The organism is Sporosarcina sp. AD_1 (assembly GCF_057373025.1).
On sequence record NZ_JBPVIR010000002.1, the window covers coordinates 461,372 to 519,042 of the forward strand.

The window sequence follows — 57,671 nt, forward strand, 5'->3', positions numbered from 1 at the left end:
TTGAAATTCCTTCCGTATAACCGTCACATAAATTCGATCGGCGAATTCTATTGCCAATTCGAATAGTTGGGCTCCCCCAATAATTACGATCTCCTCTGAGAACTCTTTGCCTTTTTCAATGGCTTCTTCGAGAGTATGGACAACTACTGCCCCATCTGCTGTATACGCCTCATTTCGCGTGACGACAATATTCAATCTCCCAGGCAATGGCCTTCCAATGGACTCAAATGTTTTACGGCCCATAATGATCGCCTTACCCATTGACATTTTCTTGAAATAAGCGAGTTCCTCAGGGATATGCCATGGCATTCTATTTTCGAAACCAATCACTCGGTTCAGGTCATGCGCGACTAACATAGAAATCATTGTTCAACACTCCTTTATACTGCGATCGGTGCTTTGATTTTCGGATAAGGGTTATAGTTCTCAATTTGAATATCTTCATACGTCAAATCGAAAATGGACTTCCCTTCCGCATTCAGCCGCAGCGTCGGCAATTCTCTCGGTGTGCGTGACAGCTGTTCTTTCACTTGCTCCACATGATTAGAATAGATGTGTCCATCGCCAATCGTATGGATAAATTCCCCTACCCCATAGCCGCACTCATGTGCAATCAGATGGATTAATAAAGCGTAAGACGCTATATTGTAGGGCACACCTAGAAACACATCCGCACTTCTTTGATACAACTGGCAGGAGAGCTTGCCATCCGCAACATAGAATTGGAACATCGTATGGCACGGCGGCAGAGCCATGTCGTCCACTTCCGCGGGATTCCAAGCGCTGACTAAATGCCTTCTTGAATCCGGGTTATTTTTCAATCCATCAATCAGGTTCTTAATCTGGTCTATTGTACGATCCCCGACCGTCCAAGAACGCCACTGTTTTCCGTATATCGGACCGAGATCACCATATTTTGCCGCAAACTGGTCATCCGTCAGAACACGTTCCTTATATAAGGCCATCTCCGTTTCAAACGTTTCGGCAAAGGATTCATCTTGCTGGATGCGCCTGCCAAAATCCGTCATATCGGGTCCAGCATACTCATCACTCTTTACCCACTTTTCAAAACCCCATTCATCCCAAATTGGATTCCGGTCTTGAATCAGGGTGCGTAAATTAGTATCTCCTTTTAAAAACCACAATAGCTCGGAGGCAATCAGGCGAAAAGCAGTCTTTTTAGTAGTCATTAAAGGAAATCCTTCATTTAAATCATAACGCATCTGATAACCGAAAATACTGATCGTTCCGGTCCCTGTGCGGTCTTCTTTCACTGTTCCTTCTGATAAAATATGCTTGCATAAATCCAAATATTGTTTCATCTCTAAAAGCCTCCTTGTTCTTATAGCCAGTATAACGAAAAAACCGCCGAAATGGTATTAAGACAACCACTTCGGCGGTGTATTCTTCGACCAGAAGATGTCTCCGATCGAGTGATGCGCTATAAAATCATCTTCTGCTGTGTGATAATGAAAATTATAAAAGAAGCCGTCTTGCGGACGTTTTTCAGTCCGGACATGAAAACGGATCAAATCCATTTCTTCATCTTTGTCGAAAACATGAAAGATCTTTTCTGCATAGTTTCCAGATGGCGTTTCTGTGATGGCTAGCCTTCTCTTATGGAGATCGCCTTTGCTTTCTAAAGTTCTTTGAATAACTTCCTCAATTTTCGGGAAAATAACAGCATCAAATTCATCTTGAATAACCGGACCGATTTTGGATCCAAATTTCATATAAGACAGATCCTTCGCCGAGGTATATAACGCGGCAATGTCCGTAGAATCTTCCAGTGAAGGTTCTGACTGAAAATAACTGTCTTCAAGACCAAAATCAAACTCCTGGCTAATGGAAGGATGATCGCTTTCCCGAGCATCGTCTTTCGGATATAAGTTTGTCCAGATTTCATGGCTTGGCGATATGACGCCTAATGTCAATATCGCAACGGCTGCCATCATGAGTTTTTGTAAGTATTGTCTCATTTCATTCACCCGCTTGATCGTACGTCCGATGAACTACGATATTTTTGTCTTTTTTGTGTATATTTTCTAACACTCTTACTAAGTAAGACGAAAACAACTTGAAAAGGTTTCATATTTCTACTTTTCATTGTACAATAAAACCATGAAGATTTGGAGTGTAATGTAAGGAGGTTTTTATACAATGGATGTTCAACTATGGATTGGAATCGGAATGCTCGTACTCATTCTTTATTTAAGCTCCTTGAATTTTACTCATTGATCAAAAGAGTACAGGTTAGCCTGACAAATTGGCTCTAAAACCTGGACGACCTCTGTGCTCCCTTTGTTCGTGTCATGCGGCTGACCAAGGGAGCCAGGTTGCGGAAATTACTCTGCCTGCAAATTTTTTTATGTACTTATAATAACTAATGAACCAAAAGCCGTCCTTTCAATTGAAGGACGGCTTTTTCACCTTTCGGCATACGCAAAATGAAATTTTGTATTGGGCCGCACGATTCGGTTCAAGTGAAATTGTTCAAATACACTGGAGTCATAATGATCTTTTACGACTACTCTCTGACGCGAAACACGAAGTGCTTGCTCCATCCATTCATCCGTTAAAGGGGAATGGACACCTGCCGAGCGCAAAGGAGTGAAATTCGTGGATTCCTCGATCGGAGCGCTGAACATCGTATCAATATATACAATATCCCAAGACCGGTCTGCTTGCTGCTTTAATATTTCTATAGCGTCTCCCTGAACGACATGAATGCGTTTCATTGCTGCAGCTAATTCAGGAACTGTAGCCTCGTACGATTGAAGACCTCTCTTTGTAATGAAGGCAACAGCAGGATCCGCTTCCACTCCTTCTACCCGACCCTCATCGCCAGCAACATAGGAAGCGATAATGCTGTCAGAGGCGAGCCCCAGCGTGCAATCAAAAAAGGAATTGCCCGGTTTAAAACGACTTACTTCTATTAAAGGATCTGTTTCACCCTTCAGCATCCGCTTTAAACGAAACGCCGCTGAATTGGGATGGAAGAAAAACGGCTCCTCCGAACCAAACACGAAATATTCAAATCGATTTTTCCCGGCAACCAGGACATGTGCCGAATAGGTCTCTTGCATGTTGCGGACTGATCGTTTTCTTCGCTCTATCACCGGATGGCCAAGCATTTGACTTGCAGCTTCTGCCAGCCGATATGTTTCCTCATCTGGCCTTCCGGCAGTTGTAATGATGGTTTTCACTTTCCGCAAATCTGATCGAGGACCCCGGAAATATGCTCCTTGATTTGTTCCATTTCAAAGTTTTCTATTTGCTCCCGCGGGATGAAATACGCAAGTTTTTGATCCTTCCAAAAAGCGATGGAAGGTGAACTTGGCGGCACTTCCGGGAAGTAGCTCCGCATGGTCTCGGTTGCTTCCTTATCTTGGCCGGCAAACACGGTCAATAGACGGTCTGGCCGATGCTCCGCTTGCTCCAACGCTTCCCTGACTGCCGGCCGGGCCAATCCGGCTGCACACCCGCATACGGAATTGATGACGACTATCGCCGTTCCTTCCATATGATCCATCGTTTCTTTTACCTCGTCGGCTGTCGTCAGCTCGGTAAAACCAGCAAGGACAAGCTCTTCTCGCATCGGTTTTACGATGCCTTTCATGTATTCATCATATGCGTTCATTTGAAATCCCCTTCCCTACCAATATGTCTGTTCGTATCCCGTTTTATTTTACATGTATTTAGATATTATTTCATGGAAACAGAACTGGAGGGTTGTTTTACGTATATCACAGGTTCGGTTGATGGGGAGATAACGCTAAAACGCATTTCAATTAACATCCTAATCATCATCCAATTAAAAGATGTTTGTACCATACAATTAGCACAATATTTAGCAACGGTACATTATTTTAAGCTATGTAGTTATGAACGACTCACTTTAATTTTTGGTCATATTATTGATATAACAACAGAAAAAGGGACACCCATTCATATGCGAATGGCGTCCTCAATTGGTATGCTATTGTGTTCTACCTGTTTTCTAAATCCTTTAGAACCTGATCATTTCTTGTCTCAGTCCCGTCCCGCATCCGTCCAGACGACCTTGTACAGAAAGGCGATGTCATAAGCTTCAAGTTCTTCAGGCAACCCACCGTTATCCGAAGGACCGACACTGCGGAGCATGCTGCCTTTCGTTCCGACCCAAGCGGCAAGATACGTCGGCTTATCTTTTAGGAGAGTGGAATCTGTTCCTACGAGATTCCCGAATGAACGGGCTAAGGTTGCAACTTCGATGGGGTATGTGGTCGATGTGCTTCCTGAAGGGTAACTGAGCACGATTTTTACTTGTTTTTCATCGAGTTCCGCGACATTAAATGCAATCAACTCCCCTTTGAACTGCTTGTCAAGCGTCGAAGATGTCAACAGCAATTCCTCTTTGAATTTCCCGTTATGGTAGACCTCGACGGAATACTTGAGATCTTCATCTTCAGCGATTTTTCCGTTCACTGTAAAGAATTGCGGAATGTCCGCTCCTGCCATCGAAAGCAAGTACCCCTCATGCTCACTCAGCGTATAAGGCTTGATGCTCAAAGTTGCATCGGATGGATCTTTCTGTGGCAGGAAAGAGCAGCCCGCCAAAAGAAAAATCGACAAGAATGCGATTGAATACTTTTTGATATGTTTCATACATCTCTCCCTTTAATCATTTGATCATATTTGTTATACGTATTTTATAACAATAAGGTTCATTAAATATTCATATGTGAATTATTATTCGGGCAGAATTCTCAAAGTCCTTTAACTCAATTTATATTAACCTTTTCTCCCCTTGCCAATAGTTATACCGACTCATTGTAATCTTAAGTCATATCGTTAAACTAAAAACAAAAACAGGGACACTAATTCATATGCGAATTGCGTCCCCGATTGGTATGCTATTTAAAGTTTTCTCCCGTGTCGCAAACTCGTCATTATGTTTACATAATATTATTATCTGCTACTTGTAAAGCGACTTAAGAAATCTTGCAGCCGTTCACTCTTCGGATTTACCAAAATTTCTTCCGGATGTCCCTCTTCTTCAATAACACCTTCATTTAGGAAAAGCACACGATCGGCAATGTCCAATGCAAAATCCATTTCATGCGTGACAAGGATCATCGCCATTTCACCGGATTTCGCCAGTCCACGAATCACTTCCAATACTTCACCGACCAATTCCGGATCCAATGCAGAGGTTACCTCGTCAAACAGCATGACTTTAGGTTTCATCATCAGTGCCCTCGCCATTGCGACCCGCTGCTTTTGGCCTCCTGATAATTGACTTGGATACAAATCAACCTTATCGGAAAGCCCGACTTTATCCAACATCTCGAGGGCGTTTTCGCGGACAGCTGCCTTTTCCTTCTTTTTCACAATTGTTGGGGCAAGCATGCAATTTTCCAATATCGTCATATGAGGGAACAGGTTAAAATGCTGGAATACCATGCCAATGTCTCCGCGGATAGCCCGCAAGTGTTTCTCGTCAGCAGGTAGTATTTTGCTCCCTTTTTCCATTTGCCAAAGGTTTTCACCATTCACTTCAATCACACCAGAAGTCGGTTCTTCCAATGTCATAAGCAATCGGATAATGGTCGTCTTCCCTGATCCACTAGGACCGATCAATGCTACTTTTTCTCCCGGTGCGATATCTAGATCGATTCCCTTCAGAACCTCTATATCTCCGAACGCTTTTCTGATATTTTTGTACTGCACAATTGGTGCATTCATTATCTAAAACTCCCCATCTTTATAAAGTTGCTGTTCTCTTATCGAATCTGCGATTGTATTTCCTTTCGAGCTTCCGTATTAGCAGTGCGGATGGATAGCTTAATAAAAGGAAGAACAAAGCGACGACTGTTAAAGGTTCGACAAATTTATAATACTGCGCGCCATAGTCGTTGGCGATATGCAGCATCGCGACCACTCCAATTGTGGAAGCGAGAGGAACTTCCTTAAACATGATGATGAGATAATTCCCCAACATCGGTATCGTAGGAGGAATTGCTTGCGGCAAAATGATATGCAACCATTTCTGCTTTACAGATAAGTTTAAAGCGGTTGCAGCTTCCCATTGTCCTTTTTCCACACTTTCGATTCCGGAACGATACACCTCTGAAGTATATGTGCTGAAGTGGAGACCGAGGCCAAGTATGGCAGCGGCGAACGGATTTAACGCAACACCGATACCCGGAATGGCGGGCCAGGCATAATAAATGAAGAAAAGTTGCACGAGAGGCGGGGTTGACCGGATGAATTCAGCTATCCATCTAAACAACCAGTTAACCGGCTTCCACGGAATCCGGTTCATGAACACCCAGAAAAAGCCGAATATCATAGCGAATGCATAACAGGCAATGGTCAAGCTGAGTGTAATCCACAATCCGTTAAAGATTAATGGAATGACATGAAAAAACACATCCCAACTCCAAGTCATCCGTGTACCACTCCCTTCTTCGCAAATTTTTCCATACGTCTAGTGAGAAAGATAAGTGGCAGCGCCAGAAGGAAATAGACAACTAAGATTAACAAATACACTGTTGGCGCTTCAGACAAATGAGTGCTCCGATAAATATTTCCGTAATACAACAGATCCGTTAAACCAATCAGCGAAACTAAAGATGTCGCTTTTAATATTTGAATGATATAGTTTCCATACTCAGGCAACATCATTCGGATGGCCTGTGGCAAAATGACATAACGCATCCGTTGAAATCCAGTGAAATTCAGTGCGATCGAAGCTTCTGTCTGACCGGCTGGTATGGAAAGGATGGCACCCCTAACAATTTCCGACATATATGCGCCGTAATTCAGTGAGATTGCCAATACTGCGACCCATATATCACTTCCGAGGTGAATATTGAACAAACCGGGCAATGCGTAGGAGAACCAGAATAACTGGACGATTAACGAGGTACCGCGGAAAATTTCAACATAAAACCCCGTAAATTTTGTTACAAGCAAATGATTCGAGACTCTCGATAGCCCGGCTATGAGAGCAATCATCGTGGAAAAAACAATTGATAAAAGTAATACTATCAATGTGATCTTTAACCCGCTCATGAGAACGAGCGAAATTTCTGTTATGGAACCCATCGAAACAACTCCGTTTTTAGACTAATCGCTGTATTCAGCATCAGTCCCCCGCTTGATAATAGCGGGGGATTTGTTCAGCAAACCATTCGACAATTTCTGTTATCGCGCAAGACACAATTTCCAACTCACTGATTAAAGGCAACCGAATATATTGGATCAGTAGTTTTCACCGCTGCAAATGCTTTCTGTAGTCAATTCCAGGTCAACAATGTTCAGCTCTTCTGTGAAACCGTACGGCTCAATCAGCTCCGCAATTTTCCCGCTTTCCTTCAGCTTTTTCAACTCCGCATTGTATGCTTCGCGCAATTCATCATCATCAATTCGGAATGCTGCTGCACCATAGCTGGGAACTCCTTCGATTTCAGGTTGTTCGAAGTCACCTACAAACTCCAATTTGTCTTTGTTGGCCGATTCTAAAGCCATCTTGATCGTCATTTCGGTGCCTGTTGTTGCGTCTGCCCTTCCGGATTCAACCGCTGCAAAAGATGCAGGAATATCTGGCACCATCATAATTTGCTTCTCACTAACCCCTTCCCGGAGCATGAAATCCTTTTCTGTAGCTCCACTCATGACTGCAACTTTGATGTCCGGATTCGAAGCAATGTCCTTATAACTGCGTAAGTCTTTCGGATTCCCCGTCTTCACGATAAGACCTTCTCCGTATTGCATTTCCGGTTCGCCGAATGCTGCATTTTCACAACGATCCGGAGTAATGGCCATCCCTGCTGTAATCACATCAAATTTCCTAGCACCTAATCCAGGGATTAGCTGCGAAAAATCAGACAGATGCCCATCGACTTCCTCTATGCCAAGGTTTTCAAAAACGGCCGTTGCAATTGCGACTGCACCGCCTTTTAATTCACCATTTTCTTCATAAGCGTACGGTTTCTCATTGGCGAAACCGACTTTTACAACTCCTTTGTCCTGCAGGGACTTCAAAAGATCCCCGTCTGCCGCAGACGAATTGGATTTTCCATTCCCGCATGCGGCCAGCAATAAAATAATTCCCATGGCTACAACAATACCTTTGATTTTTTTCACAATTGACCTCCTTAGTATTTTCATCAAACCCGAAAGTTTGATAGTTTCCAGAGTAACATAGGGAATTTTTCAGTTCAACTGCATATCTGCTATTTCACCTTCCAACCAACTAAATAACATTTAAATAAACCATTCAAATCAAGGATTACACGAATTTGTATATTTTATTTTAAATTTTCATCCAGCATCAATTTTTACAGTGAAAGCGTTTTATTTCTCACTTTTTATGCAATGTTTTTTCCAATTATATATTTATCATTTAATAAAAAAATAAAATAAAAAACCGACATAAAAAATGTCGATCGGAGTTCTACTTTGTCAGTTTACGAACTGCTCTGACATGTAATTGCTTCTCTATTAGACTCACTCAGCTTCATATCTCATACGATTTTATTTAAAATTAAAAAGGCGACATCCATTTAACATGAATGCCACCTGCTTTTGTAATTAACCATTTCGAATGTCAGTCATCTGTTTCCAGATCGAACCTTTGGCATCTTCCCCTTCTTCAATACGGGCAATTGCCATACCAACTTGGAGTTTGACTTCAAACTCAGGATCGTTCTCCGCTTCATGTAAAGCCGAAAGCGCATTTTCTGTACCTGTTTCATATAAAAACATAGCTGCTCGCCAGCGTACAAGCTTATTTTTGTCTTTCAACGCCTCAATTGCTGCTGGCTCAAACCCTTCAAATCCAAGGTCGCTCATACAATCTCCCGCAGTCCGGCGCACTGCCCAGCTTTTATCTTGTAACGCTTTTTCCACTAACGGTATGACTGCTTCATCTTCCACCATTCCCAAATAGACGGTCGCCAGCCGGCGGATGGACATTTTTTCATCATCCAAGGCAGCATCTAGAAGAGGAAGATCGGATACATCAGGATCAGGCATTTGGTCGAGCAATTGGAAACGCTTTTCCCATTCACCCACACAAAACTCTTCTACGGACACTTTGTTCTTATTTTTGCCTGCAGGATTGTCTTTTTGTTCTGTGGATCGTTTAATAATATCCGCTAGCCTTTCATCCGGGTATGCAGCTTCAATCTCCGAGACCACAGTTTCTCCAATCTCTTTTTTATCACCGTAGCGGATACCATAATCCGCCCATTTCCGCAGCAAGATATAGTTTTCAACTTCAGCACCATGTACTTTATCCATTGCCTGACGAAAACGTTCGCTCAGACCGAATCTTTGTTCAGACTCGCTGTCGAACACTTTTACTTGCAGTGGAATATCTTTATACGTTTGTACATGGACATACACTTCTCCAAAATGTTCATCTGCCGCCGGGGCTGCATCTTGCACACTCTCACTTTCCTCGTTGAAAACGGCTTGAACAGAAGCAAGTATCGTTTCCCATGCGACATTTCCCACGCGCTCAATGGCCATAAAATTCAAGACATGATAAATCCCTTTCACACCTTGAATGGACAGCAATTCACGGATAGGTGAGGATACATCAAGTGCATCCTCTTTTTTGTAGTTATGGCTGACGCCTGCCGGTAACTCAATATCCAATACGATTTTCATTGAGTTGGGGCTAGGTGTAGGCTCAATCGTCACAATTTTCATGACGGAAACCTCCTCTTCTTTAGGATTCAGCAATTTCTTGCAAATACGTCCAACGTTCAATTAACATTTCGTACGTAGCATTTAACTCATCGAGCTTCTCAGTCAATACTTGCAATGTATCATAATCCGAACCGGACGTAACCATTTCTGCTTCAGTCAATTCGATTTCTGATTCCACTTTTTCAATATCCGCCTCAATTGTTTCCCATTCACGCTTTTCGGCATATGTCATTCGTTTTTTTACTGGCTTCGGATCCGTTTTCACTGGGGACGGCTCAGTTTTAGCCTCCACAATGCGTCCTTTTGTTTCTGCAGCTATCTCATTTAAATAATCTGTATATACGCTGAAGATGACATCAACCTTGCCTGAACCGTCCAAAGCCCACAATTTCGTGGAGGTCCTGTCCAGGAAGAATCGATCATGCGAAACTGTCAGGACAACTCCCGGGAAAGTGTCAATATAGGTTTCCAATACAGAAAGCGTATCAATGTCTAGATCATTGGTCGGCTCATCCAATAAAAGAACATTTGGCTGTTCCATCAATAGCTTTAGCAGGTAAAGACGCTTCCGCTCTCCCCCTGACAATTTACCGATTGGCGTTCCGTGACTGGATGATGGAAACAAAAAACGTTCCAGCATTTGAGTGGCCGAAACACGGACGCCATCCGAATCTTCTATGTCATTTGACGTTTCCCTAATATATTCAATAATTCTTTTGCTTTCATCCATTACAGGATTTTGTTGATGGAAATGAGCAAGCTTAACAGTAGACCCTCTTTCAATCGTCCCTTGATCTGGCAAGAGTTCACCTGATATCAATTTCAATAATGTCGTTTTCCCTGCCCCATTTGGCCCGACGATCGCGATGCGGTCACCCGTCTGAAGAATGGCTGAAAAAGATCGAATCACTTCTTTGTCTGCATACATTTTTGCGATTCCTTCGATCTCCACTACTTTTTTACCAAGACGGGAGGTCTTTAAAGAAACATCCAAGTCCATAGCAGTATCATTTTTCTTCACTTGTTCTTCCAGTTCTTCAAACCGGCCGATTCTCGCTTTCTGCTTTGTTGAACGTGCCTTCGCACCACGTCTGATCCACTTCAATTCATTGCGATAACGATTCCGCATTTTGGATTCTGTTGCCTGCGCCATTTCAAGCCGCAATGATTTCGCTTCCAGAAAATCGGCATAATTTCCTTTATGTGAATATAGGGTTTTATCGGCAAGCTCATAGATACTCGTTGACACCGCATCCAAAAAATAGCGGTCGTGTGTAATGAACAGCACAGCACCTGGTTCATTGTTCAAATAATCTTGAAGCCACTCAATCGACTTAACATCCAAATGGTTGGTCGGCTCGTCCAACAACAAAAGATCGGATGGTTCAATGAGCACCTTGGCAAGGGATACTCTTTTCTTCTGCCCGCCGGATAACTCACCCATTTTCTTATCAAATGTATCGATCCCTAATTTTGTGAGGATCGTTCTGGCCTTTGTGTTGAGATCCCAGGCAGACGTGGCGTCCATTTCATTCTGGAGCCGGGCGTAACGTTCCTGATGGACAGCCGACTCCGGATCCTCCGAAAGAGAAGCGAGGGCATGCTCATAATCCAAATTAAGCTTGATGATCGGTGCCTCACTCGTAAAGACCGTTTCAATGACTGTTTTATCCGGATCGACAAATGGCTCTTGCGGCAAATAAGCGATCGAATATTTATTGGGATGATCTTTTGTCAGTTCATCTGCCGGCTCCTGCCCGGCCAAAATCGAGAGCAATGTCGATTTGCCAGTCCCGTTGATGCCGATTAATCCGATTTTTTCTCCACTCTCTATCGTAAAAGAAATCTTATTAAATAACGTTTTCTCCCCCACGGTTTTAGTTAGGTTCTCTATAATTAATTGACTCATTGTACCACATCCATTTCTACTGACTGCATACTACTATCATAGCTCATAAGCAGTGCAGTGTGCATATAAGTTGTTTTGATCGGAATCTTTCTAAGACGGCCATATATTGCTTTTGAAATTGTTATTTCGATAAAAAGATCAGTTAGAGGTTTAGCGGTAGGTGAACTGGGTATCCAGTGTACGGAAAGATTTTAAAATTGTTTTATTAACTACTGTTTAATATTATTTGAAAATAAAACTTTATAGACAATTTTGAAAGAAAATGCGCTATTTATTAAGTCTGAATCAAATTAATAAATGGAAATAAATTATTTTTGACAAATAAAAATGTTTGTTTATATAATAGAGCAATATAAAGGAGGAAATGAAATGTCGGAGTATACTAAAGAACAAATTGTCGAAAGTGTTCCACAAAAAGGATTCTTTGGGCACCCGAAAGGTTTGTTCACATTATTTTTCACTGAGTTTTGGGAGCGCTTTTCTTACTATGGAATGAGGGCCATCCTCGTTTTCTATATGTACTATGAAGTCTCTAAAGGCGGTCTTGGATTAAGCCAAGAACTCGCATTATCCGTCATGTCCATTTACGGATCTCTCGTTTACATGTCCGGTATCATCGGAGGTTGGCTCGCTGACCGTGTATTCGGAACATCACGGGCTGTGTTCTTCGGTGGAGTCTTTATTATGCTCGGTCATATTGCACTTGCAATACCCGGAAATGTCGCATTATTCTTGATCTCCATGGTGCTGATCGTAATTGGGACAGGCCTCTTGAAACCGAATGTATCGAGTATAGTCGGCGATATTTATTCAATAGACGACAATCGTCGTGATGCTGGCTTTAGTATTTTCTATATGGGAATTAACATGGGTGCCTTCATCTCCCCGTTAATTGTTGGCGAATTGATGAAGACAAGCTTTCACTTAGGCTTTGGTGTTGCAGCGATCGGAATGTTTATAGGTCTCGTCATATTCGTTGCTACGAAAAAGAAAAACCTAGGTCTTGCAGGATTGCAAGTAAAAAATCCACTTTCTGCATCCGAAAAGAAAAGAATTTTCACAATCTTTGCGGTTGTCGCTATTGTAATCGGTATCTTTGTTGCGATCGCCATTCCAAAAGGCTGGTTAACTTTTGATTCGTTCATCGCAATCGTTGGTATTCTAGGATTCTTAATTCCTGCAGCCTATTTTATCGTCATGTACCGCAGCTCGAAAACGAATGACGTGGAACGTTCGCGCATATTGGCTTATATTCCTTTGTTCCTTGCATCTGTCATGTTCTGGGCAATTCAAGAACAAGGATCGACAATTTTAGCGCTATATGCGGATAAACGCACCAACTTGGATTTCATGGGCTTCCATATATCTCCAGCTTGGTTCCAGTCGTTGAATCCATTATTCATTATTACCTTTGCACCGGTATTTGCGTGGCTATGGGTGAAATTGGGCAACCGCCAGCCATCCATTCCACAAAAGTTCTCGCTTGGTATCTTGTTTGCCGGTATTTCATTCATCGTCATCCTCTTACCTGCTTACTTCGGAGGAACGGATGCATTGGTGAATCCACTTTGGCTTGTCCTAAGTATTTTCACTGTAGTCATTGGTGAATTGTGCTTGTCTCCAGTCGGTTTGTCCGCAACGACAAAATTGGCTCCGGCAGCATTCTCGGCCCAAACGATGAGTCTCTGGTTCCTTTCAAACGCAGCAGCACAAGCGTTGAATGCACAATTAGTTAAACTCTATTCCCCAGAAACAGAAATGATGTACTTCGGAGTAATCGGCGGTGTTGCCATCGGTCTAAGTATTTTGCTTTTCGCCATTTCACCGATTATCCAACGATTCATGCGTGGCGTACACTAATCTCAATTTTAAGACTGCAGTCTCCAACTTTACTGTTGGGCTGCAGTCTTTTTTTCTAAAAAACCCACAATGCATACCGATCTGAATAATACTTTACCCTTCTTTTCGATATGATGAAGTATTGTCAATTCGAACTGGAGAAGAGGGATTCCATGTATTTTTTGTTATTGATCATTTTACTTTCCGTACTGCTGCTGCCATTTCTTGTCCCAGCCATTGAAAGAAACTTGGAGTTGTTTCTTTTTGTAATGGGGTTGTCAGCTGCGATTTGCAGCGGTGTTTGGGACAAGGGATTATTGCTGAAAGCCATTGAAGATCCTGCAATGATTACAATCGCAGTTGTGGCTGCTGGATTTTTATTCAAATGGATCCGCAATCCCTTCGAAACAGGAATTACAAAATTAATGCAGTTTTTTCCCCAACGGCTTTTCTTCCCGTTCATTATTATCGTTTTAGGTCTGCTTTCCAGCATCATAACCGCCATTATTGCAGCCATCATTCTCGCTTCTATTACAACGGTGGTCAACCTCCATAGGAAGTCTGAAATTCGTTTTGTCATCCTGGCATGTTTTTCTATCGGGTTAGGTGCAGTCCTCACACCGATTGGCGAGCCTCTAAGCACAATTGCGACGAGTAAACTGAACGCTGATTTTTTCTATTTATTCAACCTCATTGGATCTGATATTTTACTTGGTGTATCGATTTTCGGCATTCTAGGGGCTGTGTGCATTGAACCTGTAAAGAACATATCTCCAACCAGGAAACGTCAAAGCGAGGAATCGGCCGTAGGCATCGTATGGCGAGGAGTGAAGGTGTATGTATTTGTCATGGCATTGACAATGCTGGGCGCAGGATTTGAGCCGGTCATCGAACGTTTTTTAATCGGGGTAAATCCTTTGATTCTCTATTGGATCAATATGATATCAGCCATACTGGATAACGCGACACTCGCCGCTGCAGAAATCAGCATCCAAATGGACGCCCATACGATCCGTTCTGTTTTGCTTGGCTTGTTAGTGAGCGGAGGCATGCTGATCCCTGGTAATATCCCGAACATTATCGTGGCAGGGAAATTAAATATTACGAGCGCAGAGTGGGCTCGCTTTGGCTTGCCGCTTGGCTTGCTCGCTATGTTGTTTTACTTCATTGTCATCGTGACAACTCTCTGACCTAGACGAAACAATATAAAACCCGGCAGGCAGTTCTTGTTAGAACTACTTACCGGGTATTGTGTTATGTTATTATTTCTTGCGCTTCGTCAATCTTCCAAGCAGGAACGCACCTGCTGCAAGGCCGATTGCTGTATTCGTTTTCTTGTTAAATACTTGTTTTACGACAAGATTAAGGTTTTGCGGACGCTCCGCCAATCTGCGCATGAAATATCCATACCAATCTTGGCCAAATGGAACATACGTACAGAAATTGTACCCTTCTCGCGCAAGTTCCAATTGCATATCACGACGGAAGCCGTATAGCATTTGGAATTCAAATTTGTCGTTCGATATATTATGTTCTTTCACGAATTGCTTCACATGGTTAATAACATTATGGTCATGAGTCGCAATGGAAGTAAATTTCCCGTTTAATAAATGCCATTCGATCAATTTGACGAAGTTTTTATCAATATCGGATTTATCCTGATATGCGTACTCAGCAGGCTCCTTGTAAGCTCCTTTAACAATACGGAGGCGGAAGTCCTTATGCTTGTGTAAATCCTCTTCTGCACGGAAGAAATACGCTTGGATAACCGTTCCAATGTTGTCATAGTCCTTTGACAGCTCATCCAGCAAATCGTAGGACGGTTGGAGACGGGCATAGTCTTCCATATCGAAGTTAACAAAAATGCCATAAGAATGAGCTTTCGAAACGATTTCACGCAAGTTTTCCTTACAGAAATCATAATCGATATCCAAGCCCAATTGAGAAGGCTTTAAAGAAACATGTGCATCGACTCCGTTATCATGGATCGCTTCAATGACTTCCAGGATCTGATTTTTTGCAGCAGTCGCTTCCTCTTTTTCAAAGACAAATTCTCCAAGATTGTCGACTGTGCAAGAAATGCCATGCTTGTTCAATTCTTTGATGCTTGCAATCGTCTCGGCAATATTTGTTCCTGCCACTACATTTTGCGCGCCCATACGCAAACCATACTTCTTCGCTGCGCTATTAAGGAATTGGTTTTGAGATAGGCCGATAAAAAAGTCTTTAAGTAACATATGCATAGCTCCTCGATCAAAAGTTTTCGTTCCATAATGATTATACCACAAGCCTGATTGTTCATTACAATAAAAGTCCGGTTCCAGGCATGTAATAATTGTTTATTTATCTGGAATATCTAATCGGGTCGTAAATTGATCGACAATCTTCGTCAATTCTTCCGCGATTCCTTTTGTTTCATCCGAACGGCTCGCCACTTCCATAATGGAGGCGGTCGTCTCTTCGGTAGCGGATGATATATTGTTCGTCTTCTCTTCGATCTCGTAAATCATCGTTTTCAGATGATCAATTAAGCGAACGACTTGATTTGATTTATCCGCCTCGGTAGTCATGAGATCCGAAATTAGATTGACGTCTTTTACTGTCCCCAAGACAGCAGTTGAAATTTCATGCAATGAATCAGCTGTCATTTGAACAGTTCCCGTTCCTGTTTCGATCCGGCTCATGCTTGCATCTGTAGAGGAAACGACTTGATGGATCGTTGTGGTAATATCGGTTACCAATTTTTCCACTTCCGCCACTTCCGCATTCGATTGCTCCGCCAACTTACGAACTTCCTCGGCCACGACTGCAAATCCTTTCCCGTGTTCACCTGCCCTGGCAGCCTCAATGGATGCATTCAAGGCCAGCAGATTTGTCTGGGAAGCAATTGAGGCGATGGACGTGGTGATTGCCTGAATCCTTTGCGCCGACTCGATCAATGCTTGAATCGTCTGATTCGTTTCCACAGAAGATGCTTTGATTTCCGTCATGTCCTTGCTTATTTCTTTCGCGCGGCCTTCCCCTTCCTGCGCCATGGACATGGTCACATTGGAATTCTCAACAGTTACGTCGGCTTTGTCCTTCGTATTCTGCAAGCTTTCCGCTAACGAATTTAAAATAGACGAAGCATGTTCTGCGTGTCGGGTGCCATCGGTAACTCCTTCAGCGACGTCTCCCATATTATGTGCAACCATTTGAATCGCTTCTTCCATTTCTCTTAATGTACGCGATGTGTTCACAGCATTCTCCATTAAACGGTCAGAAGTTGATTTCATGGTGTCAATCATCGTACGCAAATTGGTCGTCATCTGATTCAAGGTCCGGCTCAAATCCCCTACCTCATCTCGGCTGTCGAAGGGCAGATCTGCAATAGCCAAATTACCGGAAGCCACTTCCTTCGCATGTTCAATCATCGAGGAAATCGGACGTGTTTTGCGTCGTAAAAGATAAATAGTCACGACCGCAGCGATCAACATCGGTATCAGGCTGATAAAAATTCCATTTCTCACAACCTCCCATGTCCTATCTCCGACAATGCTTGCGTCAAAGTCGATAACGCTGACGGCGATAACCTCTTTGGACGGGTCATGATCTTTAAAAATCGGTGCATATCCTGATAGTCGTTTCATTCCGCCAAACGTGTACGGTTCTGAGTACGTCGGATGTTTCATATCGACAAGCATGGCGACTGCTTCTTCATCCATCTTGAATTGATCGCCGGCTTGAAAACCATCCGCTTTCAAATTGTCATCCAACGCGACTATTTTCCCATTCAGATCCAGTATGTATTGAGCATGAAAAATATTCTTATGTTCCGTTGTCCAATTCAGCGTTTTGCCGACCCTTTCAATTGTTGATGCGTCTCCAGCGAGTGCCTGATCAATATCCTTGGAGAAGACTAAACCAGTCGTAATGTTGGCGCAGCCGTATGCTTCGATGCCTGCTGCATCATAGAGCTTTTCATAGGCGGTCTTATAGGTGGCTATCGAAGTGATCGCCAGCATAGCGATCAGGATGCCAACGATAATGGCCCCTAGTTGAAATGTCAATGTCTGCTTGATCTTCATGGGATAGTTCGCTCCTCTATTCAATTGTCAATTATTTCTTCGTACATAGTCTATATTACTTTAAATCTAGTTATGAAAAAAGTACTTTAGCTTACTAAATCTTAAATTATAGTGAACATATTTCTCCCTACAATTTGTCTTTTCTTTTAAGTTCTGCTATAACGGATAGATACTGTGTGCTTTGCGAAAGCAGGAGGAATGAATCATGCCGAAACAAACCATTTTTGATTTAATACATACCATTGAAAAAGTAACATACAAGATGCTTGTTCATTGGAGGGAATCCTCCGATATCGATTTGGGGATTACCCATATCCTTGTATTGCACGAATTGCAGTCACGGGGAGAATGCAGGCCATCCGATTTAGCGAAAATCCTGCATCTGACCCCTGCCTCATTAACTCATCTGTCAACAAAACTGGTTAAAATGGACTTGATTACCCGCACGAAGGATGAGACCGATAGACGCACTACTTATTGGGCAATTACAAAACAAGGAAAAGAGCTGCTTCAAAAAGCCCAGCAGGACGGTCAAGAACTGCACACCGAGTTTTTCTCCCATCTGTCACCCGAAGAACAGAAGTCACTACTGCAAATCTATCAAAAGTTAGACAGAGCATTAGGAGAATGAATAAGAATTATTAATATCACACTCGCTCGAGCCTCCGTTCATATGCTTGCAAACCGCTTGCACTGGCTCTTTCCCGGAAAACCATTTACGTGTCCAGGCAGATATTCTGAAAGTTAACGGACAAAAAGAGCGCAACATCTGCTTCCATGGATGTTAGCCACTTCTAACTCCAAGAAAACAAAGTTGCGCTCGTTGTCCTGCCTACACGTGTAACATTGCTCGTTCGTATCCTTGAAAACGGCTTTCAAGCTTTTCTCCGAGAGAGAACAGCGCATCCTCGTTTCCATTCTTACTAATCAACTGCAGTCCTATCGGCATTCCATCCGCATCTTTTCCAAGAGGAATCGTAAGGGACGGCAGTCCCCAAGTATTCGCAAAAGCGATATAAGGCAAATATTTCTTGAACGTTTTTCGGATGGAGAAGAGTTCTTTGTAAACAATTCCGTGTTTCGGTGCGGCACAGTGATACACCGGCAAGACGAGAATCCGATTCTCCAAATACTCTTCCAATGCAGCATCACCGCTTGCCAAGAATTCATGAATTTGTTGTATTCTTTTTGGAGACGGTCTGAATAAGGAAGCGCCAAACAAGGCCCACGATAGATAGTGGTGTATCTCCCCTGTCCCACGTGTCTTTTCAGCAAAATAGGAACGGATGGGTGTCACAGGTGCGTCCCCATACGCCTCTCTGGCATTGCTAAGACCCCCATCGATCGACATGATTTCCTGCCAAATTTGAGCGGCTTCATCGAAAAACGGAATGGGTTCACGTTCGGCTGTCATTTCTTCCCGTAAGGAAAGGTAAACCTCGTTCAATAGCCGCGTTGTTTCCGCAGAAAGCGGATAATCCGTCGTCCTGAAAACAGTAACGGTAAAACGTTTCAATTCTTTTGGCGACGTCACTTCATAAGCAATAATATTATAAAGGAGTTTGGCATCCCTGACCGATTTTGCAATCGGCCCAATTCCGAGCATCCTTTGCTGCAATGAATCTTCCACAAATGGATAGCTGCCCTTTTGGGATACTTTACCCTTTCCAGATTTGAACCCGACTACTCCATTGAAATGGCTTGGAAATCGTATGGAGCCCCCGATATCTGATCCTACTCCGATTGCTGCTCCACCAGCTGCAATCATCGCTCCCTCCCCGCCGCTAGATCCGCCGACCGTTCGGGTTACATCATGAGGATTGTTCGTCCTTCCATACAATTTATTATCGGTTTCCTGGCAAAAACAAAGTTCCGGCGTGTTCGTTTTTCCAAGGATGATGGCTCCTTCTGCCTTTAACCTTTCCACGACTTCGGCATCTTCATATTGAATAAATCCCTTGCGTCGAAGTAATCCACCGGTCGTTGCCATCCCTTCTACATCAAAGGATTCCTTTACACTAATCGGCACGCCAAACAATCGCCCTTTCCCTTTTCCTTCTTCTCTGGCAATGTCAGCTTGAATCGCTTCTTCACGGGCAGCTGCAAAACGTTCTTCAACTACACAATTTACGATTGGATTTACTTTTTCTATACGTTGAATATACTGTTCCACTGCATCGGACGAACTCACTTGTCCACTCTCCAGTAATTTCAGCAGGTCATGAACGTCCAGATCAAGCAGTGACATTGCAGCAAGGTCTTCTTTGGCTTTTATCATCATTCGCACCTTCTCTCTCAGCTATCTAGTTCTTTTCATTATACATGAAATCCACTACTATAGTTATGAAGATTCTAATACTTATGTAATATCACTCTATGGTATTACTATGCTGGACATGGAGTCGGTATTCAGTAAGTCCAGGCTATTGTGGCATAAAAAAAGTCCCTGTACACCGACAGGAACTTCATTTCAACAATTATTTCAATAAAAAAGCCCCCATAAAATGACAATCAGAATAATGAGAAGCGAGGCCCCAAATGCCAACCATTGTCCGCGACCATCCGGTCTGTACCAACCCATGTGTGCCACTCCTTTTCACAAATAGATTCTTATGTAAATGGTTCCCTTCCCCTTTTAAAAGTAAACGTGGGGACTTGGGTTCAAGATAATGTGTTCGGGAAAGAAGGATAATAATGTATGTATTAATCTGCAATCGAAACGCCGGCAATTCCTCTGCCCTGCAAAAACTCGAAGTAGTTAAGTGGCAGCTGGACCGGCGGAAAATCGCATATCAAGCTTTAATCAGTGATTCCGCAAACGCAACAGCTTTGTTTTTACAGCAGTTTATCGCGTCTTGCAAAGCAGTTGTCATTATCGGCGGGGATGGTACGTTACATTCTGTACTGCAAATATGTGTGCCATCTCAAGTGCCCATCGCCTTCCTACCTTCAGGATCCGGGAATGATTCTGCCCGCAATCTGGGAATAACGGAAGATCCGCTTCTATTTGTGGAGCGGCTGCTTTTGCATAACGAAGTACAACTCGACGCCCTTTCGGTGAATGGAATATACGGTCTTACCGTCGCAGGCTTCGGACTGGATGCTTCCATCGGCGACCGAGCCGAAACTGCCAGCTATAAACCTTTTTTTAATAAAATCGGTTTGGGTAGCTTAACGTATTCCGTAGCCGCCGTTCTCGATCTTATGACTTTCCAGCCATATTCGAGCAAGTTGATTGTAGACGGGAAGGCATACGAATTTCCCGTGACCTGGCTCATTTCCTGCGGCAATATGAAATATTACGGAGGGGGACTTGAAATATGCCCAAAGGCTGATCCATTGGATGGCCAGATGAATCTCACCGTTTTGCATAGTGCTTCCCGCTGGAGAATCCTTTTTTCCCTCTTCCCAGCTTTGCTGAGGGGTGGAATAATCGAAGCGAAAGAAGTAATGTATGCATCTGGCCAGGAAGTTCGGATCGTTGCAAATCGGAAACTGCCACTCGTTGTGGATGGAGAAATCTACTGGGACTCAGAAGTAGTCATCCAAATTGTACCTTCCATAATATATTTCCTGACTACATAATTTCTTATTTTAATAAAGAAAACGCTTACAAAGTAATCGGAAAGTTTTGTATGTGTCGATTCATTGAAATTCATGGACAATTAGGATATTTCGTATGTCATTTCTGTTGAAATCATGTTACTATTAGAAAATATTTATGAAGATGCGGAGGAATACAGAAATGACTATGGTAGAACAAAACGAAAAGAAGCTAGTCTTCGTGGAAGATATTTTGATTGCCAATCAACTTCTAAAAGATGTTGTCGTTCATACCCCTCTCCAAAAGAACGAGCGGCTCTCAGAAAAATACGATTGCCATGTCTACATCAAGAGAGAAGATTTGCAACATGTCCGCTCCTTCAAATTGCGGGGCGCCTATTATAAGATCAAGCGGATTGAAGAAGAAGCCCGCGAAAAAGGGATCGTCTGTGCAAGTGCAGGCAATCATGCACAAGGGGTCGCGTATGCCTGTGCCCATCTGCAAATTCATGGCAAGATTTACATGCCGCAAACAACCCCAAAACAAAAAATCAACCAAGTACGGATGTTCGGCCGAAATTTTGTAGACATTATTTTAATCGGAGATACTTTCGACGACTCCTCTGAAAAAGCAAATGAATGCGCGCTCGCAGAAGATCGTATTTTCATCCACCCATTTGATGACGAGGATATTATCGCCGGCCAGGGAACGGTAGCAGTTGAACTGATGAATGACATTGAGGAACCGCTGGACTTCGTTTTTGCCAGCATTGGCGGAGGCGGACTTATGTCAGGCTTAAGCACATATATTAAAAATCTTTCACCAAATACGAAAATGATCGGCGCAGAACCGGACGGCGCCGCCAGCATGAAAACTGCAATGGAGAAAAATGAAGTGACTACTCTAGATACAATAGACAAATTCGTCGATGGTGCAGCTGTAAAATGTGTCGGCCAGAAGACATTTGAGATTTGCAACCGATATGTCGACGATATCATCCGGGTGCCTGAAGGCAAAGTGTGCACGTCCATCCTTGAATTGTACAATGAGCATGCTATTATTGCTGAGCCTGCTGGCGCATTACCAATTGCCGCGTTGGATTTTTACAAAGATCAAATCAAAGGCAAATCGGTTGTCTGTGTAATCAGCGGCGGCAATAATGATATCGGACGGATGCAGGAAATTAAGGAGAAGTCATTAATTCATGAAGGGCTGCTCTATTATTTTATTATCAACTTCCCCCAGCGTGCTGGTGCGTTAAGGCAGTTTCTTGATAAAGTGCTTGGTCCCGATGATGATATTACAACATTTGAATACACGAAGAAAAACAATAAAGAGAACGGTCCCGGGCTTGTTGGAATCGAAGTGAAGCGGAAAGAAGATTATCCAGGATTGCTGGATCGGATGCAGGAAAATGGCTTTCCGTTTAAAGAAGTGAATAAGGACAGCACATTATTTGAACTTTTAATATGAGAAAACGCCTTGTGAAAAAATTCGCAAGGCGTTTTTAAGTTAGTTCGCAGATGTTGCAATCACAGTCGCAATCTTATCAATCAATGGAATCGTGCTCGATTTTTGATCTTGTGTCAAAATGCTGAAGATCAAGGTTTCTCCGTCTTTCGTTTCTGCATACCCTGCCAAACTGTTCACTCGATTCAAGCTACCCGTTTTGGCAATTACTTTTCCTCTAACCAATGGAGATGTCAAACGATTGCGCAAAGTTCCGCCGATAAATCGGTCATTCGCCCCTGCGACCGGAAGCCCCTGGACGTATGTCGAATACCATGGTTCGGAACGTACAAGAAATAAAAGCTCAGTCATTTGCGCCGAAGTCACTTTATTGGAATGAGACATACCGGACGCATCCTCGAATCGCCATTCCGTGCTGTTAAGCCCAATAGAATCAGCAAATTCGCGCATGACGCGCAATCCCGCATTCCAGCTGCCTTCTCCATATTTTTGACGGCCCATCGTCTTTGCCAAAATTTCAGCATGAGTATTGTTGCTCAGTTTCATGAATGGTTTCATCAAGTCTTTGAGCGGCATGGATTTTTTCACCGCAAGTACTTGTCCATCTGACGGCGCTGCACCTCGCCGCACTACAGATTTCGGAGAGAATTTGATGCCTTTGCTTGCCAAAGACTTTTTAAACACATCCAATGTATAAGCAGTAGGATTGGAAACGGTAACCCATTCCCTTTTGCCTGAACTGCCGACGGGAACATTTCCAGAGATGATAATGTTATTTGTCCCGCTTTGCCTTTTAATGGACAATGTATTTTTCGAACCTTTTGGAACCGTGTTGGTACGGTTGACCACTTTCACAATCCCGGTTTCCGGTGTCATTTTTACTTTTGCTTTATATCCTTTTTTGGTCGGGACAGCTTCCACAATGACAGTTCCCGCATCGTAATCCTTATTCGGAGAAAGTGTCAAGCCGGTAATTTGAGCCGCGTAGTAACGAGATTCGTCACTTTTGTCAATGCTCGGGGAGAGTCTGACATCATCAAACCAATAGTCATCTCCTACAAGATTCCCGGTGATTTTAGTGACCCCTTGCTTTTTCAGCTGCGAGGCAAACTGATCCAGATCTTGTTTCAACAACGTTGGGTCTCCCTGCCCTCGTACGTACAGATTTCCTTGCAGAACGCCTTTTGAAATCGTACCATCCGTCAGCACTTCTGTCGTGAACCGGTACTCTTCACCGAGTGTATCCAGAGCTGCGGCAGAAGTTAATAATTTTAGCGTAGAAGCTGGTGTGATCTTTTTATCTGCATCAGATTGATAGATAATTTCACCTGTTGATGCTTTTCTAATGGTCACACTGCTATTGATCGCCTTCATGCGGCTATCCGACATTATCAAGTTAATGGACCGCTCTAAATTTGGGTACGCGCTGGCGGCTTGTACTTCGGATGCCTCTGTTATCGGCGTGAACACAACGCCAATTGTTAGAAACATAGATAAGATGACAACTAGTACTCTACGTTGCAATCTCAATTCCCCCTTCTCAATTGTCATTCCTTTACAGTTTACCATGTAATCATTTATTGATAAATAGATTACTAGAACTTTTTTCATATTAAAACTAATTCTAACGCTCTAGGAAAATGAATAAAAAAAGGAAGCAATCGACAAGAAATTGTATCCTTTGGAAACAATCCAACAGAAAAAGATGGCGTTTCTCTAAGCGAAACGCCATCTTCTTTCTATCAATTCTCAGTAAAGGTACGATGCAACAAGTCACAAACCAACTGAAATATATTTTATTTCCAAGTACTCTTCGATGCCGAAATGGCTGCCCTCTCGGCCGATGCCACTCTGCTTAAATCCTCCGAACGGAGCTTGTGGAGTGGATGGGAGGCCGTCATTCAGACCAACGACTCCGTATTCCAATTGTTCGCAAATGCGAATTCCTTTTGTCAGGTTTTCAGTAAAGACATAAGCAGCTAGCCCATAGTCAGAATCATTTGCTCTGCGGATTGCTTCCTCTTCCGATTGGAACGTAACTATTGGCATCACAGGGCCGAATGTCTCCTCATGCATGCACAACATGTCATCGGTTACTCCGGATAAAAGGGTCGGTTCATAAAATAATCCGTCCTTTACAGAACCTCCTGCTTCTACCTTAGCTCCTTTTGCTCTGGCATCGTCCACATGAGCTTGCACTTTCGCAATAGCCTTCTGATCGATGAGCGGGCCGATCGTAACCCCTTCTTCTAACCCGTTGCCTACTTTCAGCTCTTGTACCTTTTTGACAAGTCGGCTGGTGAACTCCTCAACGATTGACTCTTGGACGTATACCCGGTTGGCGCAAACGCAAGTTTGGCCGGCGTTTCTAAATTTGGTCGCCATGACACCGTCTACAGCTTTTTCAATCTGGCAATCGTCCATGACGATAACTGGTGCATGGCCACCAAGTTCCAGTGAAATTTTCTTAACGGTATCCGCTGCTCCTCGCATGAGCAATTTTCCAACCTCTGTGGAACCAGTAAATGTTAATTTCGTGACGCGTTTGTCTTGCTGCAACGCCTCGCCAATTGCGCTTGCGTCTCCAGTCACTACATTGATTACGCCTTTTGGAATCCCAGCGTCCAGTGCCAGCTGGGCCAGTTTGATTGCTGTAAGCGGTGTTTGTTCTGCAGGTTTTATCACAACGGTACAACCCGCCGCCAGGGCTGGCGCCACTTTTCTTGTAATCATGGCAGCCGGGAAATTCCAAGGCGTAATGACAGCTGCGACTCCAACCGGTTGTTTATGCACAAAAATACGCTTGTTTTGGCTGGAGGAAGGAATTGATTCCCCATAAATACGCTTCGCCTCTTCTGCATACCACGAGATGAATCCATTGGCATAGGCAATTTCCCCCCGTGCTTCCGCAAGCGGCTTCCCCTGTTCCTCTGTCATTGTCTTGGCCAGATCGTCAGTAAACTGTTGGATTAAGAAATACCATCGCTGCAGCAGTTCACTCCGTTCATAGGCTGTTAAGACTGACCATTCTTTAAATGCCGCGTGTGCTGCATCCACAGCCAGCTCCGCTTCTTTCGCACCGCCTCGTGGTACTGTTGCAATTATCTCACCAGTCGCCGGGTTTTCCACTTCGATTGCCGGCAAAGTTAACCCCGTCTTTTCTCCATTTATAATCATAGGATATGTTTCCATTCAGACTCCTCCTTTTACATGATTCCTGTCTTCTACTTTATCATTGTTACATTCCCCATTCCTACTATCGTATACCCTTTTTAACCGCAATTAATGAAAGTCATGTGTATGGACCTATTGTTTCTCATTATCAATGCTTTCTTCGGCGAAACACGCAAACCATATGCTACACTTAGTTTATCCCGCTAGTGTATGACAGTGCATTAGCCCGATGGACGCACCTTATGGACGTCATCATCTTAACTATGAATGAGAAAGAAGGCAGTAAAATGGAAAGAAACGATGTCAAACTAACAACACTTACAACAAAAGGGGGATGCGGCTGCAAAATAGGTCCAGCAGATTTATCCCAGGTGCTTCGCACACTTCCTCCTGCCCCATATGACGAGAATCTCCTCGTCGGTTTGGATACAAGCGATGATGCAGGTGTTTATAAGCTGACAGACGATCTGGCAATTGTCCAGACGCTGGATTTTTTCACGCCGATTGTTGATGATCCATATGATTTCGGACAAATTGCGGCTACTAACGCTATCAGCGATGTATACGCGATGGGAGGAAAACCGCTAACCGCTTTAAATATTGTGGCCTTCCCTATTTCCAAACTGGACAAAGAAATACTGACGGACATCTTAAGAGGCGCGGCCGATAAATTGAAAGAGGCCGGAGTTACACTCGTAGGCGGGCATTCTATCGATGACCAAGAACCGAAATTTGGATTAGCTGTAACAGGAACTGTCCATCCTAAGCATGTAAAAAGCAATGCCGGGGCACAGCCCGGTGACCAATTAATCCTAACAAAACCGATTGGTGTCGGAATATACACAACATCTTTGAAGCACGGAGCCCTGAGCGAAGAGGAAGTAAAACAAGTGACATCCGTCATGACTACGTTGAATAAAACTGCTGCTGAAGTTATGGCACCATATGAAGTTCATGCTGCTACGGATGTGACAGGGTTCGGATTATTAGGACATGCAACAGAGATGGCTAAAGCGAGCGATGTCGGGATTCGAATCTTATTAGCACAAGTGCCTGTTCTCCCTCGAACACGTGAACTTGCTGAGGCAGGAAGGATTCCTGGAGGCACGAAAAACAATTTGGCTCACGTGGAAGCGGATATCGCATTTGCAGAAACACTTGATTCAATTGACCGGTATATTTTGTGTGATGCGGTGACATCCGGCGGACTGCTTATTTCGGTGCAGAACGAGAAAGCGGAGAATCTGCTGCAAGACTTACGAAAACAAGGTGTGGACGCTCATATTATCGGAGAGATTACTGCAGAGAATCGGAAGAAGATAGAAGTCATCTAAGGGTACACGAATTGAAAGGTGAACAAAAATGATACGAGATATTTCGTTAGAAGATTTAATGGAAATGCAACAACAAGAGCGGATAACGACCGTCGATGTCCGCTCTCCGAAAGAGTACGAAGAAGCGACGATCCCGGGAAGCCGAAATATTCCCGTTTTTAATGACGAGGAACGTGCTGAAATTGGCACTCTTTATAAACAAGTAAGCCCTGAAGCGGCTAAAGAACGCGGGTTGGAAATTTTTTCACAGAAACTTCCTTCTTTCATTAAAGCATTTAAAGAGATTGATGGACCCACCACTGTATTCTGCTGGCGAGGCGGCATGCGGAGTAAAACGGCTGCCACTGTTTTGGAATTGATGGGCATCCATGTGAACCGGCTGAGCGGAGGGATTCGTTCTTATCGCCAATGGGTTGTTAAAGAACTAGAGAAAGAGGAATTTCCTCCTGAATTAATTGTGCTGGACGGCTATACGGGCACCGGTAAAACAACCATTCTTCGGAGGCTGGACGAACAAGGACTGCCGATTCTCGACATCGAAAAAATGGCGGGCCACCGGGGCTCTATTTTTGGCCAAATCGGTCTGCAGCCGAACAATCAAAAGAAATTCGACTCTCTCCTTGTACATGAAATGAAAAAGCTGAAGGACAAACGCTTTGTATTAATTGAAGGAGAAAGTAAACGGATTGGAAAAGTGCTTCTCCCGCCTTTCCTGTTCAACAAAAAAGAATACGGCCGCCATGTCATCATCCATTTGCCGATGGAACAGCGGGTACAAAATATTTTAGACGATTACGAGCCTTGGAACTCACCGAACGAGTTTCTCGATGCTTTCCAATTAATCAAGAAAAGAGTAAAACCAGCTCTTGCGTTCGAGATTGAAACTCATTTAGCGAAAGAGGAATTTAAAAAAGCGGTTGAACTGCTGTTGCTGAATTACTATGATCCACGCTATGAGCATTCCGCATCCACAAAACCAGGCGAAGTGATCGTTGTCCATGCTGCCGACACGGAGGACGCGCTTGCAAAAGTGGCAGACATCTATGAATCGGCAGTGGCTTCAGTGACCAAATAGAAATCTGATTCCCCATCCTGTTTGAAATAATGATTCCAATCAAACCATAAAAAGAGCGCAATTTCGTTACTCCATTAACGAAATTGCGCTTTCTATTTCAGCTGTTTATATCCGAGCGGCTCTGCGGCTTTTCCACAAGAGAAACTGTTCAATGACGACGGCCGCTATCGTTCCGGTAATCAATCCATTGGATAAAATGGCGGCAACAAGCCCTGGAAGTTTGACAAAGCTGTCACTAGGGACGAACATCAATCCAACACCAACCATCAGACCGATTGCTACCACTTTATAGGCTTGTTGCTGATGTGGATCGGCCGCAAGTTCATGGAATGCCATTTCCACCATTTTTGAGAAGATGGCGAAGGTCACCGCATAAGCGACCGGTGCGGGCAATGCTGCAAACGTTGCCATGACTACAGGAAACATTGTCATAACCACGATAATTGCACTCCCGATAATAAAGGGTTTTAATGAGGCCATCCGAGTCGCTCCGACAAATCCTGCTGAACCGGAAATCGGCACTGGCCCAATCGCTGAAAACAAGCCAGCGAGCATATGATTGATACCTGAAGCAATTGAGCCTTGCTTGACACGATCCGTCGTTTCAATCGAAAACGACTGTTTTAATAGATTTTCCATTACACGAATAGAAGCCATCATGTTTGCAATCAATAACAGCGTAATGAAAAATGCAGTTACGATCATCCCGCCATCCCACACAGGCTTTCCATAAACGAGGATGTTAGGAAAGTCGATCATCTTTCCGGAAACCGTTGAAATAGCCGGGGCTTTCCCGATAGCTAAAAATAGCAGCCAGCCAATTAAAATTGCCAATAAAACAGAATAACGGGAAATCCAACCCACTTTATGATTCATCATAATAAACATAAGGATGACAATGACAATACTTCCTATTACAACACGGATATCAATCGCATCTCCGGCGTTCTCGATGCCCAGCATTCCTTTGATAAACGTTCCGCTTAACTGCAAGATCAGCAGCATTAAATAGGTAAAAGTGACTGCCGGGGTAAACAGTTTTTTCATCTTGCCGACTAGTCCCAAGACCGCAAGCAGGATGAATAATACGCCACTATAGATCATTCCGCTCTGCAACGCCTGCAATGCATCTTCCTTTGTAGAATACAACACACCGACCATCCCTGCGTAGACGACGAAAATCCCCCACCATAAACCGGCCGGTCCTTCATTAATTGGCATTCGATGACCAATTGCCGCTTGCACAATACAGGCCAATCCAAGAACAAACATTGTTCTTTGGATGAAAAGGGCTGTCTCCGCCGCATCCATTCCGAATACATGACCAATCGCAATAGGTGCAGCGATCGATGAGGCAATCAGGAAAACGGCCCATTGTAATCCGCCTGCTATGTGTTTCATCCCATCACCTCATTCCGTACTAACTAATAATTCCGTTTTACAGTATACCACGTTCTCTGCCAATCATTGATTTCAACAATTTTTCAATAAAATCCACGCGATATATTCCGTTACCAGCCAAAGAAAGGGTTGCCCCAGTCTTATTTGCAAGACAAAAGGGCAACCCTTCTTATATTACTCTTGAATGAATGGAACCATCGCTTCCATTAGTCCTGTAGCTAATGGCAAATCAGGATTCGTGTACGTCGCGATGTTTTCTTCCCGGTTTTCGGGTGAATCTTTTAATACATGGTTCATATTCGGCACAATGACCAATTTGGATTCCGGTTTCGCTTCATGTAGCGCTTCCGCGTCTGCAGGAAGTACTTGCAGATCACGATCTCCATTTATGACGAGAACCGGAATAGAAAGCTGGTTCAGCTGCACGACCGGGTCATACGCCATCATAGACATCATATATGGCTGGACAGATGGCCGGAATACCGAAGCTAATTCTTGAGGAACATCCTTCACGGCATGGCCCTCTTTCAATTGATCTAATATATCAAAGGCCTGCTGCTTCAATTCATTCGGCAATGCTTCTTGTAATTGCTCCTTCAACACAACGTCCATCGGTCGTCCCATGCCAGCCAAAGAGATGAACAGATCGGCATCAGCTTTCTTAGCAGCCACCATGCCAACTAGAGAGCCTTCACTATGGCCAATAATGCCGACTTTATTAAAACGGCTGTCTTTTTTAGCCCAATCAGTGAAAGTCGCAGCGTCCTCAATAAAATCCTCTAAACGAATGTCCTCTTCTTTAGTCATGAGTGAACGATTATCGCCAATACCGCGCTTGTCATAACGGATGGAGGCAATGCCTTGATCCGCTAATGATTGGGCAACCATCTTAAGACTGTCGTTGTTGCCTGCCATCAGCTCGGAATTTCCGTCTTTGTCAGTTGGGCCGGAACCGGCAATAATGACCATGAGGGGAAATGGCCCCTCCCCTTTTGGCTCAACTAGCAAGGCTGACATGGTTCCTCCTATCACATCCACTTCAATCCGCTGGCCCAATTCTGGTCCCCGAAGTGCCAATTGGAAAGGGAACTCCTGTCCCGCTTGCGTAAAAATTCCGGATAGTCCAGTTTCATCTTGCTCGCCTTGAAACGTCATTTTTTGCCCTTGCAGCGTCATCTCCATCGTCAGCTTGGAATCTTTCAGTTCAACTTTTGACAACTTGTAATCATGCAATCCTTGGGCAGGAATACTGATCTGTCCTCCTTTCTCATTTATAGATATACTAATCGGCAATGATTGGCCGGATGCATCAATAGCTCCATCCCAAATCCCTTCAATTGGACTCAAATTGCCATCCTCCTCGTTTGGTTTTTCCGTCCCTTTCTCTTTTCCGCATGCAGTCAATGCCACTAAAGCAAATGACATCAACAGCAACGCCAAGTATCTTCTTCTCATTCATACCACCTCTTTTGTTATATATATAGTATAACAAAAGAGTGGAACCTTTGCCAAATAAAAAAATAGAGAGTTCGCTACTATCGAATTCTCTATCCTATTGAAACTACGTTATTTAATGAAGAATCCGTCCGATTTCGACCATTCGCAATAGTTCACTTCATGCGGATTGGGAAACCCTTCTCTTGTTAATTCTTAACGCAGCCACGATTCTGTTTTTCCAATAGCATGCAAGACCTCCTGCTGAATTTGTCCTTCGCTTATCAGCAACACACTTGGAGATTCTTCTTATTTGTCTATCTTCAAGTCTCCACATGTAACAGGTATATATTTCGCATATTGGTTAATAGAAATGTCTCCACCTGATTCAAGAAAGAGATCTTTCACCTCACGGAGAGAAAATATGCCTTGCTGCCGAAGCATGGTTCGCAGATGCTCCATCTCCAATAGGTTTTTCCTCATTAGGTGCAAATTTATCATTCCGTCCACAATGAGATGATCGGGTTCCCCTTTTAATAGGGCCCGGACTCCATTGGATTTTGTCACAAGTTTTTCAATTACGTAAATCGTAGCAACCCACACACCTAAGCAGAAAAGAAATTGCCATATGGAGATCTTTGGATTGTATAAGGTCTCTTCCAATATCCCTCCAAACATCAACAAATAGATCATGTCAAAAGGAGTCATTTCGGCTAAATGTTTTTTTCCAAGCGCACGGATGACAACCATAAAGGCAATTAAACCGACTAGCTTCAATCCATTAATCACATAATCCATTAGACGAACCTCCTATTCTTTCTTGTAAAATAGGTACCCATTTACAGCTAGTCTGACACAGCAAGTAACAAACTGACATATAGCTCGCTAAGCTTGTATTCGTCATGTAATGTTTCAGTTTTGTCTAGCGGGGTATTTTATTGTCAGTTCGATAAACTTATTAATAAACCAGGAGGCGTATAGTTATGGTACAAAGACGTGTAGTTGGTTATTATGATACGGAAGCAGAAGCGGTTGCAGCAATTGAGGATTTGAAACGACAAGGTTACAACTCTAATGATATTTCAATCATCAGCAAAAACGAGCATCAAGTAGATTATATTGAGGAAGAGACAGGAACACACGCTGCTGATGGCGCAGCAACAGGCGCAGCGACAGGCGGAGTCCTTGGCGGCCTTGGTGGTGTACTTGCCGGAATCGGTGCTCTCGCGATTCCAGGAGTCGGTCCGATCATCGCGGCTGGCCCGATTGTAGCCGGAATTACGGGAGCAGCAGCCGGCGCTGGTGTCGGCGGACTTGCCGGCGCATTAATCGGCATGGGTATCCCTGAAGACGAGGCAGAAAGATACAATCAATATTTCGATGAAGGAAAAATCCTAGTTCTCGTTGATGGCGAATACACTGATTTTGATCACCGTGCTGAATATCCAGATCGCCCACTAGTATAAACAATGTGAAAAAGGGTTCTCCAGTTTAGGAGGACCCTTTCTTTTTTAATAGTATGGCGAGATCAAGATATAAACCAGGACACCTGTGAAACTGACGTAGAGCCATAATGGCATTGTCCATCTTGCAATTTTCCGATGCTTGTCGTGCTCACGGTTCCATGCTCGGGTTACAGTCGTTAGGACAAGCGGAACGATGACAGCAGCCAGCACGATATGGGTAATGAGGACGAAATAATAGATCCCCGCCAATACGCCTTCTCCCCCATACGGCGTGGAAGGCGATAAGTAATGGAACGCTACATATGTAACAAGAAACAAAGTCGTAGTGACTAGCGCAGCGTTAATAAAACGCTGGTGTACGTTGATATTCCGTTTTTTAATTGCCACTAGTGCCCCCACTAGAAACAGAAACGTAAACGAATTAAAAATCGCATTCAATAAAGGCAGTACCGTTACATCAAAAGCTTGAAAATCTTCGACGCCCGGAAGACGGGACAAAACGCCGATCGCTCCGATCAAAACAACGGAGATGCCAATAATCAGCGGCTTATAGTTCCGTTTTTGAAAGGACTCTCCCCCGGTATATGATTTCATTTCCTAACAACTCCTCGATGTTTGTTCATTCCTGAAAAATTTCAGCTGCATTCAGTTTATCATAGATTAACCACAGCGGAACGAATGTTCACAGGGATGTCATGATTCAATTTATTTACTGAATATGTGACAGCTGTCTCTGAACAAATTGACGTAGTCTCCCATACAATCTCACAGCTGACAGAACTAACGATTCAGGCTTCCGAAGCGATCTGTTCTGTAAGTGTCGCGCTAGACCGATGAGTAGCCAAAACCTGCGGTCGCAATAGAACTCGTTACAAGTTTGACATTGACTGCTGCTAGTCAAGCAGCCGTGTCTGTAAGCCTAGGACATGCAGTAGCCCATTGTAAATTGTAAAAATCCCCCGAACAATAAAGTTCGAGGGATGGTTATATTATAATGGCAACAAACGGACCGTTTCTTTGTTCTTCAACTCTTCGATCATTTGAATCCATCTCTCTGGCTTATTTGATAAGACAGAGTAATAGTCAGTAAGGAAATCGACAATTAGAGTGGCTGGAATTTCGTTTATTTCTCCCAGTGGCATGAAACAGAAATCAAGCCCTTCGACTGCTTCCCCATCGTTTTTCCAGGAAGGGTGTACATAGTTGAAATCCAAGCGCTGGTACCCCAAATGGGAAAGTACTTCACGACGAACGTATGGATTCATCGCCATGATACCACCAAAATCAAAGTCCTCTCGTTCGTAAGGATTATAGATTTCTGCGAACATGCCGAACAATACTTTGCCGTTTTCCTCCGCCAAACGTTTCAAGTCTTCTTCCCGTTGTTTGGCAAGAAAACGACCGATCCCCTTTCCGGAAGATCCGATGATTGTAAAATCGGTCATTGCAATATTCCAGTGCGGATAATAACGATATTCGGTAGCCCCGACGACTTCCCCCTCTTCGACTGCAACAAAGACACGGATGCTCGGATCCTCCAAGGGCTCTTTCCAAAGATTAAATTCTAGCACTTCCTCTGGCGGAAAAACTTCACGTAGCAAAGTATGCATTTTTGCGAACAACGGATCTTCTATCGATGTGATTCTTGTAAATTCCATTTTCAACTATCCCCTTATTATCAATCTATTGAGTAAAACGGATTCTTCCATTCCATCAAGAGAGCGTAATTTTTCGACTCATCATCTTCCAAATAATTTTCCATAACACGGAGAGGCGTTCTGCCGCATTTGAGCAAGAAGGTGAGAACCGGATCATGCACCGTTCCGTTCACTACTTTTTCTGCATATTCTTCTGCCGTCATTTGCTCGGAGTACATTCCGTATCCCGGCATCCTACCGCCGCCCAGAAGACGCTTCAGATTAAGCTTAACTACAAGTTGGTACATGGCATGCATCATAATTTTGCCCAGCCCAGCTTTCCTAAAAGCAGGATGTATGCAAATATCCACTATATATAGCGTATCTCCATTTGGATCATGATTGCGGATATAGCCATTGTCTGTTACCTGTTCCCATGTATGATCTGTATGCTCCCGATCGAATGAGACTAACAGACTGGTAATAGAGCCAACAATCCTTCCATCATATTCTACGCAAATCGCCCCTTCCGGAAATCGGATGACATGTTGCGCAAGCTGTTCATCATTCCACCAAAGCTCTTCAGAAAAAGGCGGTGGAAAACATTCGCTTTGCAAATGAATCATTGCATCGAAGTCTTGATACGTATAATTCCTTACAACGACAGAAATAAATCTTCCTTCAAGAGGCACCAAGATGTTACTGCGGTACATCATTGCCAGCACCTCGCAACGCATTTGTCCCCCAATCGGTATACAAATCAGTCCGTCGATCACGCCAAGTTGTGACGGATCCTTTTTCTCTTACTTCGTATAACAAAGAAAGGTCCAAGTCAGCTGTCACGAGCATATCATTATTTAATTCCCCCTCAGCCGCAAGACCTTTTGGAGGGAACGGAATGTCGTTTGGTGTGATAATGGCGGCCTGACCAAAATTCGCACGCATTAAATCGACGGTCGGCAAAGAACCTACCGTTCCAGTCAGGACAACGTAGACTTGGTTTTCGATAGCCCTTGCGTGACTCGTATAGCGCACACGATGGAATCCATGCCGGTCATCTGTACAAGATGGACAGAAAATAACATCTGCACCCGCAGCTTTCACCATCCGGACGATTTCCGGAAATTCAATATCGTAGCAGGTCAGAATGGCGATCCGTCCTTTTTCTGTATCAAATACTTTTAAATCTTCCCCAGCCGCCATATTCCACCCTTCGATTTCAAACGGTGTGATATGCAGCTTCGCCTGTTCTTCCACTGTGCCATCCGGGAAGAATAAAAACGCAACATTATAAAGGCGCCCCTCACGCTCTATGACATGAGTGCCGCCGATGATATGCATATGATACTGAGTGGCCAGCCTCTTAAATAATTCGAGATACTGGTCCGTGAATCCCGGCAACGCCTCGATCGTCAATGCTTTTCCGTCCGCATCCCCAATGGATAGCAGCTGTGTTGTAAAAAATTCCGGGAATAAGACGAATTCAGCATCATATTCCTGTGCATTTCGGATATAATGCTCACATTGATCAGCAAATTCCTGGAACGTCCGGATGGAATGAAGATGATATTGCACAGCAGAAACGCGAAGTTTCATTCAACTAACCCCCCTAGTAAAATAAAATGACATTGTAGCAACATCATAATATATGCCAGAGGGAAAGTCATGCTTTATTTCAATAATTCAACTACTCAGCCTTGCGAGTGCGCATTGTTCTGGATAAGAAGGCTTTTGTTCGTTCCTTTTTCGGATTCCCAAAGAGTTCTTCTGGACTGCCCTCTTCCACTATTTCGCCTTGGTCCATGAACAAAACCCGATCTGCGACATCTCGTGCAAATTCCATCTCGTGCGTGACGACAATCATTGTCATATGCTCCTCGGCAAGCTCTTTCATGACATCAAGGACTTCCCCGGTCAGCTCTGGGTCAAGAGCTGATGTCGGTTCATCAAAGAGAAGAATCTCTGGATTCATCATTAACGCACGGGCAATGGCAACACGTTGTTTCTGCCCGCCTGATAGCTTCGAAGGAAACACATCAGCTTTGTCGGAAAGTCCCACTTTTGCTAGTAAATCCATCGCCCGCTTCCGATATCCCTCTTCTGCTCGCTGCTTTAATAGTTTCGGTGCCAATTCGAGGTTTTGGATTACTGTCAAGTGAGGGAACAGATTGAACTGCTGAAAAACCATTCCCATTTTAGATGTAATTTCTTTCAGTTGTTTGGCTTTTGCATACTGGCCGTCCTGTACTAGATTTTCTCCTTGAATGGCGATACTTCCCCCTTCCACTTCTTCCAAATGGACTAAGCTGCGAAGCATCGTGCTTTTCCCGGAGCCTGATGGACCGATTATCGCGATAACTTCATTACGCTCTACTTCAAAAGAAATCCGTTTGAGTACTTCCAGTGATCCAAATGATTTTTTTAAGTCTTTCACTTCCACGACTGCCATGCAGGACACTCCCTTTCCTTTACCTATTATTCAAATCGCATGCGGCGTTCCAACCATTTGAAAAAGAACGTCAACACCATAGTGATGAGCAAGTAAATGAGGGCCGCTACAAAAAATGGAACAATCGTGAAGTCACGATTTACAGCTGTTTGTGCAAAGTGAAGCAATTCGGGAACTGCAACAGCATATAGGAGTGCTGTATCCTTAACAAGTGTCACGGATTCATTGGCAACTGCCGGCAAAGCAATCCGGAACATCTGAGGCAAAACGACCTTGGTTGTCGTCTGCCAGCGATTTAACCCCAGCACTTGAGCTGCTTCGTATTGCCCTTTGTCAATTGCTAGCAGGCCGCCCCTGAAAATTTCTGCAAAATACGCAGCATAATTCAAGATAAAACCGATACATGCAGCAACAAATCGGTCCAACACAAGATAGTCGCCTACCACGGGCAGCAAAGGCAACCCGAATACAATAACAAGCAATTGAAGCAAGAGCGGAGTGCCGCGCATCAGATAAATATAGGCATGAGCCAGCCATGCGACCGGTTTTACGGAGCTCCGTACCGCTAAGGTGAGCAAAAATCCGAGTGGTATGGAAGCGATGATCGCAATTAAAAAAAGCAGGATCGTCGCTTGTGCTCCTTCAAGCATCGGTTTTAAAATCGTCAGCAAATAATCCAAAGACATATTTGACACTCCTTCAGTAAAATCAAAAAGGGCCCCTTACGGAAACCCTTCCGACTTGATTATTTCAATACTTTATCTTCACCAAACCATTTTGTCGAAATTTCTGCAGCCGTGCCGTCCTCATTCATCTTATCAAGCGCAGCCTGAAGCTTTTCAAGCAATTCATCATTGCCTTTTTTAACGCCAATCCCATATTGCTCAGGAGAAAGGGTTTCATCTAGCACTTTGAATGTGCCTTCTTCTTTGGACATGTAATAATCGATTACCACTTGGTCGATGATGACTGCGTCAACTCGTCCTGTTTTTAAGTCTGTCAAAGCAAGAACATTATCCGCATACTCAGAAGTACCTTTGATTTTTGATTTGATCGGATTTGCATCTAAGGCATCCGCTGCGGAAGAGAGAGCTTGAAGTCCGACTTTCTTCCCTTCAAGGTCACTTAGATCCTTAACTGGCGAATCTACCAGAGTAGCAACGACTTGCGCGTTTTCCAAATACGGTTTTGTAAAAAGCACCTTGCCTTTTCGATCTTCAGTGATTGTGTACCCATTCCAGATCAAATCAATACGTCCGCTGCTCAGTTCAGTCTCTTTCGTCTTCCAGTCGATCGGCTGGAATTTTACGTCCATTCCCATATGTTCTGCTGCAGCTCTAGCATAATCTATATCGAAACCTACTAATTCGTTCTTTTCATCCCGGAATCCCATAGGAGCAAATTTATCATCTACACCGATAACGAGTTGATTATCCGCTTCCTTTGAAGCATTTGAGCTTCCGCAGGCCGCCAGCAAACCAAGGGCCAAAATGGTTATCATTAAAAAAGTAATTTTCCTTTTCATAAAAACAATCCCCTTTTCTCTTCAGCACTTTAACGTGTTAACGTATTAGTAATATAACATGCATTCCGAAGTTTGTGAAGTGTCTAATCGATAGTCAAAATGTTAAATATATTCACTCTCAAAGGACTCGAGTTTATATGCCTCGACGAGCGGGAAGAGTAAAGGAAGTTTCCTTATAACATGAACAGGAGGATGTAACATGACAAAAGAAACGGACAACAGAATGTTCATGGACAATGAACCTAAAAGAAACGAACAGGAGAAGGATTTCCTAAAAACCGAATCAGATAAGCAGCAAATTGAAGATGTCGATATATCTCCTAGTTTTGTAAGCGAAGATGGCGATGGTGAAGATCTTGAGGGCATGTTTCCTGAAACCGGCATGAAGCATAGTGCATATCAAGATGAATTTTCGCATGAACCTGTTATCAAGCATGGTAGAAGCGAAGAAGAGGAAACCAATAAAAGTAATGAATAACAATAAAACAGCTGCTTCGCCTTCTAATGGCGAAGCAGCTGTTCAGTCTTTATAGGGATCAAACTCGTTCGCACCAGCCATACAAACCCCAACCGGCCGTAGCACATGTAATATTTCGATTGTGTCCTCATGCGCATCCAATACGGACTGTAGCTGACGGTAAACAAAAGGACTTTCATCCGTTCCCCCGCCTCGCAGCTCGACTCCGAACTGAGCGACAGCATCTGCCATTTGCTTATCAGTTATTTGCCCGCCAGTTCGTTTTTTCGTCTTCCAATTCATTTTGCCTGCCGCTTGTGTACGGCTCATAATTCGACCGGCTCCATGCACGGTACTATAGAAGGAATCCTTATTCGCTTCATTATCTTTACCCCGCACAATGACCGAAATATCCCCCATACTTCCGCCAATGAAGCCTAATTGGCCAGGAGCCGACGGAGTTGCACCTTTACGGACAACCATCCGTTCCTTCCCTTCGTGGGTTTCCTTCCAGGCGAAATTATGGTGATTATGAACTTCCATTAAAGAATTTGCCCCTAATATAGCCAGCACTTGATCCATTACCGTATCTCTGCCAGCGTATGCGTATTTCCCAGCAAGCGTCATGGCTCGATAATACATATCACCCAGTTCCGTTTCCAGATCCACTAAAGTAGGTGCCTGCTCCATACTTTCCCCCGGTGCCCGATCTGAAAACTTTCTGCCGTTCGCCAAATTGAGAAAACCGCTTGCCGTCTTATGCCCAAATCCCCGGCTTCCAAAATGATTTGCGATCCACACATCTCCGGTCTCTTCTTCAATTAAAAGGTCCACATAATGATTACCCGCGCCAACCGTGCCAAGCTGATCAGACGCTAGCTTCTTCAGCCGGTCATGCTCCTGCTGGCCAATTCGCTTATAGACATCCCAGTCTGGATCTTCAAACAGTGAATGATCGACAGGTTCTGCATTTTTCCGACCCATCCCAAAGGAAATCCTGGATGCGATCGCATCCATAATCTTTGGGAGGTCTTCTTGTATATCATGCCACTTCATATCTGTGCGCACTGCTTTGTTGCCACACGCTATATCATAGCCAACCCCCGAAGGAGATAATTGGCCATCATAAACAACGACTCCCCCAACGGGCTGGCTATACCCATAATGCCCATCTGCACATAGTACGCCCCCAACAACATTGCCGGTATTTAAACAATTGTCAAACTGCCGCAGTGTCTGTTCTTCGTGCTTCCCGAACACACGCTTCCTCATTCCCTCAACTCCTGTATTTGTTTGTAGATTTCTATTATTTCATACGGCAGAAAGAATAGAAACCCATATGAGAATACATAGAAGTTCTGGTTTTATCAGCAATTGGGCCAGATTGATAAACAAGATCAGAGAACAAAAAAACCTTAACTTCTATATTGATGTAGGGATTTTGTCGTTTGAATACAAGGTTGCTCAAAGACTAGTTCAGAATTGTCAACTCAAAACACCCAAAATATATCTAAGTTAGACAGACATAATCGATTAGTTACTTATAGGATTCGAGCGCATAACCAATGTAAACCAAATGGCATATCCAAGATAAACTAATGACAGGATAAAGAATATAAAATCAAACTGTTCGGCCAACTGCCGGATTAGAGCAAAAAGAACAACAACGAAATGTATAAGATTTCCTAACACGACAGGTTTGTTATAGATGCCGCCGATTCGGGCCGAACTTAAACCAGTTCAACATTGCGAACCCTAAAAATAGTCCCCCAATGATTTGCAGTAGAATCAGACTAATAGGCAAAAATAAAATGACCGATATTTCTGAAATTCATTCGGACATAAAGGTTCCTGCCAACCCCAACAACCCTATCATCACGGCACTACTACTCAAAAGCCAATTTGTTTTCATTTGGTTTCCCCTTTTTCATACCAAATTGGAATTTTCTAACAATAGAATTGCAAGGTATGTATTGGTTTTAACCGCAATAAACCACGAGTACAGTCCCATGTATTTTAAATGGCTATCGTTAAATGGCATCATATACTTCTAAAATTGCCTCTCTAATATGTTACGTAATCGGCGTTTTCGACTGTCAAACTGAGTATCTTGCGCGGCATCCATCGAAGTTAATTACATCATATGACGCGAGCAATCGTTCGATACCTTTGTAAGATATGCCTGGCACTTTCTCATGCACGTCGGCCACACTTGACGTTTTCCATTGCATTAATTAGTATGAGTAATCGTAAGTTTCGTGTTCGGAGACAGCCCCATGTATTTGTCATTTAGCTTTCGTAGCGTGTCTTTTCTAGGCGCAAGTTATTTAACTAACCGCAAATGACGTCCGGCGTAAGTCATCGGTGCGAATGACTTGCCTGCTGAGCGTGCCTACAAAAACAGTCGAACAAATGGAGGATATGAGTCCGATAAACTTCGATCGTTCGCTGCCGCCCTCACTCCGAAACTATTGCGTGAATAAATGCTCTGAGTGCTTCAATGGTACGTGTGTATCAGATGACCGACCAAATTTATTATCATTTTGCGGTCCGGAATAAGTTGGATTATTACTAGTTACCAACGCATTTGCACCTCCGTTAATGTTACACCGATTCAGTCGGAAAGTGACCAACAGCCTAAAAGAGAAGCCGCGGTACACTGCCGATAAGTCAACGAGTGACGTTATGACAATAAACCGCGGCCAAATGCGCTTTGAAGCGTTATGACGTCCCAGGCAGGATTCGAACCTGCGACCTACGGCTTAGGAGGCCGTCGCTCTATCCCCTGAGCTACTGAGACATGATTTAATAAAGCTAAAGTTACTAGAGAACAGTAAAAATTATATATGACGAATCCGTTCAAAGCAAGCTAATCGGATTGATTTTTATTTCATTAATTCACATATTACGTTTGAATAGTTATAAATAAATGCAAAGATTATAGTAGTTAGAAGCAGGACTTTAACTTTAATCTGATTTCATGTTTTAATGAACAGATATTCAACGTAACAAATAACGAATTTTTTATTATGCAATTAAACTAACTATGCTATCATGTCAATACATCCATCTATTTAGTCGATTCTAATTATTATTTTTTGTTTTACTAATATACCGGCCAAGTAGAATGGCCTTCTAAAAGAACTAAAATTCGGAGGAAAATTTATGCTATTTATGTTGATTGTGAAAGCTTCACAGAATTCAGAATGTGGAAATCTCCCAAATCAAGAGCTAAATGAAGCAATGAGTAAGTACAATGAGGAATTAGTTAGAGCAGGTGTGCGGGTTGCGGCTAAGGGACTCTATCCAAGTTCAAATGGGCTTCGCATTTCGTTTCCGAGACCAGGAGAAAAAGTAGTTACGGATGGTCCCTTTACTGAAACAAAAGATTTGATTGCCGGCTTCCTATTGATTGATGTGAAGTCGAGGGAAGAAGCTATCGAATGGGCAATGCGGATGCCGGACCCACAGGGCTTTGGGGAAGGTCAGATTGAACTCCGTCAAGTAATTGAGGATCCTTTACTGTTTGCAAAAGAAGCAGCTAATTACGAGAGAAATTAAAGAAAGAAAGACTATAGTGAAAATATTTAAAACCCGTCGTGAAATTGAAATAATAACGGCAAGAAAGAAACGGATTTCAACACTTGGAATTCTTATGGCGATCCAGTAAAAATTATTCCTTCTACAACCCAGAAATCTAAATCGCCCATACTTGAAAAAGCAAAAAAGGATGGAAACAAAGTTATTAATAATTGAGAGTAATTATCGACTCGAAACAATTTCATATCAATAATATGTGTAATTATAAGCCGTTTCTTATTTAGAGACGGCTTTTATTTATACATTTTAAGTAATTGATTCTGAAGAAATTGCATTATCTTGAAAAAATGCTTCTATCAAAGCTAGGTATTTTTCAGAATGAACTAAACTTAACTCCCCATGATTCATCCTCTCTGCAATATAAAGAGTACTATGAGGGATGGTTTCCGCCAACAGCCGCGCCGATTTTTTCATTAATTGTATTTCTTTCGAGCCGACAATAATCAATACATTCCCCTCTGTCTCCCGCAATCTTTGATTCAGTTGAAAGTTCCCATTGCTGTATGTGATATTCATCAGTGATTCTCTTGAAATCTTTTGGCTGTCTTCGAAATATGTATCAAACAAATTATCTTCTATTTGCAAGGTTCTGGCCTGCATCTTAGCAAACCATTTCCATCGAATCCATCGATAGGTCATTTTTTGAGCCATTATTGATAATTTCGTCAGTGTTTTGATAGGAATAGCTAACCCACTTTCGATAACGGCATGCCGGGTAATGTCTTTCCTTTTAGAAATCACTTCCATGACGATTTGGGCACCTAATGACAATCCACATATGGCAAATACCCGACCGTTACAATGCGTATCTATAAAATTTATTAGCTGATCTGCTGAATCCTCAATACTTTTAAAGGTTGTTTCGCTGTCTTCGCCATGCCCATCTATAATTGGTGTGACCACATAATAGTTGTTTGATAAATAATCAACTTGTCTTTTCAAGGACCAATCAGAAAGGCCCCCGCCGTGTAGCAAAATAATCGCTTCCATTTCTGAATTTCCCGATACGATAAACTTCATGACTTTCCCCCTATTGGTATTCTTTCTTATAAAATAGTTTCTTTAGTTTTGCGAAAGATTTTGCATCGCGCTCAAAATAATAATTCCAGTCAACTGAGGCGAGATCATCTCCTACTTCCTTTAACAATTCTGCCTCATACCCATTGAGCAACCACTTAATATAGGTGAATACCTCACGCGTGGACAGATCATCCCGAAACAAATCCATATCCAAGTTGTCATGAAGCTTACTTAAAATATCTTCTTCAAGCTTAATTAGCTGTTCTTCCATTGCAGTCGGCAGCTCAATTTCATCTCTAAACTGGTAATAGTAACTAGAAAGAAAACTAAATAGATAGGGATTTTCTAGATAAATGGCATGTTTTAAACTACGCTGCTGCTTATACCTTTCAAAAAAATCCCGAATGTCTGTATCCATTTTATTGACGTAGTGTTCCTTTACATAATCGATTGCAAACTCAAGAAGAAAATAACACAATTGCTGTTTGTTTTGAAAATAATAGAAAAGCAAGCCCTTCGAAATTCCTGCCCGTTTGATAATACGATTGGTTGAGGCATTTGAAAAACCATGCGATGCAAATTCCTCAAACGATGCATTCATGATTTTTTTGCGTTTTTCAATGTCCATATCCCACAAGTTATTCATCAAAACCCTCCACTTTGACCAGATTGGTCAATTCCAGTATAGAACATTTGACCAACCTGGTCAAATTAACACAAAAAATGAGATGGCCTAAAGTACAAAGCCATCTTTAAATCAATCATATTATCCAACTCATTCTCTACCAAACCAATTCAAAAGTTTCAAATCAACCTCATCGACATATCCCATATCTTCTTCACCATCCCACAGGATGATTTTTGAGGTCTCAGCATTCTTCTGAAATGGCTGTAATCGATTAATGCTCGTGAAGTATACAGGATTATATTTCAGTGATTGAGTTGCCAGGTTCTTCACTTTCATCAGGCCTTTAAACTGCATTTCCGTTACCCTTTGTCCTGTTTCCTCATATAGTTCCCGAATCGCACAATCCCTGGCAGTTTCATGATCTTCTCGTTGTCCAGCAGGAATTTCCCATTGTTCCCTCCATGTGTTATAACACATTAGATACTTACCGGCACATTCGACAATTGCAAAAGAACCGGCAATTGGATGATACAGCATTATTTCTTCTTCGGTCAGTGGAAAGAATTCCACCCATTCGTATCCATGATTTTTTGTTATCATCTTTTCACCCAAGTCCCCCTATCCCCTTTATCGAGTCATTGACTACTTCCGCTGCCTTTCCATTACTTCCGCCACTTGCTGACTATGTCCTTCATCCTCTAAATACAACTTCTCAATGATTGTTTTATAGTCTTTGTCATTTCGATTTTGGCTCAATTTATATGCAGCTTGGACTTCGGTCACCTTAATTTTGAATCCCACAATTCCTTTGAGTTCTTTCGTAATTAACCCATCTGAAAGCTTCTCCCATAAGACACCTTCTGGACGATGACTTTCGTATTTCTTCAATAAATGCGTCAGATCTTGGACAAGTTCTTCTTGAGTTACTATTTCAGGAATGCCATAAAGATGTACAGCCTGGTAATTCCATGTCGGGACGTTCTCCTCTTCATACCATGAAGAAGAAATATAGGAATGCGGTCCTTGAATAACGAGAAGAACTTCATCGTTTTCCTTAAAAGATTTCCATTGCGGATTACCATACGCCATATGGCCTGTCACAAAATAGTCCTCTCCATTTTGTTTAAAAAGAATTGGAAGATGGGTAGCGATGGGCCTTCCATTCTTTGAAGTAACCAGCATAGCAAACGAGTGCTTTTCGATAAAATCGTTTATTTCTTCCATGTCGGTTACTTTAAAGTATTTTGGTATGTACATGCTCAGATAGCCTCCATTCTGTTTCATGTTATTTGATTTATATTAGCATTCTAACAGTTTCCACGTTTAATCAATATGAAAATCATCGAAATATATCCGTTTCCTTCTATTTTATTAAGTATGAGTACCGCCAAGTGAGGCACACTAATAAAAGCGAAATGCAAGAGGAGCGATACAGATGACAGATGAAGACAAACGTAAATTTTTGCCAAAACAGGAACAACTGCGACAGAAGAGCTACGAAGAGTTCTCTCATGAATTTGCCTCCCTGGGCGATTACCGCAACGCAATGATCGAATCATACCGTGAGATGAAGAAAGCTGAAGACCAACGCGAACAGGAAGATTCATAAAGTGTCGCCCTCTAAAAAGGGATAAAGATAGGTAAAATATTTCTACAGGAGGCCGATACGACATGGAGAGAAGTTCATCTACCGAAAGATTTCAACCGTTGACCTCCATTTCCAGCGGAGATGGATTGGAAGTAACACCAGATCTATACTGCCTGACGATCCAAATCGTCAATGTCGTTTTTTATGGGCATGCAGATGAGGGTAATGATTGGGTGTTAATTGATGCCGGGATGCCTAAATCAGCTGATGCGATTAGAGAAGCAGCCGAGGATCGATTTGGCGCAAACAATCCGCCAAAAGCAATCATCTTGACACATGGACATTTTGATCACATCGGCGGACTGATAGATCTGTTAGAAGTTTGGCACGTACCTGTTTACGCCCATTCATTGGAAATTCCCTATTTAACAGGGCGAAAGGATTATCCGAAACCAGATATGTCTGTGGAGGGAGGAATGGTTGCAAAGTTGTCATTCATGTTTCCTCATGAAGGCATCAATCTCGGCCATAACGTCCATCCACTCGCAAATGATCATACTGTGCCTTTTATGCCCGAATGGAAATGGATTCATACGCCTGGACACACGGAAGGACATATTTCCCTCTTCCGTGCAAATGACCATGCAATGATTGTAGGTGATGCTTTTGTGACAGTTCGCCAAGATGCATTATATAAAGTGATTACGCAAGAGCAAGAAGTAAATGGCCCTCCACGATATTTGACAACCGATTGGGAGAAATCCGAGCAATCCGTTGAAATCCTTCAAGCCATAGACCCGCATTTCGCAATTACGGGGCATGGCCAGCCGGCAGAGGGCAGCTGGCTGAAAGAGAACCTGACAGAACTTGCCGCTAATTTTAGAAAAAGGGCCGTTCCGGATCATGGTAAATTCGTCGAGGATAATCAGTAATAAGGACGTGAAGCCGGATTCCTAAGAATCCGGCTTTCTCATGTCATGTAATCTTGAAACGGTTCCCTGTGTTTGAATAGAATATCGCAAACCCTATCAGACAAAACAAGGAACTTATGCCGACAATAAGGAATACTTGGGAGTCAAGCATCTCACTAACTCCGATCATGATCATGCATAAACAAATTCCATACATAATGTTACCCATAAATCTGCACAATGCCTGTTCATCATAACTTGCTTTTTCTTCCTCAGTCATCGTATTATAACCCGCAAGAAGGGCAGCACCTTTACCTCTTGATAGTACAAACCCGAATATAAGAAAAGGGACGGATAAAAACAGAAGACTTAATCCCATAGATACTTACCCCCTTTCTGAAGAGTTCTTTCTATTATATACATTTCATCAAGTCATCGGTTGCACAAAAAAAGACGAAGAAGCGTCTACTACTTCGTCTTTCATTATCACTATTTATAATCTACTTACACGATTAACAAAACAATGAATGCAAAGATGGCAACAAATAGAAGAAGAATGATTGTCGGTATGAGAATGGTGATCAAAGCTTTCCATACCGGGAAACGGTGCGCTTCTGCAACACAAAACAACATTCCGATGAATGCCCATATGGAAATAATTATTGTCAAGAAACCGGAAATGAGAAGCCAAATGGTAGTACCTATGCCCCCTTCTATATAAGAAGTGAAGATAGAGCTTCCTACTATTAGTAGGTCAGGAATCCAGAGAACGGCACCTACGATATAGAATATATTTGCAATTCCGAATACCATACGCAAGTCTTGATAGGTACCTTTGCCTCCTAGCCATTTTCCAACAAGATATGCGATGCCCGATCCGATCCACCAACCAATATATCCAAAGATCGGCCCCATTACTAACGCGATCAAAAAGATGAAAGGCGTCGGTATTTTATCCCCTAACTCTTTGGTAACCGCTTTGTCCAACACTTCGAAGATGCCTCCAATCAAGACTAGCACAACAAGGTAACTCATTGGCATTTTCTCGATCGCATACCGGGCAGTCACTTTTGGCCGGACCCAAATGGACAGCCACGGATTCAACTTTTCTGGAACTGGCTGACGATTTTCTACTATTGTGTTCATGTCGTACCTCCATTTTATGTATTGCCATCACTATACGATTATCTTGAAGGATTGTTTCAACCATTCTCTAAAAAGGGTCAAACGATAGAGAAGAAAAGAGAGATTCAGTCCTTTGGAATCAAAAAAAGAGGAGGATGGCTCCTCCTCTAAAACACTTAACTGCGATTCAATTCTTTCCCCATTCCTTTTAAGAAATTCAGAGAGAATTTAACTGCTTCATTAATATCCGGGTCATTCAAAGCGGTCAACATTTGGAATACACTGACCTTCGAATCACTGCCTCTGTACAATTCCGCCTCTGTCAAACCGCTTTGCACACTGGCAGCCAGCTTGGAAGTCGTTTCCGGATTAATGGAAGAAAGCATGCCTGCCACATTCGTCAGATGGTTGATCATATTGGTAACTGGCTCCCGGGAAGCTTGTGAGACGGCAATGCCAGCCAGCTTTTCCCGCGCCTCGGCCATTGCTTTTACTGCATCTAATATGCCTGCCTCATTTAATTCATTTGTGATTGCGAGTATTTTTTTGACAGCTTGCTCCTGTTCCGCTAGCAGTGATTGCAATTCATTTAATTTCGCTTCTTGAATTTCCTCCTGGGAAAATTCTCTTCTGGTTATCGTTGTAATCGGCGCAGCCATCTATACTCACCCTTTCTCCACGTCGGTTAAATGCTCATAGCCTGGTCTTGCCCATTTCCGCTCCACTTCCACTCCATTTTGCGGATGTCTTTTCTTATTTCGCGGGTTGGATGCCGGCAATGGGTTCTTGCCTTCTTTCCGGATTACTTCCATTCGTACTTTTGTCTGCTTAAAGGCCGGCGTGTTGGTTCTCTGGTCGACAGCCGGTCCCGTCAGGAAGTTAATGGCCGATTCCTTTTCCACAGAATTCATCGGCAGGAACAGTTCATTTCCTTTCACTCGGTCCGTGACGAGCGCAGGGAGCCGCAATGCACCGTACGGCGATACGAGTCGTACGGTTGAACCGCTGACAACACCGCGTTCCTTCGCCAGTTCCGGTGATACCTCCACAAATATTTCTGGTACTTTAGATTGGATTCCATCAGATTTATTCGTCATATTTCCTTCATGGAAGTGTTCCAGCATACGTCCATTATTAATATGCAAATCAAATTCATCCGGGAATTGAGCCGGCTCTACCCAATCAGATAGGGCGAATCGGGCTTTTTTATCCGGGAAATTGAAACCATTCATATATAGAAGAGGTGTACTTTCACCGCCCAAGCTGCCCCAGAAGAAACTGTCCCACCCTTCCATGACTGAATAATCCGCTTGGCCGAACAATGGAGATAAACTTGCCATTTCGGCAAAAATTTCACCTGGATGACTGTAGTTCCAATCCGCTCCAAGACGGTTCGCGATCTCCTGCATGATTTTCCAATCAGCTTTCGCATCACCCAGCTCCGGTAATGCTTGATACAATCGCTGTACTCGTCTTTCCGTATTGGTGAAAGTTCCATCTTTCTCAAGCGAAGGAACAGCTGGTAATATGACATCTGCATATCGGGCTGTTCGTGAGAAGAAGATGTCCTGAACGACAAGGAAATCCAGCTTGGAAAGTACATCATGGACATGATTGGCGTTCGAATCGACGAGCGCCATATCTTCCCCTACAATATACATCCCTTTCATAATTCCTTGATCGACCGCATGAAGCATTTGAATATTATCAAGTCCAGGCTTCTCTTCGATCTCAACGCCATATGCCCTCTCGAACTTCTTTCGCGCAGAGTCATCAGTGACGTGCTGGTACCCCGGCAACCAGCCAGGAAGCGTTCCCATATCGCATGCACCTTGCACGTTGTTATGTCCCCGCAATGGATAAGCGCCAGCTCCAGGACGTCGATAATTCCCAGTTGCCAGAAGCAAATTGGAGATAGCGGCGGACGTATCGGATCCACCTGTATTTTGCGTAACGCCCATTCCCCATAAAATACATGTTCCATCTGCATCCCGAATCATTTCTGCTGTCTGGATCAACTTCTCTTTCGGCACGCCGGTAATATGCTCTGCAAAATCCATTGTGTACGTATGCAGCACTTCTTTCAATTCTTCAAAATAGTGAACGTTATCACGGATGAATTGTTCGTCATGCCATCCTTGGTCAATCATATATTTTGTAATCGCCATCAGCCAGACTTGATCTGTTCCTTGCTTCGGACTAATAAAAATATCCGAGCGTTCAGCCATTTCATGCTTTCGTAAATCTGCCACGACAAGCTTTTGTCCATGAAGCTTATGCGCCCGTTTCACTCGGGTGGCGAGAACAGGATGGCCTTCTGCTGGATTCGCGCCAACGATAATGACAAGACCCGCTTTTGCGATATCCTTTATCGTCCCAGCATCTCCTCCCATTCCGACAGTGCGGAACAGGCCATCCGTCGCTGGCGACTGGCAATAACGTGAGCAATTGTCCACATTATTCGTCTGGAACACTTGCCTTGCCAACTTCTGCATCAAATAGTTCTCTTCGTTCGTGATTTTTGATGAAGAGATAAGACCTACGCTATCACGGCCATGCTTCCGATGGATGCCGCCCAATTTGGCAGCAACTAAATCCAGCGCTTCCTCCCAGCTCGCTTCTTCAAATGCTTCGCCACGCCGGATCAGAGGTTTTGTCAGACGTTCTTCACTGTTGATAAAATCCCAACCAAACTTCCCTTTCACACAAGTGGAGATCGCATTGACAGGTGCCTCTGAAACAGGCTGGATTTTTAAAATCTTGCGGTCTTTCGTCCAAACTTCGAAGGAACAGCCCACACCACAAAACGTACAGACAGTCTTGGTCTTTTTCGTCCTCGTTTCCCTCATTGCAGCCTCGGCATCTGAAATCGCCATGATTCCGCTATATCCAGGTTCTACGTCTTTCACCAAATCAATCATCGGTGTTAAAATGTCATCTTCTAGGCCCGTCATGAAACCAGCCTCGCCCAGCATTGACTTTTCCATTAATGCGTTGCAGGGACATACTGTGACACAGTGCCCGCAGCTGACACAGGAGGAATCATTAATTTTAGCGCCCCCATCCCATAATACCATTGGCCGCTCCCGTTCCCAATCTATCGAAAGCGTTTCATTCACTTGCAAATTTTGACATACTTCCACGCATTGGCCGCAGGCAATACATTGGTTCGGATCGTATCTGTAAAACGGATTTGTCAAATCGACGCTGTCTTTTGTGCATTTCGGCTCATAAGGATATTTCTGATGCTCAATCTCCATCATGTCCACAGTGTTATGTATTTTGCAATTCCCATTGTTGTTGTCGCACACTGTGCAATACAGCAGATGGTTTTCGAGAATGCGATCCATCGCCTCTGTCTGTGCCTCCTTAGCACGAGGGGAAGACAATTGCACATTCATCCCTGCTTCAGCACGTGTCGAACAGGATCTGACCAGCTTGCCATCCACTTCCACAATACATGTATCGCATGTTTCGATTGGATCGACTTCGGGCAAATGGCAAATTTGAGGATGTGCAATACCTGCTTGATTGATCACTTGGAGAATCGTCATGCCTTCATCGAAGTCATGGCGTGAATCATTAATCTTAATTGACATGTTCTTCCGAATCCCCTTTCATAAAAAAATCCACTATGAAAAATACGCCAAAAACGCCGGCATACAAACTTTCATAGTGGAAATAGTCCAATAGCAGACCTTGCTAAATAACCAATCCAAATTTAAGATAAATGAGAAAGATAGTGCCGATGCATGACATACAAAAGCACCCTCTTGCATTCTAGTATAGTTCATGGAATTGTAATATACAACTAGTCTTTCGATAATTTCTTGATTATTCTAATTATGAAGAACAGGAGTGGTTGAATGTCAAAGAAAATCCATGAATTTAATGCAATTATCCGGAAGCTGCGTAAAGATTTGTTCGGCAAGGGGCCGGAGCGGATCCATTCCGTCATTGTTGATAATATGGTCATTTCCACACTCTATGGGAATTTGACGCCAACGGAAAAATTCATTGCCGGAACACCAGAGGGAAAAGAGATGGTGCACGCTGCTCGGACTCGGATGATCCAGGAAGTATATGATATTGCGCCCCCAGATGGCTTGGAAGAGCTGATTGGCGCCAAATTCGTCCATTTGTTTTCCGATATCAAAGTGGATGATGACATTGCGGTTTCTGTTTTCTTATTCGATCGGAATATTGAGTGAGGAAGGGAGAGAAAACATTGGAACTTCGAAATCAACGGGCCATTGTAAAATATTCAAATGGCCAGTTTGTTTCAAAACTGGATGAAGTGGCAGTAGAATACCCGATCACTGTACTGTTAAATGGCAAAGAATTTATTACGATTGTCTGCACACCTCAATACATCGAGGAGATGGTCATCGGATTTTTAGCATCCGAAAAAGTCGTTACCGATATCCGCCATATTACAGATGTACGCTGGGAAGAATCGACAGGGATTGTCCATGTAACAACAGAGCAAACGTTTCCCTTTTACGAAAAACTGCAAAACAAACGATACATCACGTCCTGTTGCGGGATGAGCCGGCAAGGTTTCGTGTTCGCAAACGATGCCCTTGCCGCAAAGAAAGTGGACACGAGGAATGTACTTCTCAGCGCATCGAACTGCTTTACATTGATGGCCCAGATGGATGAAAATGCGGAATTATTTCACCAGACGGGCGGCGTGCACATCGCTTCCCTTTGCGATCCAAAAGGAGCGGTAGTCCGGCGAATGGATATTGGACGGCATAACGCATTGGATAAGATTTACGGCCATTGTTTACGTGAAAACATTCCGGTAAAGGATAAAGTGGTTGTTTTCAGTGGGCGCATCTCTTCCGAAATCCTATTGAAAGTTTCTAAAATTGGCTGTGAAGTTGTACTTTCAAAATCAGCACCGACAGATTTAGCCATTGAACTTGCTGATGAGTTGGGCATTACTGCAGTCGGATTTATTCGCCGCAATACGTTTAATGTCTACTCGCATGCTGAACGGATAACTGACGGATAATTCTAATTCTAAAAAAAATTTAGTGACACGAAAACTTTTTGGTGGTATTATGGCGGAAATGTGACAAACCTATGTCTCTATCTTCCAGTTCTGTCACCCGGGCCGAGACATCTTTTCTGTCCATCATACTTTTATCAAAAAGGAGACGTGAAAAGTGAAAAAGACAAAAAACAGATGGTTGATCGCCGCTTCTGCCGTAGGAATCCATATCTCAATTGGATCCGTCTATGCATGGAGCAATTTTACAAACCCGTTGATCGAGCAATTCGGCTGGTCAACGAGCCAGGTGCAATTGACATTTAGTATCGCCATACTTTTTCTTGGTCTGTCTGCAGCATTTCTGGGTCATTTCGTTGAGAAATACGGCCCTCGCAAAGCGGGTTTGTTTGCTGCAATCTGTTTCGGTACGGGAGTAATCGGCGCGGGATTTGCTGTAAGCGCTTCCTCGCTGCCACTGCTTTATCTGTTCTATGGAGTCCTCGGTGGAATAGGGCTCGGTGTCGGTTACATCTCGCCTGTTTCTACACTGGTGAAATGGTTTCCAGATCGACGAGGTCTTGCAACGGGCCTTGCAATCATGGGCTTTGGTTTTGCAGCTGCAATTAGCAGCCCGATCATGGAGGCACTCATTACATCCGTCGGCTTAAAGAATACGTTTTTCATTTTAGGAACTGCCTATTTCATCATCATGGTCCTTTCATCTCTTTACTTGGAAAAGCCAGAGGAAGGCTGGGTTCCTGCAGGCTTTAAAGCAAAACTGGAATCTGGAAAAGTGGAAGCGAAACAGGATTTGGCTCAATTGACAGCAAACGAAGCTGTTAAGACAAAACGATTCTACTATTTATGGCTTATGCTGTTCATCAATGTCACATGCGGCATCGCAATCCTGTCTGCTGCCAAACCGCTGGCCATTGAAAGTATTGGCATGACGACAGTTCAAGCGGCGGCACTTGTCGGAGTCCTTGGATTGTTCAATGGAGCCGGCCGACTTGGATGGGCATCGATTTCCGATTATATCGGCAGACAACATACGTACACTGCCTTTTTCGTTATCCAGCTTGCCTTGTTCGCGCTGTTGCCATTTACGACAAATGCCATTATTTTTCAAGTTATGTTAGCTGTCATCTATACTTGCTACGGCGGCGGCTTCGCTTGCATACCTGCCTATATCGGAGACATTTTTGGGACGAAGCAGCTTGGTGCCATCCACGGCTATATTCTAACTGCATGGTCGGCGGCAGGGATTGCGGGTCCAATGTTTGCTGCTTGGATGAAAGATACGACGGGAAGCTATGAAAGTAGTCTACTGTTCTTCGCTGGACTTTTTGCTGTTGCGTTTGTTATCTCTCTGCTTATTAAAGCAGATATCAAGAAAGTCCGGGCGCGAAATGGCGTAGAAAACAAGAATATGCCAGAACCGATTAAGAGCGTTTAATAAATCTCTTCAAGAAGCCTGTGATTTCTTTTTTCACGGGCTTTTACGTATGTTTGGAGTGCCTTGGGGTACGCTAACCGAAATGATTGAGGAGAGAAAAGCATGAAACAATTTCTTATTATTCTCACGCTTTGCACCCTCGTGTTTTTAGCCACTCCTTTGCGTTCGGAACCGACCGAATCAGTAACAATGCCAACAGCTTTCACTAGCGAAAAAGATTTGAGACAAATTATTGATTCGTATGCGAAGACAATGAGGATCAAACCCGAGAATGCGATTGTGGATTCAGTTTGGAAAGCAATTCCTGGTTATAATGGCCTAACTGTGGATGTCGAGGCAAGTTTTGATCGAATGGCACCAAGTGGAAAGTTTGATGAATCATTAGTCGTTTATAAGGAGCTGCCGCCAGCAGTCCGATTGGCAGATTTGCCACCCTCCCCGATATATAAAGGAAATCCAGAAAAACCGATGGTCACTTTTTTAATTAACGTGGCGTGGGGTGATGAATTCATACGTCCTATGCTTGATGTCTTGGACAAGCACGACGTCAAGGTCACATTCTTCCTTGACGGTAGCTGGACTGCAAAAACTCCAGATCTTGTGAAAGAAATTTATCGACAAGGCCATGAAATTGGCAATCACGCTTATAGTCATCCAGATCTCGCTAAGTCCTCTTCTTCAAAAACGAGGGATGAATTAAGAAAAACGAATGAGATCATCGAGAAAACAATCGGTGTAAAACCAACGTGGTTCGGTCCACCAAGCGGCAGTTTTACGAATGATACTATCGCCATCGCAAGGGATGAAGGAATGCTAACTGTATTATGGACAGTTGATACAGTTGATTGGAAACAACCCGACTCCGATGAGATGGTAAAACGTGTGCTTTCAAAAGTCGAAAACGGCTCGATGATTTTGATGCACCCGACTAAACCAACTGCGGAAGGTATGGACCGACTCATAAAAGGCATTAAAGAAAAAGGGCTGGCCATTGGTACTGTATCTGGTTTGCTCAGTGAAAAACGAATTGATTCCGTCGAGCATGAAGAGTTTTACATGCCATAAAATGAGCCCCATCATCAATCGATGATGGGGCTTCTGTTTACGATTTATTTTTGCTTTCAGCGTCATGAATATAATCCGTTTCCCAAAAATCCGCATTTTTAATACCGAGTTTTTTCGGATGAAAGATGGGATCCAATCCGGCTTTTTTCTGCCGTTCATAATCCTTCAGCGCTAGGAGAGCCGGTTTAGCAAGGATTACGATTGCAATGACATTCAGCCATACCATGATGCCAAGCCCGACATCACCAAGCGCCCATGCTAACTCAGCCGGCCGGATAGCGCCAATAAATGCTGTTAACAAAATAATGAGCTTCAGCACGAACATGATCGTTTTGGAATTTCGGTTTCGGAACAAATATGCGATATTTGTTTCCGCGATATAGTAATAGGCCATGATCGTTGTAAATGCAAAGAAGAATAGCGCAATAGCTACAAACCCAGCACCAAAACCAGGCATCACCGTATCTACTGCAGCTTGTGTATAACCAGGTCCTTGTTCCACATCGACCAAGTTATGAACGATATAGCTGCCATCTTCTGCTTGTGTGTTAAAGGCCCCAGTGAAAAGGATCATAAATGCCGTGGCGGAACAGACAAGCAATGTATCGATATACACTGAAAACGCTTGCACAAGTCCTTGTTTTGCCGGGTGAGATACTTCGGCTGCGGCCGCTGCATGAGCCCCCGTCCCTTGACCGGCTTCATTCGAGAAAACGCCTCGTTTGACGCCCCACGAAATGGCCATCCCGATAATGCCGCCAAACGCGGAATCCATCGCGAAGGCACTCTTAAAAATGAGGCCAATGACTTCAGGCAGTGCTGTAATATTCATTGCAATAATAATGACGGAGAACAGGATGTATCCAAGTGCCATGAACGGAACAATTACTTGTGCGGTGCTGGCAATCCGCTTAACCCCTCCGAGAATGATGAATCCGAGCAATAGAATGATGATCGCACCCGTTACCCAAGTCGGCATGGAAAAGGCATTTTTCATACCAGCCGCAATGGAATTCGATTGAACGCCTGGCATTAACACAGCCATTGCAATCAACGCCGCAATTGCAAACGTCATGCCAAACCATTTCCAGCCTATTCCCTTCTCGATGAAATATGCCGGACCACCTCGATATTGCCCATCTTGCTTCACCTTATAAATCTGTGCCAACGTTGACTCGACAAATGCACTGGAAGCTCCAATGAATGCGATCGCCCACATCCAAAATACAGCCCCAGGACCACCATAGAAAATAGCCGTTGCCACACCTGCAATATTCCCTGTTCCTACACGTCCGGATAACGCGATAGACATCGCTTGAAAGGAAGAAACACCCGCTTCCGAACTTTTGCCTTGGAACATCAATCGAACCATTTCTTTAATATGCCGCACTTGCAAAAACCGGGTTAGTATAGAGAATACTAATCCAACCCCTAGTAAAATATAAATGACTGGCGTACTCCACAAAATATCATTTAACAGACTGACAAACTCGTTCATTTAACACCCCTCCTTCGATTTAACCATAAATATGAATGGTAGTTTCATAATATACAATATAAATAGAATAGTAAAATATTTTTATTTTTTGTTCTAAATTGAAACTGATGTCTGATTCTGGATTAATATTACGTGTGGTTTAGGTTTATTCAATAAGTGGTACAACTATAGAAGGAATAGGGTCAGATTGGAGTGAAATTTGATATGGAAATTCTATTATATGTCAGTGCCATTATTGCCGCGCTGTCTCTGTTGTTAATCGCCATCTTTGTCATCATTACATTAAAAAGCGCGAAACAGATGCTGGGAGATATGTCGGAAACGATGAAACGAATGGAAACGAAAATTGGTAAAGTAACCACCGAATCAGAGCGATTGATGGCAAAAACTAACGATATTGCGGCAGATGTCGAGTTGAAAGTAAAATCGTTGGATGGCTTGCAAGCCTCAGCAGCCAACCTATCCAAGACGACCGAACATATGAATCGTTCCTTCAACGAATTATCAAAAGAAATTGCGTCGCCTCCGCAAAAATACGTGGATTTGATGGAAAAAGCGACCGTGCTGACCGAAACCATTTCCCGCATTTATGCGATCTTTAAAAAACGGTCAAGCGAACCGGCAGCAAGACAGGAAGAGGCAGTACGGGATCCCCTCCCGCCTTCCCGGCAAATTGAAATGTATAGCCAAAACGGCATGAATCATGTAGAGAGGTGATGAAATGGACTGGCTTGGCATTGGAGTACTTATTATAGGCATAGCGTTCGCAGTACTCGTTATTCTGTTAATTAAACCGATCAACAAGCTGTCAGAAACGCTGGATAACGTGGAAAAAACGACAAACCAACTCCCCAGTTTAATGAATGACGTTTCTCGAAAGACAGCTGAATTACTCGACAATGGAAATTCAACATTAAAACAGGTCAATAAATCAGCAAAAGAAATTGACCCGTATTTTACGATCATTGGTGATGTAGGTGAAGCATCCCATGAATTGACTACGGCCGCGCTTCAAAAGGCGACGGAATGGAAAACAAAAACGACAGGCGCCAAACAGTTTGTCCAGAAAGAAAAATACGCTGGATTATTCGGCGTACTCTCGTTCTTACAATTTTTAAAGGAACGGAAGCAAATTACTACTACAACGGTCAAAATGACCACAAAGGATAATAAGCGCGCGTAATGGCCAATAGCCGTTACGCGTTTTCATTTTATCATCTTCCTTTATTTCCTTCTGCCAACGTAAAGCAAATGTGAAGATATGCCTAAAATTGATGGATCTGTTGCTCTTTCTC

Annotated in this window: 55 protein-coding genes, 1 tRNA gene and 1 pseudogene (2 of these 57 running past the window's edge); 18 read left to right on the forward strand and 39 right to left on the reverse strand. The window is 43.3% G+C overall.

Annotated features, from left to right (window positions below):
• From ACSW3C_RS05610 to ACSW3C_RS05665, 12 genes are all read right to left on the reverse strand, one after another.
• Nucleotides 1–366, reverse strand: partial view of a dihydrofolate reductase gene (locus ACSW3C_RS05610; RefSeq protein WP_486561354.1) — the 5' portion only. Its footprint begins 129 nt before the window's first position; only the first 366 of its 495 coding nucleotides appear in the window; it begins with the start codon at nucleotides 364–366; its stop codon lies off the left edge, out of view.
• Between the two features lie 14 nt (nucleotides 367–380).
• Complete coding sequence (locus tag ACSW3C_RS05615; RefSeq protein WP_486561356.1) at nucleotides 381–1,322, reverse strand: thymidylate synthase; 942 nt, start codon at nucleotides 1,320–1,322, stop codon at nucleotides 381–383.
• A 57-nt stretch (nucleotides 1,323–1,379) separates the two neighbouring features.
• Nucleotides 1,380–1,979, reverse strand: a complete 600-nt coding sequence (locus ACSW3C_RS05620; protein WP_486561357.1) for a YpjP family protein — start codon at nucleotides 1,977–1,979, stop codon at nucleotides 1,380–1,382.
• A 447-nt stretch (nucleotides 1,980–2,426) separates the two neighbouring features.
• Nucleotides 2,427–3,206 carry a class I SAM-dependent methyltransferase gene (locus ACSW3C_RS05625; protein WP_486561518.1) on the reverse strand — a complete coding sequence of 260 codons (780 nt, stop codon included), beginning with the start codon at nucleotides 3,204–3,206 and terminating at the stop codon, nucleotides 2,427–2,429.
• Nucleotides 3,203–3,640 carry a BrxA/BrxB family bacilliredoxin gene (locus ACSW3C_RS05630; RefSeq protein WP_486561358.1) on the reverse strand — a complete coding sequence of 146 codons (438 nt, stop codon included), beginning with the start codon at nucleotides 3,638–3,640 and terminating at the stop codon, nucleotides 3,203–3,205. Before ACSW3C_RS05630 ends, ACSW3C_RS05625 begins: the two co-directional genes overlap by 4 nt.
• 392 nt (nucleotides 3,641–4,032) lie before the next feature.
• Complete coding sequence (locus ACSW3C_RS05635) at nucleotides 4,033–4,647, reverse strand: hypothetical protein (RefSeq protein WP_486561359.1); 615 nt, start codon at nucleotides 4,645–4,647, stop codon at nucleotides 4,033–4,035.
• A 303-nt stretch (nucleotides 4,648–4,950) separates the two neighbouring features.
• Nucleotides 4,951–5,727, reverse strand: a complete 777-nt coding sequence (gene ehuA / locus ACSW3C_RS05640) for an ectoine/hydroxyectoine ABC transporter ATP-binding protein EhuA (protein ID WP_486561361.1) — start codon at nucleotides 5,725–5,727, stop codon at nucleotides 4,951–4,953.
• A gap of 19 nt (nucleotides 5,728–5,746) precedes the next feature.
• Nucleotides 5,747–6,433 carry an ectoine/hydroxyectoine ABC transporter permease subunit EhuD gene (ehuD, locus tag ACSW3C_RS05645; RefSeq protein WP_486561363.1) on the reverse strand — a complete coding sequence of 229 codons (687 nt, stop codon included), beginning with the start codon at nucleotides 6,431–6,433 and terminating at the stop codon, nucleotides 5,747–5,749.
• Entirely contained in the window at nucleotides 6,430–7,092 is a 663-nt protein-coding gene (locus ACSW3C_RS05650) for an amino acid ABC transporter permease (protein WP_486561364.1), read from the reverse strand. Before ACSW3C_RS05650 ends, ehuD begins: the two co-directional genes overlap by 4 nt.
• Before the next feature lie 156 nt (nucleotides 7,093–7,248).
• Entirely contained in the window at nucleotides 7,249–8,133 is an 885-nt protein-coding gene (gene ehuB / locus ACSW3C_RS05655) for an ectoine/hydroxyectoine ABC transporter substrate-binding protein EhuB (protein ID WP_486561366.1), read from the reverse strand.
• Nucleotides 8,134–8,580: 447 nt separating this feature from the next.
• Nucleotides 8,581–9,705 carry a conserved virulence factor C family protein gene (locus ACSW3C_RS05660; protein WP_486561368.1) on the reverse strand — a complete coding sequence of 375 codons (1,125 nt, stop codon included), beginning with the start codon at nucleotides 9,703–9,705 and terminating at the stop codon, nucleotides 8,581–8,583.
• Nucleotides 9,706–9,724: 19 nt separating this feature from the next.
• Nucleotides 9,725–11,614: an ABC-F family ATP-binding cassette domain-containing protein gene (locus ACSW3C_RS05665; protein ID WP_486561370.1), complete on the reverse strand. Its 1,890-nt coding sequence runs from the start codon at nucleotides 11,612–11,614 to the stop codon at nucleotides 9,725–9,727.
• Nucleotides 11,615–11,983: 369 nt separating this feature from the next.
• On the opposite strand from ACSW3C_RS05665, the gene ACSW3C_RS05670 reads away from it, so the two are divergent.
• Nucleotides 11,984–13,474 (forward strand): peptide MFS transporter, encoded by a 1,491-nt coding sequence (locus ACSW3C_RS05670; RefSeq protein WP_486561372.1) that lies wholly within the window; start codon nucleotides 11,984–11,986, stop codon nucleotides 13,472–13,474.
• 152 nt (nucleotides 13,475–13,626) lie between these two features.
• Nucleotides 13,627–14,643: a DUF1646 family protein gene (locus ACSW3C_RS05675; protein WP_486561373.1), complete on the forward strand. Its 1,017-nt coding sequence runs from the start codon at nucleotides 13,627–13,629 to the stop codon at nucleotides 14,641–14,643.
• Between the two features lie 72 nt (nucleotides 14,644–14,715).
• Here ACSW3C_RS05675 and ACSW3C_RS05680 read toward each other — a convergent pair whose 3' ends face one another.
• Both ACSW3C_RS05680 and ACSW3C_RS05685 read right to left on the reverse strand, forming a co-directional pair.
• Complete coding sequence (locus tag ACSW3C_RS05680) at nucleotides 14,716–15,690, reverse strand: proline dehydrogenase family protein (RefSeq protein WP_238081506.1); 975 nt, start codon at nucleotides 15,688–15,690, stop codon at nucleotides 14,716–14,718.
• A 102-nt stretch (nucleotides 15,691–15,792) separates the two neighbouring features.
• Nucleotides 15,793–17,520, reverse strand: a complete 1,728-nt coding sequence (locus ACSW3C_RS05685; protein ID WP_486561374.1) for a methyl-accepting chemotaxis protein — start codon at nucleotides 17,518–17,520, stop codon at nucleotides 15,793–15,795.
• Nucleotides 17,521–17,725: 205 nt separating this feature from the next.
• On the opposite strand from ACSW3C_RS05685, the gene ACSW3C_RS05690 reads away from it, so the two are divergent.
• Complete coding sequence (locus tag ACSW3C_RS05690) at nucleotides 17,726–18,151, forward strand: MarR family winged helix-turn-helix transcriptional regulator (RefSeq protein ID WP_486561375.1); 426 nt, start codon at nucleotides 17,726–17,728, stop codon at nucleotides 18,149–18,151.
• A gap of 201 nt (nucleotides 18,152–18,352) precedes the next feature.
• On the opposite strand, the gene ACSW3C_RS05695 is transcribed toward ACSW3C_RS05690, so the two are convergent.
• On the reverse strand, nucleotides 18,353–19,798 hold the full coding sequence (locus ACSW3C_RS05695; protein WP_486561376.1) for an amidase: 1,446 nt from the start codon (nucleotides 19,796–19,798) through the stop codon (nucleotides 18,353–18,355).
• A gap of 416 nt (nucleotides 19,799–20,214) precedes the next feature.
• On the opposite strand from ACSW3C_RS05695, the gene ACSW3C_RS05700 reads away from it, so the two are divergent.
• Both ACSW3C_RS05700 and ilvA read left to right on the forward strand, forming a co-directional pair.
• A complete protein-coding gene (locus tag ACSW3C_RS05700) occupies nucleotides 20,215–21,105 on the forward strand; it encodes a diacylglycerol/lipid kinase family protein (protein WP_486561378.1) in 891 nt (296 codons plus the stop codon).
• Between the two features lie 166 nt (nucleotides 21,106–21,271).
• Nucleotides 21,272–22,537 (forward strand): threonine ammonia-lyase IlvA, encoded by a 1,266-nt coding sequence (ilvA, locus tag ACSW3C_RS05705; RefSeq protein WP_486561519.1) that lies wholly within the window; start codon nucleotides 21,272–21,274, stop codon nucleotides 22,535–22,537.
• A gap of 39 nt (nucleotides 22,538–22,576) precedes the next feature.
• On the opposite strand, the gene dacB is transcribed toward ilvA, so the two are convergent.
• The gene (gene dacB / locus ACSW3C_RS05710) at nucleotides 22,577–24,058 is read right to left on the reverse strand and encodes a D-alanyl-D-alanine carboxypeptidase/D-alanyl-D-alanine endopeptidase (RefSeq protein ID WP_486561380.1); all 1,482 of its coding nucleotides are present in this window, start codon (nucleotides 24,056–24,058) and stop codon (nucleotides 22,577–22,579) included.
• A 249-nt stretch (nucleotides 24,059–24,307) separates the two neighbouring features.
• Nucleotides 24,308–25,726 (reverse strand): NAD-dependent succinate-semialdehyde dehydrogenase, encoded by a 1,419-nt coding sequence (locus ACSW3C_RS05715; protein WP_486561381.1) that lies wholly within the window; start codon nucleotides 25,724–25,726, stop codon nucleotides 24,308–24,310.
• 269 nt (nucleotides 25,727–25,995) lie between these two features.
• On the opposite strand from ACSW3C_RS05715, the gene selD reads away from it, so the two are divergent.
• Together selD and mnmH are read left to right on the forward strand one after the other, a co-directional pair.
• The gene (gene selD, locus ACSW3C_RS05720; protein ID WP_486561383.1) at nucleotides 25,996–27,042 is read left to right on the forward strand and encodes a selenide, water dikinase SelD; all 1,047 of its coding nucleotides are present in this window, start codon (nucleotides 25,996–25,998) and stop codon (nucleotides 27,040–27,042) included.
• Nucleotides 27,043–27,070: 28 nt separating this feature from the next.
• Nucleotides 27,071–28,117, forward strand: coding sequence for a tRNA 2-selenouridine(34) synthase MnmH (mnmH, locus tag ACSW3C_RS05725; RefSeq protein ID WP_486561385.1), 1,047 nt, complete (start codon nucleotides 27,071–27,073; stop codon nucleotides 28,115–28,117).
• Nucleotides 28,118–28,222: 105 nt separating this feature from the next.
• Here mnmH and ACSW3C_RS05730 read toward each other — a convergent pair whose 3' ends face one another.
• The 3 genes and pseudogenes from ACSW3C_RS05730 to ACSW3C_RS05740 form a co-directional block, all read right to left on the reverse strand.
• Nucleotides 28,223–29,518 carry a purine/pyrimidine permease gene (locus ACSW3C_RS05730; protein WP_486561387.1) on the reverse strand — a complete coding sequence of 432 codons (1,296 nt, stop codon included), beginning with the start codon at nucleotides 29,516–29,518 and terminating at the stop codon, nucleotides 28,223–28,225.
• A 174-nt stretch (nucleotides 29,519–29,692) separates the two neighbouring features.
• A complete protein-coding gene (locus ACSW3C_RS05735; RefSeq protein WP_486561389.1) occupies nucleotides 29,693–30,973 on the reverse strand; it encodes an alpha/beta hydrolase family protein in 1,281 nt (426 codons plus the stop codon).
• A 195-nt stretch (nucleotides 30,974–31,168) separates the two neighbouring features.
• Nucleotides 31,169–31,750 (reverse strand): annotated as a pseudogene (locus tag ACSW3C_RS05740) (DUF421 domain-containing protein).
• 185 nt (nucleotides 31,751–31,935) lie between these two features.
• On the opposite strand from ACSW3C_RS05740, the gene ACSW3C_RS05745 reads away from it, so the two are divergent.
• Nucleotides 31,936–32,418: a general stress protein gene (locus tag ACSW3C_RS05745; RefSeq protein ID WP_238081531.1), complete on the forward strand. Its 483-nt coding sequence runs from the start codon at nucleotides 31,936–31,938 to the stop codon at nucleotides 32,416–32,418.
• 45 nt (nucleotides 32,419–32,463) lie between these two features.
• Here the strand turns inward: ACSW3C_RS05745 and ACSW3C_RS05750 are convergent, their stop codons facing one another.
• The 7 genes from ACSW3C_RS05750 to ACSW3C_RS05780 all read right to left on the reverse strand — a co-directional run bounded on the left by ACSW3C_RS05750 (nucleotide 32,464) and on the right by ACSW3C_RS05780 (nucleotide 38,029).
• Nucleotides 32,464–33,012 carry a DUF420 domain-containing protein gene (locus tag ACSW3C_RS05750; RefSeq protein WP_486561391.1) on the reverse strand — a complete coding sequence of 183 codons (549 nt, stop codon included), beginning with the start codon at nucleotides 33,010–33,012 and terminating at the stop codon, nucleotides 32,464–32,466.
• Nucleotides 33,013–33,407: 395 nt separating this feature from the next.
• A complete protein-coding gene (locus ACSW3C_RS05755) occupies nucleotides 33,408–34,076 on the reverse strand; it encodes a GNAT family N-acetyltransferase (RefSeq protein ID WP_486561393.1) in 669 nt (222 codons plus the stop codon).
• A gap of 20 nt (nucleotides 34,077–34,096) precedes the next feature.
• Entirely contained in the window at nucleotides 34,097–34,768 is a 672-nt protein-coding gene (locus tag ACSW3C_RS05760) for a GNAT family N-acetyltransferase (RefSeq protein WP_486561395.1), read from the reverse strand.
• The gene (locus ACSW3C_RS05765) at nucleotides 34,755–35,651 is read right to left on the reverse strand and encodes a carbon-nitrogen hydrolase family protein (protein WP_486561397.1); all 897 of its coding nucleotides are present in this window, start codon (nucleotides 35,649–35,651) and stop codon (nucleotides 34,755–34,757) included. Before ACSW3C_RS05765 ends, ACSW3C_RS05760 begins: the two co-directional genes overlap by 14 nt.
• Nucleotides 35,652–35,742: 91 nt before the next feature.
• On the reverse strand, nucleotides 35,743–36,504 hold the full coding sequence (locus tag ACSW3C_RS05770) for an amino acid ABC transporter ATP-binding protein (protein ID WP_486561398.1): 762 nt from the start codon (nucleotides 36,502–36,504) through the stop codon (nucleotides 35,743–35,745).
• Nucleotides 36,505–36,530: 26 nt separating this feature from the next.
• The gene (locus ACSW3C_RS05775) at nucleotides 36,531–37,190 is read right to left on the reverse strand and encodes an amino acid ABC transporter permease (protein WP_486561400.1); all 660 of its coding nucleotides are present in this window, start codon (nucleotides 37,188–37,190) and stop codon (nucleotides 36,531–36,533) included.
• A gap of 59 nt (nucleotides 37,191–37,249) precedes the next feature.
• Nucleotides 37,250–38,029 carry an amino acid ABC transporter substrate-binding protein gene (locus ACSW3C_RS05780; RefSeq protein ID WP_486561401.1) on the reverse strand — a complete coding sequence of 260 codons (780 nt, stop codon included), beginning with the start codon at nucleotides 38,027–38,029 and terminating at the stop codon, nucleotides 37,250–37,252.
• A 199-nt stretch (nucleotides 38,030–38,228) separates the two neighbouring features.
• Between ACSW3C_RS05780 and ACSW3C_RS05785 the strand changes: the two genes are divergently transcribed.
• The gene (locus ACSW3C_RS05785) at nucleotides 38,229–38,507 is read left to right on the forward strand and encodes a hypothetical protein (RefSeq protein WP_486561403.1); all 279 of its coding nucleotides are present in this window, start codon (nucleotides 38,229–38,231) and stop codon (nucleotides 38,505–38,507) included.
• Nucleotides 38,508–38,549: 42 nt separating this feature from the next.
• Here the strand turns inward: ACSW3C_RS05785 and ACSW3C_RS05790 are convergent, their stop codons facing one another.
• Both ACSW3C_RS05790 and ACSW3C_RS05795 read right to left on the reverse strand, forming a co-directional pair.
• Nucleotides 38,550–39,758, reverse strand: a complete 1,209-nt coding sequence (locus ACSW3C_RS05790; RefSeq protein ID WP_486561405.1) for an RtcB family protein — start codon at nucleotides 39,756–39,758, stop codon at nucleotides 38,550–38,552.
• A 1,455-nt stretch (nucleotides 39,759–41,213) separates the two neighbouring features.
• Nucleotides 41,214–41,286, reverse strand: a tRNA-Arg gene (locus ACSW3C_RS05795).
• A 365-nt stretch (nucleotides 41,287–41,651) separates the two neighbouring features.
• Here ACSW3C_RS05795 and ACSW3C_RS05800 point away from each other — a divergent pair.
• On the forward strand, nucleotides 41,652–42,047 hold the full coding sequence (locus tag ACSW3C_RS05800; protein WP_486561406.1) for a YciI family protein: 396 nt from the start codon (nucleotides 41,652–41,654) through the stop codon (nucleotides 42,045–42,047).
• 285 nt (nucleotides 42,048–42,332) lie between these two features.
• Here the strand turns inward: ACSW3C_RS05800 and ACSW3C_RS05805 are convergent, their stop codons facing one another.
• The 4 genes from ACSW3C_RS05805 to ACSW3C_RS05820 all read right to left on the reverse strand — a co-directional run bounded on the left by ACSW3C_RS05805 (nucleotide 42,333) and on the right by ACSW3C_RS05820 (nucleotide 44,991).
• A complete protein-coding gene (locus ACSW3C_RS05805; protein ID WP_486561407.1) occupies nucleotides 42,333–43,106 on the reverse strand; it encodes an alpha/beta fold hydrolase in 774 nt (257 codons plus the stop codon).
• Nucleotides 43,107–43,116: 10 nt separating this feature from the next.
• Complete coding sequence (locus tag ACSW3C_RS05810; protein ID WP_486561408.1) at nucleotides 43,117–43,752, reverse strand: TetR/AcrR family transcriptional regulator; 636 nt, start codon at nucleotides 43,750–43,752, stop codon at nucleotides 43,117–43,119.
• 129 nt (nucleotides 43,753–43,881) lie between these two features.
• Complete coding sequence (locus ACSW3C_RS05815; RefSeq protein WP_486561410.1) at nucleotides 43,882–44,346, reverse strand: NUDIX domain-containing protein; 465 nt, start codon at nucleotides 44,344–44,346, stop codon at nucleotides 43,882–43,884.
• A 30-nt stretch (nucleotides 44,347–44,376) separates the two neighbouring features.
• Nucleotides 44,377–44,991: an FMN-binding negative transcriptional regulator gene (locus ACSW3C_RS05820; protein WP_486561411.1), complete on the reverse strand. Its 615-nt coding sequence runs from the start codon at nucleotides 44,989–44,991 to the stop codon at nucleotides 44,377–44,379.
• 178 nt (nucleotides 44,992–45,169) lie between these two features.
• On the opposite strand from ACSW3C_RS05820, the gene ACSW3C_RS05825 reads away from it, so the two are divergent.
• Both ACSW3C_RS05825 and ACSW3C_RS05830 read left to right on the forward strand, forming a co-directional pair.
• On the forward strand, nucleotides 45,170–45,343 hold the full coding sequence (locus ACSW3C_RS05825; protein ID WP_486561412.1) for a hypothetical protein: 174 nt from the start codon (nucleotides 45,170–45,172) through the stop codon (nucleotides 45,341–45,343).
• A 62-nt stretch (nucleotides 45,344–45,405) separates the two neighbouring features.
• Entirely contained in the window at nucleotides 45,406–46,254 is an 849-nt protein-coding gene (locus ACSW3C_RS05830; protein ID WP_486561414.1) for an MBL fold metallo-hydrolase, read from the forward strand.
• 43 nt (nucleotides 46,255–46,297) lie between these two features.
• Here ACSW3C_RS05830 and ACSW3C_RS05835 read toward each other — a convergent pair whose 3' ends face one another.
• The 4 genes from ACSW3C_RS05835 to fdhF form a co-directional block, all read right to left on the reverse strand.
• The gene (locus ACSW3C_RS05835) at nucleotides 46,298–46,612 is read right to left on the reverse strand and encodes a DUF3784 domain-containing protein (protein ID WP_486561415.1); all 315 of its coding nucleotides are present in this window, start codon (nucleotides 46,610–46,612) and stop codon (nucleotides 46,298–46,300) included.
• A gap of 125 nt (nucleotides 46,613–46,737) precedes the next feature.
• Nucleotides 46,738–47,379 (reverse strand): Yip1 family protein, encoded by a 642-nt coding sequence (locus ACSW3C_RS05840; RefSeq protein WP_486561416.1) that lies wholly within the window; start codon nucleotides 47,377–47,379, stop codon nucleotides 46,738–46,740.
• A gap of 155 nt (nucleotides 47,380–47,534) precedes the next feature.
• A complete protein-coding gene (locus ACSW3C_RS05845) occupies nucleotides 47,535–48,017 on the reverse strand; it encodes a helical membrane plugin domain-containing protein (protein WP_486561418.1) in 483 nt (160 codons plus the stop codon).
• Nucleotides 48,018–48,023: 6 nt separating this feature from the next.
• Nucleotides 48,024–50,957, reverse strand: a complete 2,934-nt coding sequence (gene fdhF, locus ACSW3C_RS05850) for a formate dehydrogenase subunit alpha (protein ID WP_486561420.1) — start codon at nucleotides 50,955–50,957, stop codon at nucleotides 48,024–48,026.
• Between the two features lie 267 nt (nucleotides 50,958–51,224).
• Here fdhF and ACSW3C_RS05855 point away from each other — a divergent pair, with 267 nt between their 5' ends.
• The 4 genes from ACSW3C_RS05855 to ACSW3C_RS05870 all read left to right on the forward strand — a co-directional run bounded on the left by ACSW3C_RS05855 (nucleotide 51,225) and on the right by ACSW3C_RS05870 (nucleotide 54,878).
• Nucleotides 51,225–51,569, forward strand: coding sequence for a Na-translocating system protein MpsC family protein (locus ACSW3C_RS05855; RefSeq protein WP_238081568.1), 345 nt, complete (start codon nucleotides 51,225–51,227; stop codon nucleotides 51,567–51,569).
• A gap of 17 nt (nucleotides 51,570–51,586) precedes the next feature.
• Nucleotides 51,587–52,378, forward strand: coding sequence for a formate dehydrogenase accessory sulfurtransferase FdhD (fdhD, locus tag ACSW3C_RS05860; protein ID WP_486561421.1), 792 nt, complete (start codon nucleotides 51,587–51,589; stop codon nucleotides 52,376–52,378).
• Nucleotides 52,379–52,532: 154 nt separating this feature from the next.
• Nucleotides 52,533–53,813: an L-lactate MFS transporter gene (locus ACSW3C_RS05865; RefSeq protein ID WP_486561422.1), complete on the forward strand. Its 1,281-nt coding sequence runs from the start codon at nucleotides 52,533–52,535 to the stop codon at nucleotides 53,811–53,813.
• Nucleotides 53,814–53,915: 102 nt separating this feature from the next.
• Nucleotides 53,916–54,878: a polysaccharide deacetylase family protein gene (locus ACSW3C_RS05870; protein WP_486561424.1), complete on the forward strand. Its 963-nt coding sequence runs from the start codon at nucleotides 53,916–53,918 to the stop codon at nucleotides 54,876–54,878.
• Between the two features lie 37 nt (nucleotides 54,879–54,915).
• Here the strand turns inward: ACSW3C_RS05870 and ACSW3C_RS05875 are convergent, their stop codons facing one another.
• Nucleotides 54,916–56,376 (reverse strand): alanine/glycine:cation symporter family protein, encoded by a 1,461-nt coding sequence (locus ACSW3C_RS05875; protein WP_486561426.1) that lies wholly within the window; start codon nucleotides 56,374–56,376, stop codon nucleotides 54,916–54,918.
• 204 nt (nucleotides 56,377–56,580) lie between these two features.
• On the opposite strand from ACSW3C_RS05875, the gene ACSW3C_RS05880 reads away from it, so the two are divergent.
• Together ACSW3C_RS05880 and ACSW3C_RS05885 are read left to right on the forward strand one after the other, a co-directional pair.
• Entirely contained in the window at nucleotides 56,581–57,093 is a 513-nt protein-coding gene (locus ACSW3C_RS05880; protein WP_486561427.1) for a DUF948 domain-containing protein, read from the forward strand.
• A gap of 4 nt (nucleotides 57,094–57,097) precedes the next feature.
• Nucleotides 57,098–57,559: a DUF948 domain-containing protein gene (locus ACSW3C_RS05885; protein ID WP_486561428.1), complete on the forward strand. Its 462-nt coding sequence runs from the start codon at nucleotides 57,098–57,100 to the stop codon at nucleotides 57,557–57,559.
• A 41-nt stretch (nucleotides 57,560–57,600) separates the two neighbouring features.
• Here the strand turns inward: ACSW3C_RS05885 and ACSW3C_RS05890 are convergent, their stop codons facing one another.
• Nucleotides 57,601–57,671: the end of a class I SAM-dependent methyltransferase gene (locus ACSW3C_RS05890; RefSeq protein WP_486561429.1), read on the reverse strand. Its footprint extends 739 nt past the window's final position; 71 of the gene's 810 nt are visible here — the last part of the coding sequence; its start codon lies off the right edge, out of view — the gene reads right to left on this strand; the stop codon is at nucleotides 57,601–57,603.

Coding starts and splice junctions, on each gene's coding strand:
- ACSW3C_RS05615 (WP_486561356.1), bottom strand. CDS start 1,322: ATGAAACAATATTTGGATTTATGCAAGCATATTTTATCAGAAGGAACA.
- ACSW3C_RS05620 (WP_486561357.1), bottom strand. CDS start 1,979: ATGAGACAATACTTACAAAAACTCATGATGGCAGCCGTTGCGATATTG.
- ACSW3C_RS05630 (WP_486561358.1), bottom strand. CDS start 3,640: ATGAACGCATATGATGAATACATGAAAGGCATCGTAAAACCGATGCGA.
- ACSW3C_RS05635 (WP_486561359.1), bottom strand. CDS start 4,647: ATGAAACATATCAAAAAGTATTCAATCGCATTCTTGTCGATTTTTCTT.
- ehuA (WP_486561361.1), bottom strand. CDS start 5,727: ATGAATGCACCAATTGTGCAGTACAAAAATATCAGAAAAGCGTTCGGA.
- ehuD (WP_486561363.1), bottom strand. CDS start 6,433: ATGACTTGGAGTTGGGATGTGTTTTTTCATGTCATTCCATTAATCTTT.
- ACSW3C_RS05650 (WP_486561364.1), bottom strand. CDS start 7,092: ATGGGTTCCATAACAGAAATTTCGCTCGTTCTCATGAGCGGGTTAAAG.
- ACSW3C_RS05660 (WP_486561368.1), bottom strand. CDS start 9,705: ATGAAAATTGTGACGATTGAGCCTACACCTAGCCCCAACTCAATGAAA.
- ACSW3C_RS05665 (WP_486561370.1), bottom strand. CDS start 11,614: ATGAGTCAATTAATTATAGAGAACCTAACTAAAACCGTGGGGGAGAAA.
- ACSW3C_RS05670 (WP_486561372.1), top strand. CDS start 11,984: ATGTCGGAGTATACTAAAGAACAAATTGTCGAAAGTGTTCCACAAAAA.
- ACSW3C_RS05675 (WP_486561373.1), top strand. CDS start 13,627: ATGTATTTTTTGTTATTGATCATTTTACTTTCCGTACTGCTGCTGCCA.
- ACSW3C_RS05680 (WP_238081506.1), bottom strand. CDS start 15,690: ATGTTACTTAAAGACTTTTTTATCGGCCTATCTCAAAACCAATTCCTT.
- ACSW3C_RS05685 (WP_486561374.1), bottom strand. CDS start 17,520: ATGAAGATCAAGCAGACATTGACATTTCAACTAGGGGCCATTATCGTT.
- ACSW3C_RS05690 (WP_486561375.1), top strand. CDS start 17,726: ATGCCGAAACAAACCATTTTTGATTTAATACATACCATTGAAAAAGTA.
- ACSW3C_RS05695 (WP_486561376.1), bottom strand. CDS start 19,798: ATGATAAAAGCCAAAGAAGACCTTGCTGCAATGTCACTGCTTGATCTG.
- ACSW3C_RS05700 (WP_486561378.1), top strand. CDS start 20,215: ATGTATGTATTAATCTGCAATCGAAACGCCGGCAATTCCTCTGCCCTG.
- ilvA (WP_486561519.1), top strand. CDS start 21,272: ATGGTAGAACAAAACGAAAAGAAGCTAGTCTTCGTGGAAGATATTTTG.
- ACSW3C_RS05715 (WP_486561381.1), bottom strand. CDS start 25,726: ATGGAAACATATCCTATGATTATAAATGGAGAAAAGACGGGGTTAACT.
- selD (WP_486561383.1), top strand. CDS start 25,996: ATGGAAAGAAACGATGTCAAACTAACAACACTTACAACAAAAGGGGGA.
- mnmH (WP_486561385.1), top strand. CDS start 27,071: ATGATACGAGATATTTCGTTAGAAGATTTAATGGAAATGCAACAACAA.
- ACSW3C_RS05730 (WP_486561387.1), bottom strand. CDS start 29,518: ATGAAACACATAGCAGGCGGATTACAATGGGCCGTTTTCCTGATTGCC.
- ACSW3C_RS05735 (WP_486561389.1), bottom strand. CDS start 30,973: ATGAGAAGAAGATACTTGGCGTTGCTGTTGATGTCATTTGCTTTAGTG.
- ACSW3C_RS05745 (WP_238081531.1), top strand. CDS start 31,936: ATGGTACAAAGACGTGTAGTTGGTTATTATGATACGGAAGCAGAAGCG.
- ACSW3C_RS05750 (WP_486561391.1), bottom strand. CDS start 33,012: ATGAAATCATATACCGGGGGAGAGTCCTTTCAAAAACGGAACTATAAG.
- ACSW3C_RS05755 (WP_486561393.1), bottom strand. CDS start 34,076: ATGGAATTTACAAGAATCACATCGATAGAAGATCCGTTGTTCGCAAAA.
- ACSW3C_RS05760 (WP_486561395.1), bottom strand. CDS start 34,768: ATGTACCGCAGTAACATCTTGGTGCCTCTTGAAGGAAGATTTATTTCT.
- ACSW3C_RS05765 (WP_486561397.1), bottom strand. CDS start 35,651: ATGAAACTTCGCGTTTCTGCTGTGCAATATCATCTTCATTCCATCCGG.
- ACSW3C_RS05770 (WP_486561398.1), bottom strand. CDS start 36,504: ATGGCAGTCGTGGAAGTGAAAGACTTAAAAAAATCATTTGGATCACTG.
- ACSW3C_RS05775 (WP_486561400.1), bottom strand. CDS start 37,190: ATGTCTTTGGATTATTTGCTGACGATTTTAAAACCGATGCTTGAAGGA.
- ACSW3C_RS05780 (WP_486561401.1), bottom strand. CDS start 38,029: ATGAAAAGGAAAATTACTTTTTTAATGATAACCATTTTGGCCCTTGGT.
- ACSW3C_RS05785 (WP_486561403.1), top strand. CDS start 38,229: ATGACAAAAGAAACGGACAACAGAATGTTCATGGACAATGAACCTAAA.
- ACSW3C_RS05790 (WP_486561405.1), bottom strand. CDS start 39,758: ATGAGGAAGCGTGTGTTCGGGAAGCACGAAGAACAGACACTGCGGCAG.
- ACSW3C_RS05800 (WP_486561406.1), top strand. CDS start 41,652: ATGCTATTTATGTTGATTGTGAAAGCTTCACAGAATTCAGAATGTGGA.
- ACSW3C_RS05805 (WP_486561407.1), bottom strand. CDS start 43,106: ATGAAGTTTATCGTATCGGGAAATTCAGAAATGGAAGCGATTATTTTG.
- ACSW3C_RS05810 (WP_486561408.1), bottom strand. CDS start 43,752: ATGAATAACTTGTGGGATATGGACATTGAAAAACGCAAAAAAATCATG.
- ACSW3C_RS05820 (WP_486561411.1), bottom strand. CDS start 44,991: ATGTACATACCAAAATACTTTAAAGTAACCGACATGGAAGAAATAAAC.
- ACSW3C_RS05825 (WP_486561412.1), top strand. CDS start 45,170: ATGACAGATGAAGACAAACGTAAATTTTTGCCAAAACAGGAACAACTG.
- ACSW3C_RS05830 (WP_486561414.1), top strand. CDS start 45,406: ATGGAGAGAAGTTCATCTACCGAAAGATTTCAACCGTTGACCTCCATT.
- ACSW3C_RS05835 (WP_486561415.1), bottom strand. CDS start 46,612: ATGGGATTAAGTCTTCTGTTTTTATCCGTCCCTTTTCTTATATTCGGG.
- ACSW3C_RS05840 (WP_486561416.1), bottom strand. CDS start 47,379: ATGAACACAATAGTAGAAAATCGTCAGCCAGTTCCAGAAAAGTTGAAT.
- ACSW3C_RS05845 (WP_486561418.1), bottom strand. CDS start 48,017: ATGGCTGCGCCGATTACAACGATAACCAGAAGAGAATTTTCCCAGGAG.
- fdhF (WP_486561420.1), bottom strand. CDS start 50,957: ATGTCAATTAAGATTAATGATTCACGCCATGACTTCGATGAAGGCATG.
- ACSW3C_RS05855 (WP_238081568.1), top strand. CDS start 51,225: ATGTCAAAGAAAATCCATGAATTTAATGCAATTATCCGGAAGCTGCGT.
- ACSW3C_RS05870 (WP_486561424.1), top strand. CDS start 53,916: ATGAAACAATTTCTTATTATTCTCACGCTTTGCACCCTCGTGTTTTTA.
- ACSW3C_RS05875 (WP_486561426.1), bottom strand. CDS start 56,376: ATGAACGAGTTTGTCAGTCTGTTAAATGATATTTTGTGGAGTACGCCA.
- ACSW3C_RS05880 (WP_486561427.1), top strand. CDS start 56,581: ATGGAAATTCTATTATATGTCAGTGCCATTATTGCCGCGCTGTCTCTG.
- ACSW3C_RS05885 (WP_486561428.1), top strand. CDS start 57,098: ATGGACTGGCTTGGCATTGGAGTACTTATTATAGGCATAGCGTTCGCA.